This is a genomic window from Hymenobacter sp. DG01 (assembly GCF_006352025.1).
In the GTDB taxonomy this organism is placed as follows: Bacteria; Bacteroidota; Bacteroidia; order Cytophagales; family Hymenobacteraceae; genus Hymenobacter.
The window spans coordinates 228,531-286,201 of sequence record NZ_CP040937.1 but is presented as its reverse complement, the minus strand read 5'-3'; the positions used below and the strand labels follow the sequence as shown (position 1 = coordinate 286,201).

Genomic DNA, 57,671 nt, shown 5'->3' with positions numbered 1-57,671 from the left:
ATAGCTACATAGTCCCGACCTGGCATGGCCACCAGATCTTCTACGGTACTCAGATCCTGGCCAAAGTGCAGTTCCCGGAATCCGTTTTTCTCATCTATGACAGGCGAAGCCGCCGCCGCAGCGGTAGAGGTCTGGTCCGTAGTCTGGCTATTTTCCGCCGTTGGTGATCCGCAGCTGGCAGCGGCCAGGAGCGAAAACAGTAAGTATTTTTTCATAGTGCAAGCGGAGAACAGGTAGAACGAGCGTGTGAGAATACGAAATAAAGCAGGAAAACCACCAAGCAATCTTATCGGGCGTAGGCACTAAAACCCCCTTGAAACCATTCTGCGGCCCGATTTACAGTTGTTAATTGGCAACAAAGCACGTTAGACTGCATATTAAAAACAACGCCGGCAGTAAATTTTTTATATAGCACTTCTTGCGTTTTTGTGATTTCGGGGATGGATGGCGTAAGGGTGCTGGGGGCACCTAGCGCCAGTATGAAGTTGCCCATAGCAAGGGTGGGCGGTTGGGGGCAAAAGCCTGTTTGGGTGCAATTAGGGCTGTTTTTTGACCCTAAAAGGCATCGGCCAGGAGAGGCAAAACGTATAACATATTACAACGCAAGCAACCTCAACCGCCTTTTCCTACTGCCATGAATGCTTCTGCCATCGCCCCAAACCTCGATATTCACCAGCCGGAAACATGGGCCGGTAAACGGATTCGGGAAATCCGCCAGTCCGCGCTGAACCTGCTTCACCTTGCCCTGAGCAGTCCCCTGGTAACGGCCGCGCAACGCGAACTGGCCACGACCAAGGCGGAGCAATGTCAGGACATTTGGCAGCTGCTGCGCTGGCACAAAGCAGTAGTGGCCTATGTAGCGGGCGTTGCGGCCGGTCAGCGGGAGCCCGTCGCCGCGCCGGTTGCGCAGCCCGAGGCCGTAGAAGCTCTTGCCCCTGAGGTGGCCAGCGAGGTGCAACAGACACCCTGCCCAAAAACCCGTCTTTCTTACCGTCCCGCCCGGCGTATGTCGGCCGAGAAGCATGCCCGTTTGCGCACGGCCAACCAGCTGCGCCGCGATAAGCACGCCCAGCGCACAGCCCCGACGCCAATGTGGGCCGAAGCCCCCCGCCTGAGTGCCTTGCCCGGGGGCCTTTACTGGTCCGGAGAAGGGCAGGTGCCCGAAGTAGGAAAGGCCCTGATGGTTAGCCGTCCGGGCGGGCTGAGCGGCAAAGCCACTGTTAAGGGATATTTCCACGCTGAAGGCTTCCTAGGCATCGTAGCGGACTTCGAGAAGGTGCCCGCCAAATTCCAGCAGTCCCCACGCGCTCAGTACGTGTTCGGCAGAGACGTGCACGCGGCGGCTTAGGCCTGCTTTCTCCAGAAATACAAAGAGCCGCCCCGGTCACTCGGGGCGGCTCTTTGCCACGTAGAACCTTATTCAATTACTACTTTGTGGGTACCGGTAATACTACCAGTCTGCAGGCGTAGGGTATAAATCCCAGCCGGCAAGTCGGCCACATTGAGCAGGGTCGGCGTTTCCGTTGATTTCAGGCTGATCAGGCGAAGCTTTACCACCTGCCCCTGCGTGTTTCTCAGCGAAACCTGAGCACTGCGCTGATCGGTCAGCGAAGGCAGCTGAATGCTCAGAGTCTCACGGGCCGGCATTGGCGAAACCTGCAGGGGAAGTTTTGTCAGGCGAGAAGCCGCAACCAGGGCCGACGGATTAGCCGCGCAGATACCGAACTGCCCGGTTAGCGTCAGATTGACGCTCCAAACCCGTGCGTATACCATCGTGCCCGGCGTCAGACCGGAGGCCTGAGCCCCGGAAAAATAGTTGGTGGGCGACTGATCATCATTGCTGGCAATCTGGGTCAGCTTATCGGGCGTACCAGTATAAAGAATCAGGCCCGTATCCTGCAGGCTGGAGCCAGGTACGCTGGAGGTAGTGACGGCCACTTGTCCAGAGGCGGGCACCAGCAGGCTAAACCATACATCGTTGAGAATAGGACTTACGGACTGAATTCCACCGGTAGGGTGCGCCACCGCGGAGGCCGAAGCGCCGGCATTAGTGGCCATGATAACGCTGCAGGAGCCGTCCACCGGCAGCGCAATGGCACCGGCACATTCATCATTTACCAATAGCTGAGGCTCACTGGCCTGGACCGTGAAAGCGCCGGATACATTACCGAACCCATACACGCGCAGCAGCAGAGTACTGCCCCCCGGCTGGCCGGAAACAGTCAGGGAGGAAAAATGATCCGTCACGCTGTAATCATCATTACAGCCCAACGGCACGAGTTGGCCATTGCGCGAGGCATAGACTTCGAGCACGGTATCCGTAAAGGGGCTGCCGGCAATGCCAGCGGTTGAGACGGTAAGCGAGCCGGAAGCAGGTACCAGTACGCTATACCATACATCCTTTGGCGCGGCCGGGCCACCGCAGGACAACGCCGGTAGGTCAGAAGCCGTCGCGCCCACGTTTGATGTGGCCAGCGAAGTGCGGCCGGTGGAATCAAGAACTAACGCCTGAGCGGAGGCCCTTTCATCATTGGCCAGCTGAGCCCGGGCGCTCAGGGAGGAGCCTGCCAGTAGGCAGGCCACGGCAGAGAGTAGTTTCAAGTGCATAGAGAGTATGTTGAAAAATGGTGAAACCAGCGAGTTAAAGCGGGTTAAATCTACAAAGTATATCCCTTATGCGAATAAATTTAATCGCATTAATTCCGTACTTTGTGTTGCCGTTTAGCAGCAACTATACCGTGTATTGTGCGTATAAATAGCAACAAAAAGAAGCCGTACAGCTATGAATTTTGAGGATAAGTCATCTGTATTACTTACTCAGATCGGGGCCCGTTATAAGGAGGGAGAAGAAGGTCAATGGGAGCCCCATATCAGCGCAGAGGCACTGGTTGAGTACTATTTGGAGAGAAACCGGAGCCTGGAGGAACCCGAGGAGGATTCAACCATTTTGCGTCGCATCTTGGTCTGGATGGGGGAGCAACTGGAGCTGACCCGGTATCTGATTGAGCAAAACACTCCCCAGGCTCAGGCGGCCTATGCCGAGCAAATGACTACCCTTCACGTTCAGGAGCAGGCCGCAATGCTGGCTAATGCCGACCGCTACGAGGCAAGCCGGGGCCCTTACGACGACTTTGTAACGGCTGGCGATCCGGAGGACGAATGCGACGACGAACGAGGCGATAGTGTGTACTAGCATTCCGTCCCCTAACTACTCTTACCCCTGATGGGACTATTTAACTACACACCCAGGCCCCGCCCATTACTCGGCGCGCAAAGCACCGGCTACCGGCCCAAGGCTTCCCGCCGAACAGCATCCCCCCTGCAGCACCCCTCAACGGCAGCCCCACGTCCCCACACCAGCTTTCAGCCCCATCTGCCTCCGCAGTTGATAGAGCAGCTTCAGCAGGTTGTTTCCCAAGTTTCACCCGTGGAAACCAGCCCGACTGCTGAGCCCCAGCCCAGTCCCTCTAAGCTGCGTTATCTGGATCTGGCTTCGCCGGCTCCTTTCGTGCTGAGTGGCCTGATGCTGGCGGGCATATTTATCCTGGCCTGCTTTGCTTTCATCGAGCTGCTCAAATAGTGCCGCTTTTATCCCTTACCGCCCATGGCAACTCTCCTCCCCTCCCCTACTGATGCGGCCCTGATTCTGCAACAGGATCGTTCCATGCTGGAGCGTACCCGGGAACAGGCCCGAAGCGCGGCTTTTCTGGCAACCATGTTAGCCAACTCCGAGCAATCCCGCCTGCTGAGCCGGGCGCTGGAGGCCGTTAGTGAGCCGGTGGATCTGGCGACGCAGGTTTACCTGATTGGCCGACTATATACCCACGTCGCGGCCGTTTACCAGAATTCAGCCGGGGCCGCGAGGATGCAACTGGAGCACGGAGGCCCACCAGCACCCCAGGTATTTAAAGAGCGGGGTGAGTTTTTGTACCAGGTCAGCCAGTTGCTGACCGTGACGCCGGCCGCCGCTCATGCTTGACTTCAGCCCAGGAACAGAGCCGGATCTTAGTTTACTCGACTGCGGCCGCTGCGGGGAGCCTATGTTGCATCAGGTAATTGGGTTGTCCGCTCATTTTCCACTTTGCATTCTGTGGTATGTGGCCTGCGGGGAATGTGGGTACGAGACGCAGGCCTGGGAGGATCGGCCAACCCCTATCCGCTATGGAGGAGGAAAACAACAGCTCCCTAACGGCCCTCAGGAAGAGGAGGCGGAATCAGCGTTTTTAGAAATTAGAGGCGAGGAAGAAGAATAAGGGCGATGGGGGTTAAAAGGTCCGCAAGGGCCTTTTTTTGTTGCTAAATGTATGCAAAATTAGCAACGGTAGCGGCGACAGGTGCGTATAAATAGCAACAGTGTTGCCCCATGTTATTCACCTCCGCCATGACTATCATCCTACGGCCGTCGCGCCTCAGCATCGAGCAGGAATTCTATGCTCCTATTCCTTTGGGTGAAGGGCGCCGGGTGCAGTATAATGCCGGTGCCCCCGATCAGGATGGCCCCCTGCAGCTGCTGGGGTATATCCTGCGCTGGGGAGCCTGCTACTTTGTGGCCGGGCCGGACTTTGCCCACGACGAGCAGGAGTTGATACAGGCTATCAAGGTGGGCCGGGTAGATCACTTGGGCAAAGACGAGGTTCCGGCCGCCCGGGTGCAGCGCTTTTGCAGCTTAATCGAGGCCGTCAGCGGCCTGTGCACCCTGATCGACCTGGCATATGGGCCGGAAGGAGAAAGCATGCTGGAGTGCCCGGAAAGTGATGAGCACGAGGTATTCGATGCCGACGCTAGCCCGGAAGATCCCAGTTATGCCCAGTGCTAAATCTCACGCCTTTCTTACGTCCCCTTTATGAGCCTTAACCTCCCCTATATCGAAGCCGAGTTACAGGATCAGTACCTGATGGCCGATAACAACCGGCCCTGGATTTTGGGCTTCAGCGGCGGCAAGGATTCCACTATGCTGCTGCAACTGGCCTGGCGCTCGATTGCCAAGCTGCCGGCCGAAGCCCGGCACCGGCCGGTTTACGTGGTGTGCAATGACACAAAGGTGGAAAACCCGCGCATAGCACAGTTTGTAGAACGCCAGCTCCAGCGTATCGAGGCGGCAGCCCGGCAACAGGACCTGCCCTTTATTGTGCAGCGGACCCTGCCCCAGCTGCAGGAAACGTTCTGGGCCAAGCTGATCGGGTTGGGCTATCCGGCACCTGATACGCGTTTTCGCTGGTGCACAGACCGGTTGAAGATCAATCCGACCACCCGCTTTATTCAAGGTAAAATCAGTAGCGCGGGCGAGGTAATCATTCTGCTGGGTACCCGCGAGGCAGAAAGCGCCAAGCGGGCGCAGTCAATGAAGAAACATGCCATCCATGGCCAGCGGCTCCGGAAGCACGTTCTGCCCAACGCAGCGGTATTTGCGCCCATCCGGGACGTGCAGACTCCGGAGCTGTGGCAGTACCTGAGCCAGGTAGCCCCGCCCTGGGGCGGTAGCCATAAGGAGCTGATTACGCTATACCGTAATGCGTCGGTTGATGAGGATTGCCCCTTGGTAATCGACACGCAAAGCGCTTCCTGTGGTAAAAGCCGGTTCGGGTGCTGGGTATGTACGGTCGTGGCCCGAGACAAAAGCATGGAAGGCCTGATTCAGAACGGGGAAACGTGGATGGAACCGCTGGCAGACCTGCGCAACTTTCTCATTGAGGCCCGCGATACGCCGGCAACCTACCGGCAGAAGGAATTGCGGCGGGGCTACGTGCGCGAGGAAGCCTGGGGCCCCTACCTGGCGGAAACCCGAGCCGAAATTCTACGGCGGCTGCTGCAGGCCCAGTACAACATACAACAGGAAGTGGACGAGTCCATGAGCTTTCTCAGCTACCAGGATCTGGTAACTATTCAGGCGTTATGGCACCGCGACGGCCTGTTTAGCCACTCTGTTGCCGGCATCTACAATAGCATCTACCCCGTGGCCATGCCGGAAGCCACCCAGCGAAGCCGTAGCCACGAGCAGCACGAGCTGCTGCAGGAAGTTTGCGCTGATGCCCCGGAACATGCCGTGCTCATCGAGCAGGTAATGCAGGTGATGAAAACGAAGTCCTTGCTGAAAACTCGCCGGGGCCTTGATACCAGCATTGAGGCTGTATTGGATAACTACCTGAAAGAACAAGGGCAAGCGGGCAGAAAACAGATTACGGGCTGACTCCTGACCGGTAGGAAAGGAATAGGCGCGATATGCTAAAAGTGCGATAGGGCGAAATAAACCGGCTTTTTGTTGCTATTTATTAACAAAAGGGCCGGTTTTATCGTTTACAAAGTACAACGCAACCCTCTTTTACCCTTGCTTATGTCCCGTACAATGTGCTCCGCTGCAGAAACCGCCGCCCTAGATGCTGCGGCCCTGAAAGGAACTGATACCGCTTACCCGCTTTTTAGCCTACACGCCCTCCAGATGAGGCCCCACGCGGCGGCCGAGTGGCAGGATTGCCCGGCCCGCCTGTTTCTACAGGAGAGGGATGGGGCCTGGATTGTTGCCCTCTGTGGCACGACAAGCCGCCTATTTCATACCAGTTCTTACGATGGCTATGCGTTTAAGCTGGGGGAACGTGGTTTCGTGGACCGTTTTCAGCTGCTGGCCTTCTTCCGTACCCAGCGCCAGCAAATCTACAAAGCATTGAACCAGACTGGAGCCGTGGCCTTGCGCCTGAGTGGCGATGTAGAGGCAATAACGCCAGCCCTGACTACCGCACTGAGCCTAGATCAAATGCAGCAGGCAGTGGATGGCTTTATCGAAGTGCATTCCTGGGCGGGGGAACACGAAGCCCAGGGGCTGGCCGCTACCAGCCTAGTGCAGAATGAGGACGGTAAGTATCAAGAACGGCCCATCAATGCGCTGGCTACCTGCCTCTGGTACCAGGTGTACCCCCTGGGTGTTTACAGTGGCCCGGCAGGTGCAGCCGATGTTATTGTCGGGGATGTGCTGCTCGTGCGCAACAGTTGCCTTAGAGACAGCGAGTAGCCCAAAGGCCCGCGAAAGATATTCAGCCTTTCGCGGGCATTAAGGCTGTTTTTCGTTGCTTTTAATAACGGTATCAAAAATTGTTGCGTATAATTGACAACACGAAACCACACCCTACTGCGCAACCAGTACCTATTTTCCTCTTATGGATTCTTCTACTAAAAAGACCCAGGGCACCGGCACATCATCAGCCAAGACCACGAAGGCGGCCGGCAAAGGCCGGACGTTCAAGCAGATGATTGTAGCGGGCAAGTTTTCATCCCGCACCCTACAGGAAAATCTGCGCATGGCCTCGCGTACTGTTAAAAAGGCCGAGATAGATCCCAGCGTGCTCAGCCTGGGCGACGTGTACCGGTTGGCGGACCTGATGAAGGAGAATGTTGATACGGTGCTACGGGATATTATCGCAGAAATCAACCAGCTGCCGCCCGAGCTTCATCCCGTCAAGCCGAAGAAGTAGGCTAGCCGATCTGGGAAGCAAAATAGTGGCCGAAATGGCGAAAATAAAGGGGTTTAAGTGCATATATTCAGCAACGATTTACGTATACTGTATAGCACATTAGCCCATTTTATCGTCTGATTTACTAGCCCTGTTATGAGTCATTCCCGCCGCGACCAGAGCCATGAGCCCCTTCAGCTTATTCAGGTTAAAAATCCTCTTTCTCCCCTGCCTGCTCACAACGGTTGGAATGCGTCCCTTGATGGGTTTGACTGGGACGCGGTAGAGAGAAATTTCAATTTCGTAACGATGGGGCGGGTTGTCAGTGGCGATGCCTGCTTTTACATGCAGCCCTTACCCCTGGCTCAATTGGGTTACCGGCCCCATCCGTTGGCCACTGAGCTGCACGATCAACTTTGGGCCCTGCACCGGTTCATACAGGTAACCAAAGGCCGCATGCTAAGCGAACAGGAGGCCGGGACGATGCGCGAGAGAAAGGAGCAGATCCGCCAGCACCAGCGGCAAATATGGGCGGCCACCTTCGCGCCGAAGCCAGCGCCCACACTACAAGCCAAGCAGCTCAGCCTGCTATAGCGGTTTACCTATAAAACACGAAGCCAGGCCAGCGGTCTGGCTTTTTTGTTGGCAAAGTGGGCAGTTGGGAAGAAAAGCCTTATTAGGGCGAATTAAGCGGGTTTTTGTTGCCTTTTATTAGCACTTAAGGGGCTTGGTTTCCGTATAACCTAGTACAACGCAACCCCCTTTTAACCCCTTCATTTTTCCGATTATGAGCCAGCATACCTTCATCACCACATTTGCCGCCAACAACCGCCACGACCAAGAGGAAGGCACCACGACGGCGGGACAGACGGCCACCCTACGCTGCGGCTGGGACCGTCGCCTAGGAGAGTTCTTTTTGAACCTGACAGCCGGCGAAGGAGACGACGCCGAGCGCCTGTATGATACGCTGATGGAGGGCGCCATTTACGAGGTCACAGAAATCAAATTTATCTGCGACTACCACGGCATCGAGTTGCCGGAAGCCTTTTTAGCTACCCTAGAGGCCGAGGAGCTGGCCAATACCGGCAACAAAATAGTGCGGTGGAGCCTAGCAGGCCCGGTAGTGGAATTCGAGGAAGTAGGCCGCTAAAATGAGAAAGGGCCTTCGGAATATTCCGAAGGCCCTTTCTCTTGCTGTGCTACGATATCCAGTTAACCGCTTTCAGAGTGCGGGGAGCACTCAACTTCAGGGCTGGAGTCCGGGGTTTAGGGACGCTGATGTACCAGCTCGTTTCTTCATCGTTCCACTTCATCTTTGCGGCCGGGTGTGATTCCTGAACTTTCAGGAGCAGCAGGGCCACCAGGGCTTGATCCGTGGTTTCATTGTAGCGTTTGGCCCGGCGCTGGGGAGCATGGTCGATGCTGATAACCTCCCCTAGCTCCTCCTCGCTTACTTGCTCAGTCAGCACATTGGCTGATACGGCGGCTCCCCGACGCCTATACAAATCGGCTGCAACCAACATGCAGCACGCGCCCAGGCTGGGAGTAGCCGTTGGGACAACGCTCATTTGTGGCGTGTGGAGAGTTTCAGTCAGGAAGGAAGCGAGCTGGAGAGCACCCATAGCAGTAGTAAAGGAAGGATCAGGAAATATTTACAGGCTGGAAAGGACTGACAATTGGTAAAAAGCAATTAAAACACTGTGAAATGCTTTTTTTCATATCGTCAGGCTAAACTACAGTAACCCCTACGGGGCGGGTGAATTAATTTGACGAGGCGTAAAAATTAGAGGTTGAGGCGCACCAATAGCATGCGAACGGCCGGAGCATTTCTGCCCCGGCCGCATATATGTAACTACAATAGTCGGCTAGCCGAGCAAATGCAGCCGGTTTTTCAGATCCGGCATAAACGTCCGGCTGACCGGCAGGAACTGTTCTTTGCCGATTTCCACATACCCATCTTCGTAAGCTATGACATGCCCCAGGTTGACGATGTAGGAGCGGTGAGTCTTTAGGAAGGTGTTGGGTAGCGAAAGCTCCAGCTCCTTCAGCGTAGAATCAAAAACGAGCTGATCCGTGGCAGTATGCAGCTGCACGTAATTCTGCTTGGACTCGAAAAACAGAATATCCGCATACTGCACTTTCACCCAGCGGGCGCCCTTGCGCACGAACAGGAAATCATCCACCTTTTCCGAGCGGGCCGGCGCGGGTACTTCCGGGCTCAACTCGGCTACTGTCAAGGAGGGCGCAGGACGAGTGGCCGGAAGCTGGTAGGCATTATAAATGGCCAGTTCAACCTGCACCTTCAGCATATCGTCGGTATAGGGCTTTGGAATGTAGCCGTAAGGCTGAGCCACTTTCGCCCGGTTCAGGGTAGGCGTATCCGTGCGGGCAGTCAGAAAAATAACCGGGATGTTGAATTGGCGCCGCACCTGCAGGGCCGTGGCGATGCCATCCATTTCCCCGTTGATGTTAATGTCCATCAACACCAGTTCCACGGAGTTTTCGCTTAGCGTTTCCAGGGCTTCTTCACTGTTATCCACGGGCTCCAGGGGGCTATGACCCAAGCGAATCAATGCCCGCTGAATATCAGCAGCAATCAGTAACTCATCTTCGACGATCAGGATCTTTGCCATTAGTACTGTCGGGTTATTTCAACTCGCGTGCCCACTAGCTGCGGTTTGACGGTGATTTTTGCTTTAAGCTGTTTGGTAAGCGTTTTAACCAGCTGGATGCCGATGGAATTGGGGCGGGAAACAAAACCTGTTTCTGGGAGGCCCTTGCCGTCATCACTGATGCCGAGGAAGAAACCGGCACCTTCCGTCACCAGTTCAACGGTAAGAACTCCCTTCTGCTGATCGGTGAAAGCATGTTTGTAGGCATTGGTAACTACCTCATTCACCAGCAGCCCGAAGTAGCCGGCATCCTTGGCGTCCATCAGCAGAGGCCCCAGACACGTCCGGAGCTTAATATCCTTGTCTCCATTGGCCAAGGAGGTATGCAAGGACTCCAATAGGGCGCCCAAGTAGGTATCTAAGCGTACAGAAGCCAGGTTGTCGGCCTGATACAGAAATTCGTGTACCATGGCCATGCTTTGAATGCGCGCCTGGTTACCGGCCAGTACCTGGACTAATTGAGGATCTGGCAAGGTATCTTTCTGCCAGGCCAGCAGCGAGCTGATGATCTGCAGATTGTTTTTCACCCGATGGTGAATTTCCTGAACCAATACCTCTTTTTCGGCCACGGATTGCGAAATTTCCTCGTTGGCCAGGGAGATTTCTTCATTTGCCGCGGCCAGTTCGCGGCGGCTTTTACGGAGGCGCACAAACAGCACGGTGCCCACCATCAGGCCAATGATAAGGGTGCCGGTAAAAGCGACCAGCATCCAGAGCCAGCGCTTTTGCTCCCGAGCGGCGGCGGCATCGGCCCGGGTGCGCTGGGTAAGCATTTCAATCCGCTGGGTTTGGGCCTGCACATCATAGCGAACCTGCAGCTGCTCCAGAGCGCGGGTTTTTTCCAGGTCCACCATGATTCGGTTCAGGGCCGCTGATTCAACCTGGTACCGGTAGGCTTCTTGATAATTACCCATTGCGGCGGCAGCAGTAGCCACCAATGTTGCCGCATCCTGCTCGAACGGCTTGGAACCTACCTTGCGCGCCATTTTCAAACTACGCTGAGCCACCAGGTACATATCCCGGTACTTGCGCTGCTGTTGATAGAGTTCGGCCAGGCTGATCAGGTTGCCGGCGACTTCTTTCTCATTTTCCTTGGTTGCCTCGATATACAGGGCAGCCTGCAGGAAAAAGCCCGCTGAATCCAGCCGGCCCTGCGTATGAGGTTGGTAAGCCTGATAGACGCGGCCCATCAGCAGGTTGGCTTTAGCGGCGGCCGGGGACGTGCTGGAGCGCGTGTAAATCTGCAGGGCCCGGGCGGCGTATTCCCTGGCCTGCATAAAATCCTTCTTCTGGTAATATGTATTGCCGATGGTGACGTAGCTCATGCCGTAATCGTCAGCACATTCCGGGGTAATTACCGGGCAAATTTCCGTCAGCACCGAATGGCCGAGCAGCAAATACTTTAGGCTGCGGTCATTGTCGCCAATAGTGGCGCTGGTACTGCCCATGCACAGGTAGAGCGGGACCATCTGCCGTTTGAGGTTGTGAGCCTGAGCAATCGTCAGGGCTTCCTGGTAAGAGCGCATGGCCGTTACGTAGTCGCCCATCTCAGTATGCGTATTACCCAATACCTGCAAGCTGGTCAGCTCCCCCCGAGTGTAGCCGATACGACGAGCCAGCGTTACGGCTTGCTTAGCATATTTCGCCGCTTTGGTTAAGTCCGTCTGCCCCAGCTGCACAGCCAGTTTAGTCAGATAATAGACCTTCATCGAATCGGGTACGGCCTTCCGGTTGATAAGCCGGCGCAAAGTATCGGCCGGATAATCACGTTGCGGGTAGGCTTGGGGTAATACTACAAATTGCTGGGCTGAACTATAGTGCGCCGGTTGAAGCAGGCCTAGGCTCAGCACCACTGTCAGAACGGATGCTTTCCAGCGTCGAGGCTTGACAGTATCGCTTTGAAAAGGAGCTGAACACATACCGGATCGGATAAGGGGCATAGCTAACGGTATCAAATTTAATCGCAAAGAAGGGTATTTTTGTCGTTCCGGTAAGTGGCAGCAATAAATAAGGCGGTTGGTAACTCATCGGCACAAGTCCCAGACGAGCCGATGGAGACGAATTATAGCCTCAGTGTTCACCTGGGCCAGTAAAGTGCAGCGGGAAGCAAGGCGTTTCACATTCAGCTGACTTATGCGCTTTAGTTAATTCGGAGCCGATGAAGGGACCGAGTATGGCGGCGGGTAAGCTGTTATCCCGAGTGGTATTGCCCCTCCCCTCCCCCACTAGCAGCAGGAAGGCCCGAATGCAATGGAGCAGCCGGGCCTTCGGGGTTACTTGTTCGTATGCTTTCGTTTACGGAGTGCTTCCGGGAGTTTTTTGTGCCGCTCGAAGAAGTCAGCCAGGATAAAATCTACCAGGTCCTGTTTGAGTACGTGGCGAGGGGCATCCTCCAGCATCACGTCAATGTTGTGCAGGTGGGAGGACTTCACTTTTACGGTCCAGTGCTCCAGAGGCTCGGCACTGGGTTTCGGCCCTCTTTTTTTCCCTACTGCCCCCGAAACAGGTTCCGGATTAGGGGCAACAGCAGGAGTGGCCGTCTTACTCGTGCGGGAACGGGTACTGGGAGCGGCCGAGGCAGCTGGAGGAGCCGGCGCAGAATCAGGGGCAGCAGCTGGGGCGGGGGTTACTTCAGCGGTTGGTTCAGGGACCTGGGAATCCAGATCAAATATCTTACGACGGGGCGGCGTAGAGCTGGGCGCGTCGAGGTTAGGCTTCTCAGTGGATGATGTGGCCATACGGATTAGGGAAGGCGGGTTAACAGCTCAGCCGTGAGCGCGTGGTAGTCGATAGCACTGTTTGACTGAGGGGCAAAGTCCATGATCGTGCGGGCTGCTACCTGTGCTTTAGGCATTGCGGCATCCTTGCGCACGTTCGGTAGCATTACTTCCTCCCCGAAGGAGCTGGTAATGGTTGATACCACTAGATCATGCGTGCTATTGCGCAGCTTAGGATTGTAGCGGGTAAAGAAGATACCCAGCAGCTCTAAGGAAGGATTGAGCATATCCTTTACGTCGGCGGCGGCTTCAATTACTGCCTTCACGCCATCATAGCTGAACTTCTCCGGCTCGGCTGGAATAACATAGGCATCAGCGGCCACCAGGGACACCAGCGTATAGGTCTGGAGCGTAGGCGGGGTATCGAGGAGAATAAAGTCGTAGTATGGCCGAATGGGCCGGAGAGCCTGGCGAAGAAGGGAAGCATACTGGGCTTTCTTGGTGATGCCCTTCTCATACAGATTCAACTGGTACGAGGAGGGTACAAAGTCCAGGCCGGGGGTAGCTTCATCCGGGGCTTGCTCGTCGGCGGCTCCCGATTGAGGTGCATAGGTCATGACCAGATCCTGAATAGAAGCAGAACCGGCTAGCACGTCCCCAATGTGTTGCTCAAACTCAACACCGGAGCCGGCCAGGTGGGTAGTCATGTTGGCCTGAGGATCTAGGTCCACCAGCAGCACCCGGTAGCCCATGGTCTGCAGGATGGAACCTATGGCAACCGTGCTGCTGGTTTTGCCTACTCCCCCTTTGTTGTTGGTTACTGCCACGACTCGGCAGGTACGTTGCTGGTTGTCCATAATCCGGTAAACTTGGTTTGCGTTGTGTACCCGGTAAACTTAGTACACTGAGTTTACAAAAACAAACCCGGTATACTTATTTTACTAAGTACACCGGGTTTGCTTTGTTTGTTTAGTACACTAATTGTACTTAGTATGAAAGGTTTTCTAGGTTTACGGAGTGTACCCGTATTACTGTGTAGCCTAAGTAATCTATGTTTATCCTGTAAGCCGAGTAAACCGGGTAGGCCAAGTAAACTACATGCCGCAGGAAGAAACCAGATCCAAGGCTGGTTAGCATTACTGAGTATACTGAGTTTTATAGGTTTACTTAGTAGACTTAGTAGATGGTTTTTTCTTGGCATCCACCAGACCCAGCACAGTCAGCAGCAGGCCGGCCGGGTTAGAGGTTGCCTTTACTCGGTCCTGCTTCAGGTCGAAGGCAAACTTGTTTACCTGCCGGATCATATCCGGGCTGGCGAATATCTGCCCGCGGATTTTCTGATCGACAATGTGGTACTCAGTCAGAATTCGATTGGCATTATCAAACTGGGCCTGGGTGATGCTTTCGGGTAGCGAGAGCGTGCCAGCTGGGGAGGAATCTGCATCCAGGGCACGAGGCTTTTGCTTCACCGTAAAACCAACCGCTTTAATAGCCCGGCCTTTCTTTTCAGTAACCAGCGAAATTTCCAGATCGGTTACTTCATTAATTGCTTTAATGGAAGGTTGTAATACACGAGCATTAAAATCTCCGAAAACTGGATAGCCCTCGATATTTTCCTTTTCATCCCAAATACCGAGAATTCCTTTTAATTGTAAAATATCATAAACCGGGGTAGCCTCTTTATCTTTCCATTGCGAACAGAGCGGATATATGCGCTTAGCATACATGCTGTTCAATTTTAGGAACGCCGCAATTTCGTAGGAGGTAAAATTATTTTTCAAATCGAACAGGTAGGGGAGGATGGTGGAGGATAAAGTCATTTCAATCATGCCTTCCCCGTCGAGGTAAGCCACTTTCTGAAACATCCAGATCTGCTCATACCGGTTGCCGTTTTTCACCTTGAAAACCCGGGAGCCCATATCTTCGGTTGCTTCCTGCAGGTACGTGTAGTTGTGCTGGTTTCCGGTGGCTTTGTCCAGTTCCTTGACGGGAATCAGGTAAACCAAATCATCCTGCGAATTCCGAAGCTTCGAGAGTAGGAAAATCATTAGGTCCATCTGGAGCTTGGTGTAGCTGTAGTGCGCTGTGGTAAGCACATTGTGTTGCCGGACCTGGTTACGGCTAGCAGGAACTAGGGAAGCTTCGGACATCGGGGCAGGAATTAGAAGGTGGCTGATACTGTGAGGCAATATAGGAAATATTGCAGCAATAATTACTTGTCATAGTTCGCTTATCAAATGTCATAGTTAGACGGATTAAATGTCATAGTTCGCACTGCTGCAATTAGATTTAATCGCATTAAGAGTTGTGTCTCAGCAAGATATGAGGACCGGAAGCGGGGCAAATCGTAACTTGACCTCTCCAAATCGGGAGAAGTGACGGGCTGGATGCCGAAAAATTCAGCCGCCAGCCGCCACTTAGAAGCCAACTCAGGTCACGGATGAAATGTCATAGTTAAAAACGCGAACTATGACTGTGGATAACTCTTGTCATAGATGACGGATGAAATGTCCATAGTTCATGGATCAGCTGTCATAGTTCACGGATCATATGTCATAGTTCACGGACGAAATGCCCATAGTTCACGGATGAAATGTCATAGTTCACCCTCGAAACTAACTAGTTATCAATAACTTACAAGCCCCTACAAATAGAACAAATACTTACAAATCTCACAAGGTTGTGTTTCGCGTGAGGAGAAGGCTTTCAAAGGGCAAACAAAACACCAGCGAAGCGAAGCGGAGCGGACAAAACAACTATCCAGTACCGTATTACGGGATTGCATTATTTCCATATTTATTATAATTTAATATAAAGGTTGTCGCCGGCAAGTGTGAGGTCAGCTTAGGGACGGCCGAGGTGGCTGCGTAGAAAATGCCCTAGATGCCCGATTTTTTACGCTAGGATTGATTAACAGCCCTGTCCGCTCACAAGGGGACGCAGCAAGGGAGATCGTTCAACAGAGGGCAGGAAAATGCCTGAAAAAGAAAGCCCGGTACTGCTGGCAGGCAGTACCGGGCTTAGGCAGGTCCAATGAGTAGGCCGAAGCGGGCTAGATGGCCAAGTGGTCGGGAAAGGTCATGCCCTTTTTCTTCAGGCGCTCCAACAACTCCCGAACGGCCTGATCCACCAGGTCCTGTTGCGTGCGTCGTTGGCCATCCTGAGTTTCGAGCATAAGAGCAGCATAGCGAATTCCCCAATCGTGAGTTTGGGTAAGCCGGTAGTTCTGGCCAACTCGCTCAGGAGCTACTGGAGGAGTAGGAGAGGTTGGGCGCTTACGGGCGGCAGAGTTCACGCGGGTAGATGCATCAGCACCCTGGGGCGTGTCCGTGGTCGAGGGCAGGGATGCGTCTGCGGGCGTATCCGTGTCCGTGAGCGTGAGGGCGGAGGAGGAGTCTTGGTTGTCCATAGCCTGAGCAAATGAAAGAAGTAATGAAATGGGGTGAGTTAGCTTTTACGGTGCAGCCAAGGTAAGGCAAAAATTGAAAAGCATGAATCCTGGAAAGTCGGGGGTCGCACGCAGCTGCACACACACACAGGCCTGCGTACATACACACGCACAGGGGCGGGCATACACGCACGAGGGCAATTGCTCCAATGAAGCAATGGGAATAGGTAGGAATGGAAGGAAAACAAGAAAGTCCAAAATAGCACAAATCGGGTAGTGCGGAAAATGCGGGTTTAGACTAATATATACTTTAGTAGATTATTGTCTTGTACTGCATTTGTGTATTTCACAGAAACCTAAAATCACTGAGAATCTTCAGCAGCATAAGTTGCTTCAGCAAGGGTCGCGGGCGTGATCACACACAGGGGCGCGCGCATACACACAGGGCCGCACACACACATGCACGGGCGAGTACACACGCACGGGAGAGCGCGAGTCATTAAATTTGAGAAAGCAGGATTAGGTGCTTAGAAAGAAGTACTGGAGTTGAATGGATTTGGCAAACAGTATATTTCAAAATCCAAGGTTTAGGGGGAATCGGTAAAGCAGCCATCCATTGCAGTACATCCATTACCCTAAAACTCGATTTGTACTAGATGGGCAGATCGAACAAAATCTGAGGATAGCTAAGATTGGCCCAGACGGGAAATGATGCCAGAAGCAATTCTGCTTGCTGGGGGATGTGCTCGTATGCGTGCTAGGGCATGTGTACGCGTAGGCAGGCAGACACACGCGTAGGAGCGGGAGTGTGGTTGCTTGATACTTGCATCAACCTGGCCTGGGAATTTGAGCAGCGGGGGAGATCGAATGATACGCCAGCAATTGCCTGAACCGAAATCAAGCCCCCCGGACGAACTATGACATTTCATCCGTGAACTATGACACCAAATCCGTGAAAAAGGAGAGTCAGCAAAACCAGATTTAGGACCGGCCTCACACACGTACACACCCGGGCGAGGGCACACGGGGACGAGGGCATGATGCACGCGGGCAGGGGCAGGCAGGCGGGTACAGGCGAGGGGCAGCAGGGAGCCACTTCAGCAGTTCGAGGAAGCAGCAGAAGCCCGATACGAATTGCCCAGAGCTGCCCGAAGTACGGGGCAGTGGTCAAGCAGATACCAGGGCGGTTAAGCAGCAGATCCAGCACCGGCCAGACGACACCAGGCGACGGTAGCACTAGCCCTGAAATAGCCGCTTAGATGAAGCGCTAACGATAGTTAGCAAGAGGAGCATCACAGACTCCACGCTAAAGCGATGGTAGTCAATGATTTAGGACGAAAATCAGAGATTTTCTGGTAATTATAGCATTTAAGTAACTGATAAACAGGTAGCTAATAGTAATAATACTAGTACAAAAAGTGTCTCAATGGAGCCCAAATAGTGGTACATACAAGATACGGGTAATTATTCAAACGAATACACTGATTATCAGTGTGCGATTAGAAATAATTGCAGTAATTTGTTAGTAGGCAACCCGTGCTATTTCATCTGCCTACATCAGCCCTGAAACATCGTATGGCTTCTTCGTCCACTCCCAAGAAAAAGGCCAAAGCCGCGCCTAAAACAGCGGTGGCTATTGACCAGCTTACCCACCGTCAGCTGACTAAGGCAGCCAAAGAATTATCAATCAGTAACGCCGATTATGCGTCGGCCGCCATCAGCTATTTTACCGAAAGAGGCCTAGATCCACTAGCCAACAGAGAGCGGGAAGGCATCGTTATCCAGAACAAAATCACGGAGCTGGAGAGGGTTGTGAACACCTTAGGCAACCGACTTTTCGGCTGGCTTACGCAGCATGAAAAGAACCTGAACAAGGACTTGTTTGGCTTCCTGCGCGGACATGAAAAGACCCTGTTTGCCTACCTCCAGGCCCAGGACAAAAACGTGCATGAGCACCTGGCGGACCAGGAAGAAATGTTCCTCATGCCGCTCATGCGTGAGCTGATGATAACCAATGTGGAAGCCCTATACAGCCGCCGCCTCGGGGAGCAAATTATCCTGAAAGTGTTGGGTCGGGAGCTAGCAGAATATCCCGCCAAGCATAAGGAATTCAACGAGCGCCGCGACGTGGATGCCCGCAAAAAGCTGGATGCATTTATCGAAAGTTTGGCTCCTGTTACTCAACCTTTGGCGACTATTCCCCAGCCAACACCCGTACCCCAGCGCCCGGCTTCGCCGGCTGAATCGCCGGTTTCTTCGGCAGCTACGAGCAGCGAAAAGAGCTTCTAAGACCTGAACTTACCGACGATGTATATCAAGATTATCAACCCCGCTACCAATGGAAAGAACGCCTATTCCAACCGGGGAAGTGCGCGGCAGGCGACAAATTATCTGGAGGGAGAAGCCAAAAAGCAGGGAGAAACGGCGGTGTTTTTTAACTCAGAAAGAGCCGATATAAGTGGGGATGAAGCGGTAGATTTAATTGACTCCAACCGCAAGGGACTGCGAAAAGATGATGCTAAATTCTATTCCTTAGTAGTCAGTCCGAGTGCCCAGGAGCTGGAACATATCGGACATGATCCGCAGAAACTGCAGGCCTTTACGGCCCGCGTGATGCAGGAATATGCCGCCAATTTTGTGACAATATCGGGTCAACCGTTAGGGGAAAAAGACCTGGTTTGGGTGGCGACCCAACATGATGAGCGTAAACATCGAGGTCACGATGGCGCCCCCAGTGGCCAACTGAAAGAAGGCCCCCAGACCCATATTCACATCATGGTTTCGGCCCGTGATAAGGAGCAAAAGATCACGCTGAACCCGCTTGGTAGTGCCGCCCGGTTCAATCGAGTAGCCTTTATGGCGAAGGGAAATGTTGCCTTTTCGGAGGAGTTCGGCCCCCTTAAACAAGCGGAGCGAAGCACTCAAAGAAGTGGTTCTGCCCGCACAGCCGAAGGGCCTGAACCAGGCAAAACCAGTCGCCGGCAGACGCTGACAGCCGAGGAAATGGCTGAATCCATCCGGCGTCGGGCGGCGGCAAACGAGGGGAGAGCGGAGCGGAAGTCGAGCAGTTTTCAGGGCAAAAAAGCCAGTGGTCCCGCCGACGAAGTACGCGATAAGCAGTTGTTCAACCAGGTAGACAAGCTCAATAAACAGCTCCCCAAAGAGCGACAGTTAGCCCATAACAAGGTGCTGGAAGCAGCCCGCTCACAGGACTACAGCAAGCAGTTTTATGGCCGGTTGGGGCAACTGGGAAAGGAAGCGGGGAAGCAGAAGTACCACGATTACCCGTATGAATTTCTTCGCTCCGGACAGGATGCCAAGACGGCGGCCACTACCATTGCCGAGAATCAGAAGAAGGATAAACGACTCCTGGAGCAGGTAGATCGACTCAATAAAAAGCTACCGGAGGACAAGAAATTAGCGCATAATATAGTGCTTGAAATAGCCCGGGAGCAGGACTATAGCAAGGCCTTTTATGGGCGTCTAGGGCGTATCGGTAGGGAAGCGCAGGGGCCGAAAGCCGTACAGGAGCCGTATCAATTCCTGCGTACCGGCCGGGTGCCCCGGCCCGAGAAGGAATTGCACCCAAACCTGCCTACGGCCCCAAATGGAGCAAAAAGCCAAGGTGCCAGGGGCCGTACCACGTCGCCCATGCCGTTGCCATACCAGCGCTCCGGCGCCCGGATCATGCGCAACTATCAGCCTAGCACCGCGCAGAAGGTGGCGGGCATTGGCCAGGATCTCGGCCGGGCGTTAGGTACCCAGGGCTACACCCAAGACATTCGGGGAGACGAGGAACGCGATTAAATTTAGTAGCAAGAGGCTGAATTTTGGTAGATTTCGGGGGGTAAAGCACCCGAGTACTATTTCACCATTCAGATACCCTCTTATGTCCACTGTACCCAGTACACCCACGGCCAGGCCCCCAGGTAGCGGGGGCAATGCCTCATTAATTGGCTTGGTTCTGCTACTACTCCTTTTAGGAGGGGAGTATTACGTTCTGACTGAGCGTGATAAGCCGGTAAAAGCCCCCACTACTGCTTCGATAAAAGCCGAAAAAGATAAGAAGCAGGCAGCCGCTAAAGCAGCACAGGCAGCCAAGACTGCCAAACCAGAGCCTGGAGCGCCGATGGATCTGTTCGGTGGGGCTGGGGGCGGAGGCGACCCGATGGCCGGCATGGGGGACAAAGTGGTCAAAATGGGCGGGGAGGCCGTCGATATGCAGGTAGGCCTGGCAGCCCGCGGTATCCTGGTACTGGTTTCCATTGCCCTGATCTTCATGCAGAATCCGGCCCCGCCCAAAATCGGAGCCCCGCGTAAGGTGCCCCGCAAGCCTAAGGAGGTCGAAATGCCCGTAGTGGTGCTCAGTGCCCTGCTAGCTTTTGGCAGCGTGCTGCTGCTGTTAATGGGAAACATCCACGGCGACATGCTTTCAACCGGATATCCGGTAGCGGCGGCCCTGGTACTGGGTTGCGGCTTTATTGCCGGCCAGCTGCGGGCCTCGACTAAATATGTCGGCGGCCGCCTCCAGGCCGAGAAGGTGCGACGGGATTCCGAGTATGGAATTGTGCTGCAGGCCGAAGGGGATCAGTTCGTAAATATTCCCAATCCCTTTCGCGGAACATTGGTGCTGGGTGGAGCTGGCGCCGGTAAAACCTATTCCATTGGCGAGCCATTCCTAGAGCAGTTTGTTAAAAAGGGAATGTGCGGATTAATTTATGATTTCAAGTTTCCGGTATTAGCGGGAGCTGCACAGAAAGCGTTGGTTTATGCTGGTAAATTAGAAAAGCCCATTAGGCACCGCGTAGTTAATTTCATGGATATGGAGCGTACGGAAAAAATAAATCCGTTACGCCCCCAGGATATGCCAATGCCGGCATATGCAATGGAATACGCAAAAACTATTTTAAATAATTTAAACCCCGGTGGCGCGAAAGGCGGAGATAATTTTTTTGAATTAAGCGCCGAAGCATATTTAACAGGAATAATATGGTTTCTGAAAAATAATTTCCCGTCGCTGTGCACCGTACCCCACGTAGTGGCTATTGCGGTATATGAGGATTTTACCCACGTACTCAGCATGCTTAAAACTGACCCTCGTAGTCAGGCGTTGGTGCAGAGTATTATTACCGCCGTCGAGCAGAAAGCGGAGAAGCAGGTTGCCGGTATTATATCGTCGCTGCAGATTGCACTGGCTCGGTTGGCCACTCCCGAAATCAGCTGGGTGCTCTCTCCCGACGAGGCGCGAGACGAAGGATTCTCCTTGGATTTGAACAACCCGGCGAACCCTACCATCCTCACAATTGGTAATGATCCGACCTTGGCCCGCACCTTTTCCCCGGTGATCAGCTGTATAGTTGCGGTGGCGCTGAAGCTGATGAATCAGCAAAATAAGCACCCTTCGTTCGTGCTAATTGACGAGGGAGCTACCATATATGTACCCGGTCTGGAGGTAATCCCAGCCACGGCACGTAGCAACAAAGTGGCCATGTTATACATGACGCAGGACGTGGCGCAGATGGTAGATGCGTATGGAAAAGACAAAACACAGGTACTTATTAGTAACCTTAACAACCAGTTTTTCGGCAAAATCAACTCTGCGGAAACGGCAAAACTCGTTTCCGATATGGTCGGAAAAGAGGATGTTGAAATGGTTTCTGTATCCGCTGGCAAGTCAATGGGCGGGGGGAAAGTAAGCGGTGGACGCAACGTTAGTCAGAGTGTAAGCGTGCAGGAACGGCAGGTAGTACGGGTGCAGGATGCCTATACATTGCGGCAGGGAGAGTTCATTGGGCAGACGGTGGAGACGCCGGTAAGCTTCTTTCAGGCGCAGATGCAGCGCGAAGTGGAGCCCGGAGATTTCCCCATTCAACCCATTGCCATCTTCGAGGATGCAGAGGGAGTTATCACACCGCAGATTGAACGGGAGCTGCAGCAGGACCGGGAACGGGCGCAGCAGCTACTGGCTAAAATGGTGCGCCAGCGCGAGCAAGAGGAGGATGCCCGGAGCCGCCGATTCGATGAGCAACGCGCCGCCGCCCGGCAGCGGGTTCTGGCCCGCCAGCAGGAGAAACTGAAGGAGCAAGCCGCGGCCGTGGTAGCGGGTTCACAACCCGAGGGAGGCGAGGATAACGCGGCCGTCGTGACGGAGCCGGCAGCGCCCACGGATACGCCGCCAGTAGCCGCCAGCCAGGCCGAGCCTGCGACCGACATGGAAGCGGAAATAGCCGCCGCGAAGGCCGTTGCCCAGAGCGTGCAAGCCCCACCGGTTACTAGTTCACCCGCCCCAGCCACAGCCGTTCCGGCTACTCAGCCAGGAGTGGCCAATGCTAGCCCGCAACAAACTCAGCAGCCAGAGGAAGAAAGCTTGGAGCAGCGTTTACGCCGGCAGCAGGTAGAAGCCGTGCAGGCTCATAAGCGCCGCCTGCAGCAGGCGGAGCAGAAACCAGCCGAAAGCCCCATGCAGCGCTTGATCGAGGCGAATCACCACAAGATCTACAACGAAGTAAGTGAGCTGATTGCCGGCATTGATCCAGCTACCAGCCGCCCTCGCTTCCCGAATACCCTACGGCCCAATAAGCAGGTGCCGACCCCTGAAGAAGTAGGAGACTTTTAAGCTCAGCTACAATGGTAGAACCCACGCTATTTGATCTACTGGAACAACACCCGGTATTATGTGCCACTCCCTTCTGCCAGTGGGCTGCCCTGGGCCGTGCACCCTATACCCCGTCCCAACAAACCCGACTGCGTAACGCCCTGCGGGAATTACTAGGGCAGCTTACCACGATGCAGCGTGCTGCCAACGGTGGCCACTATCAGGGCCTCGCGCAAATTCTGCTACGCGCTGACATTAATGCCCGGGCCTTACTGGGCCGGCAGAGTGCAGCAGCCTACGCCTGGCTAACCATTCACTGGCGGCAACCACAGCCCCCGGCTGAAGTAGTACAGGCCTGGAAAAGCGGGCTCAGCCAGCTAATCGGCTGGGTCCGTCACCATACCCGGGAACTCCCCATGACGCAGGCTCACCCTCGGTTGCAGCAGGCCGCATAGCCGCCCATTTCACGAAACGACTTCATTCATTTTCAACCTCCATTCTATGACTCTTTACCGAAGCCAAGATGCTGACTCCGCAGGCGGAGAGCCCTCTTACGCAGGCCTGGCAGCCCGGCTGAAAAAGCTGCCAACCTACGACCATCCCAACCAGCAGGCGCTACTAGACAAGCTGGCCAGCGGAGAGCTGGATTCCGAAGAATGCTTGCACCTCTTAACTCAGGATGCGATAACCCGCACTCAGCAGGCCCAGGACCATGCCCGCCAGATTAAGGAACATGATACCCTGCAGCAGCAGGAGCAGGAGCAAGCTCAGCAGAAGCTGAACGATGAAATAGCCAGTAATGCCGCGCTGGACGAACCAATAATGGTCAACGCCGACGGCACTACGGATACGGATACTGACGCTCCTGCAGAAGCCGCTGACACGCCCCCTTCGCCGGTAGCGAGTACTCCGAAAAGCAGCACCGGCAACAGTAGCACTACCAGGGCCCACGGAGCATTTGCGGAAAGTGGGCTGAGTGGCAGCAGCGGAAGTTTTTCAATTGACGATGCCGGTGGCTTTGATACGCCAGCTGCAGGCAATCATGCCGAGCTAGACGAGGACGATGAAAGGGGACCTGGCTTTGAGGACTGACCTGCCCAATGAAGAAGATAAGCAGGATTCTGAAAGGCGATAAGCGAGTGAACAGCGTGGATTTTCTGCTCGATGGAGCGGAGCTACCCTACGCTGAAAAGCTAGGCCGCAAGCGCCAGAGTGGGCGCACCACCAAAACCACCTTCCCCCCATCATCGGCTGACTCGGAGGCCGAACAACCTTCCTTAACATGAATTATGGTTACGGCAGCGGTGACGTACCGCCCAATAAATTAGGTATAACCGATCCGGAGGTCATGCGGGCCGCCCAGCAGGTAACAACAGACTTCCGCACGGGTGAAATGCGCGAGGGACTGAAGGTAATCCGGGGCAACTTCGATACGGACCACTTCCGCAAGATTCACGAGTACACCATGCAGGATGTGTACCAGTGGGCCGGCCAGACCCGCCAGGATCTGAAGGAAAACACCAACCAGGACATATCACGGGACCGGCAAAGTGTGGCCACCAGCGACCCGCTTGCGTTTGCTGAGGCTGGCAAAGTCAACACCCGCCTCGATGCCATCAGCGCCGACCTCAATAAAGAGGGGGGCTTAAAAGGCCTGGAGCAGGGAGAGTTTGTCAAGCGCCTGGCCACGTACTATGATCAGTACTATCAGGTAGCACCCTTTCGGGCTGGTAATGATGCCGTTCTGAACATTGTAACCGAGCAGATAGCTAAGCAGGCGGGCTATGATGTGCAGTTGGAAAACGCCCCTGGAGTGAAGATTGCGGCCGACAAAACATTGGCCAAGGATGCTTCCAAAGGGGACCGCAGCGACCTGGAACAGGCCCTGAACGCAGTAACGAAACCGGCCCCTGGCCCGGAGGCCGAATTAGCCCGGCGCTCCAGCCTGCGGGAGAATGAGGTGCCCATGACGAGGGAACGACATGAGGCCATCCAGACCCGAGAACTCAATCAGTCCGGTATGTTTATTCAAGATACACTTAGCGGGCGGGTGGGGGGAAAAGACACTTACGACTTACTACGCCAGACTCAGCAGGAAATAAGCCGGGGCCAAATCAACGACCAAAACCTACAGGTAGCCCGGCAGATCGGCAACTCCCTAAAGGGGCAGGGGATAGACCCCTACATCGGCCGTTTTGAGAAGGCAACCGCCGAGCTGGCCGAACTCAAAGGCTACTATGTCGAGCGCCCAGGTCCGGAGCGAGGAACTGCCTTGCCTGACCGGGCACCAAGCCGCAGCGAACAGGAACGGTAGACGCCGCCGTATTCAGACGTTATCAGCACAAAGCCCCGGCCATTGGCCGGGGCTTTTTCGTGCTCCAGGGGCAGCAGGGCAAGAAAAATATTTTCAGGCCAATTACGAGTACCCTATCAAAATTACGTATTCCTATACGGAGGAGCATTTCAGCCCCTACCCACCGGCAGCACTCGCTGCCTCATAATAAGCCCTTAGGGGTCAGGCCTAGCTTAACAATCCCGCGACGGCCCTTCAATACGAGTACCATGAATACAATCAATTTACTTACCAATCCCCTTATGACAATCGAGGATATCCGGAACCTGCCGGACCTCGACACAGCGGCTTTCGATGTAGAGTCCATCATTTCTTCAACCTCCGAGGATTTTCAGCACCGCCTACACTCAGTCGAGGCCCAGCTACTGCATTTGCCAATCGAGGTCGCCTTTGGGTACTCAGCAGCGGGCAAGGAGCTGTTTCGGGTCAAGGGCAACGCCCTTGCCGTGCAGCTCACACCCGAACAAAAACAGCTAGTGCGCGGGGGAATTCTAACGCATAATCATCCCGATGGCTCGTTTTTCAGCGTTGGTGATGTAGGCGAGGCCCACGATATGGACCTGACGGAATTGCGGGCCGTTAGTAACCGAACCCCAGCTGTGGTATTTAGTATGCGGCGGCCGGCCCGAGGCTGGAGGAAGCCCCTTTTTGCGTACTACATAAGCCGAGAGGAACAGCGTTGTATCAACGAGGTAAAACAGCCCGACCAGACGGATGCGGAAACTGTAAGACTAGCCAATGCCCTATTCAAGGAACAGTATGCTGACATACTCCGAAAATTTGGGCTGACTTACGAAGTGCTGCCTTTACAGTAGCGCAGTGAGCCTACGTTAACCGCATAAAAAAAGCCCGACCGCAAATGGTCGGGCTTTTTTGTTCTTGCAGCAGGCGGGCCTTATTCTACCACAAGGCGGGCTACTTGCCGGCCGGCAGCTGATTGCACCTCGACCAGGTACAGGCCGGGAGCATAACGCTCCAGCATCCAGTTCCACTCAACCACGGCCGCGGCGGGTAGTTGCTGTGTTGTCACTAGCTGCCCTGTAGCGGAGCGGATAGTTACCTGCACCGGGCTGGCCAAGTTGCGGAGGCCCGTAAGGCGCAGGTGGGCTTGCTGGCCGACGCTGGCCGGATTCGGCCAGACTGTAAGCTTCAGGTCCTGAGCAGCGGGCTGAAGCGTGATTACATTGGAGTAGGTATTGGTGCCGTCCAGATCCACCTGATGCAGGCGGTAGTACGTGAGCTGGGTTACAGGCTGGGCATCCACCAGCTCGTAGGCACGCTGCTGGGAGGAGGTGCCGGCAGCCTCTTTGCGGCCGACAACTACAAAGCGTTGGCCATCGGTGCTGCTTTCCACGTCGAAATAAGCGCTGCCTTTCTCCGAGGCCGTGGCCCAGGCCAGTGTAGCCCGGCTATCTTTCCCCAACCGCCCCGTAAAGCGCACCAATTCCACCGGCAGGGGCTTGCTTGGCGTAAGCAGCAGGGTTGTCGAGTAGACATGCTCCCCGTCGCGGTGATGAAGCTCTACCTTATAGTAGGTGGGTACGGAAATCAAGGCTAGGTTCTGTAGGTAGGAAGTGGCACGTACTGAGCTATCCTGCGTGATAGGGATGCGGGTGCCCACGGCCGTAAAGCGGCTGTTATCCTCCGAAGCGTAGAGCTGCAGATAATCAGCACGATAATATGCCGGTACTCCAATCTTTAGATTAGGCTCATTTGCGGACAGGGAACCCCCGATAGTGGGCGCCATCCGGGCCGCGCGGAAAGTCAATGGTATACCTGACGTATAGATTGGCTGGCCGTTAGCGTCCAGCACGTATTCCACTAAGGCCAGCTCGTATTCATGCCCGATATCGGGGTTACGCATATACAAGGTCGTGTCCTGCGGCCCCCGATAAATGCCTCTGCTAAGTAAATAGGTGCTGCCGCTCATCAGTGACCGAGGATCGAGGTCATTATCAAACCGGATCTGGTTATAAAGGGTACCATCCACAGGCTGAAACAACGGGCCACGGCCAGGGCGTACTTCCTGCGCTATTAGCAGAAAGTGCGTGCCGCTGCCTGGCTTCCAGGCCAACTGCGTTATACCATCGTAGTAAGTAAATGCCGAGGAGAAGATAACCCGTAGATCAGTAGCGGGAGCAGCCGTTGGGGCGGAGTAGGTCTTGACCAGACCGTAAGCCGGCGACTTGCTCAGCAAGTAGGTAGGGGAGCCATCGGCAGCTACATTGTACTCGTACACCTGCGCCTGATAAAAGGAGTCCGGCTGCAGGTTGGTAACCGTAACGGCACTATCCTGGCCAGCATACACGACAAAAACGCCGGGGCGGGTTTGCCCTCCCTGGCCAAATACCGGCGAAGCAGGGTAGGAAGTGTTCTGCGTTGGCAGCAACAGTCCATTTTGAGTAATCGGGCTGAGCACCACGATGCGGCCAGCACCGTCGCCATTCGTCCACGCAATTCGCGCCGTGGTAGCCGTGGTGTCAGTTTGAACCAGATTTGTAGCCGCAACCTGGGGCTCGGTAGTGCCGCACACTGGCACATCAAAAAAGGCCGTATCGACAGGGGCAGCGTAGCCGGGATTGGCGTTGGTGTTATTGCCCCCAGCGTCCCGCTCATTCAGGTACTCGTAGGTTACAAACTTGTACCGCTCCCCTGGTACCAAGCCATAGAGCGTAGCCGTAGAGTCGGGGCCAATGTTAACGGCGTAGGCTTCCGGGCCTACCGTTTGCCCCCGCCCATACATATTGTTGGGAAAGTAGTACTGGCCGGTCTGGGGCTCAGTGCTCAGGGTAGTTGCATCAGCGCCACTGGGAATCCGCTGTACTACCATTAGCCGGCCATCGCCGTTGCCGCGAGTCACCACCAAGCTTGCAGTTGAGCAGTCAATAACCGTGGCGGAGGCCCCGGAAGCCCCTTTCGTGGGAGGAGTAGCCGTTGAGCAACCGGGAGTGGTAAAGTAGAGCGTAGTCGTAGAATCAACCACTGAGGGCGGCAGGCTGGTGTAAAAGGGACCAGACCCGACAGTGTTTATGGTTGAATCGTAGTAGGCAATTACATCAGCCCGGTACCGAGTGTTCGGCTGCAGACCGCTGATAGTAGCAACGTGGCCCGTATCAGCATACACTACAAACTGCCCAGGGGCAATCTGCTGGCCAGCGCCGAAAAAGGGAACGGGAATATACGTGGTGCCCGTCAGCGGCTGCGGGTTGTCGGTGGAGGAAGATACGGCCTGCATAACGAGCAGGCTCTTTTTGCCTTGGTAAGAGTTTTTGTCAAACCGAACTGACTCCCACGTAATGGTAGCTTGGTTGCAGCGCAGCATACTGGCCGGCAGATGAATGGCTGAATCAGGGGGCAAAACCATCATGGCCTGGGCCCGCAGGGTGCAGCAGAGGACCAGCAGCAGGAAGGCCAGGCCTTTTGTAAAGATTTTCATGGGTAAACGGGGAATAGGGATTTGGAACAGACTAAGGGCGGGTGGGTGAGCTGGCCAGCACGCGGTAGGTGCAGTAGGGGAGCAGCACCAGCACCAGGCCGCACGTCATGGCGACCTGGAGAAGAATTCGCAGCAGCTGCATCATAAGGGAAGGCATGAGCCAACGGCGAAGGCGAAAACCGCAATGCCAGCAACAATCAGGGCCGCCGCCGATAAGTCCCGCAGGATGCGACGCCGGAAGGAGCGCCGCTGCCGAGGGCCGCGTAGATGAGCCGGATAGGGACGGGCCGAACGGGGCCGTAGGGTGGCGTAATCGGGCGTGAAGGAGGACGAGGCAGGCCTAGTGTGCATCCACTGACGCACGCGCAGGGCCAGCGTCGAGCACCGACTAACCAGTGAGGGCGGAGTTACCCGAGACAGTGAGGACTGATTCATGGGTTTTCTAGTTAGTAGTAGAGGTAGGAAAGCCAGAGGCCATCGAGATTTACCGGCAGCAGGGAGGCGGGTAGCAGCTGGATCTGAGCGCGGGTTTCGCGCAGGAAGCGCCGGCCAACGGCGTAGGTGAAAACCAACAGCAGCAGCAGGGCAGCTGTCAGTGGCATTGTCATCGAGCTGATGGTAGTCAGCACGGAGGAGGCTAGCAGAACCAGCAGTACCAGGCCAGAGCCGATAACGAGCAATACCGGCAGCACCAGCAGCAGCCACGGACGCCGGGCTAGTTGCCGGGCCACCTCTACCGAGTCGGGCCGCAGGCGGGCCGGGCGTGCCAGCCAAGCCTGAGCTACCGTTTGCCGGTAAGCAGAGAGGCGATGAAACAGCAGGCCGCCGAAACCCAGCGCCCCCAGTAAGGGCAGTAGGAACAAGGGCCATAATGCAGGGTCCGGGCCAGCGTTGTAGATATAGAAAATCATGGCCAGGGCCCCCACCAGCAGCAGCGGGATTGACTGGAGCAGCCACCGGAACATTGAAGGTTCGGGAATCCCGCCCTTCAGGGGAGGCTGCCAGCTAGCATCCAGATCGGGCAGAAAAACCTGTGCGTCCTCACCGCCCATGGCCAGCAGGCGCAAGTGAGCCAGCCGCCGCTGCCGTAGCCAGGTAGCGGCTTCCGTATCGGCGGGCTGCGGGTCACACAGAATTTTAGCGTGCAGGGTATCGAAGCGGTCAGCTTCCTCCGGACTTGTTTGCAGCAGCACATCCGGCACGAGCTGGCCCCGGCCCGTGAATAGCAAGGCGCTGGTTTGGATGCCGGCCGTCTGCAGGGTTGCTACTATCTGGGCGATACTCAGGCCGACAAGGGCACGGGTTTCCGGCTTCTGGCGAAGCAGCCCTAGGGCCACTACTTCCGCCTGCTCGATGCTGATAAGAGGGGCCGGCAGCAGCTGATCCTGCCAGCTACGGTTGTGGGAGGGAGCAAAGGCAATAGCCTCGGCATAGGCAGTAGAGGGAGTTTGCGTTTCCATACCAGCAGTCATGAAGGGGTTGAAGGAGAAAAGGCTGAGGTCATAAAAAATGGGTTGATGGTTGGTGAAATGCGATTAAATTTATTAGCAATGCAATAACGCTAAAAACCCCTACAAAGCGATTAAATATAGTTGCGTGTTAGGGCCAAAAAAGGCGGCCTGCAGAAGCAGACCGCCGAAGTGAAAGGAGGCTAATACGTTGGTTTTAAAGCTAAAAAGCCCCCTGATCAAGCGACCAGGGGGCTTTTTCCTTCAGTACCGTTAAGCTATTGCATAGCACTGTAAAGCTACCAAAATCTTAGCGAAAATGGAAGCGTAGCCCGCCCCCTACGTAGCGCGGCCAGCTCGTAACTGGCGGGCGAAAGGCCAGGTAGCCTTGCGAGGCCTGTCCGGAGAGTGAAACCCAGTTTGCCAAATACACATCGGCCGAAAGCCCTATTTCCGGACCCGCTGAAAAACCCTGCGTTACCTCTCGGTTGCCGCCCGTTGCTTCAGACGCGGATTGTTCCAGCCGGTCATAGCGGCCGTGGAGCTGGAACGGCAGATGCACGAACACTGTCTCCCCGATTTTGAACAGCTTTGGCGCAATTCCCAAGCCCAGGTCATACCCATAGTAGGGAGTGTTAGGACCCGTTTTGGAGTTGTCGATACGGCCCGACTCACGCAGGGCAATTACGTCGAAGCGAACTTTATCACTGAGAAAGCGAGAGTAGCCGAACCGGTAAAAGGTGCCCTCAGAGGCCTGGCCATATTGCAGGTTGAAGCTGTTGAGGTGTTTTACCTGTCGCTGAGCGTGGGCCACCATCGGTTGACCCAGGCCAGATATGCAAACCGCGCCGATAACGGCGACGCGCAGTAGTGGGTTCATAGAAGTAGAGTTAGTACCTGAAGGTGAGTGAGAAGCTGAGTAGTGCTGAAATCAGGATTAATAGCCGGGGTGCTGCGTTTCCAGCATGCCTTGCATGGAGGCCACGAAAACCTGCTCCGTAACGGCCTGCTCGGTAGCTAGCTGGGTTGGGCCTTTGACGGCTGAGGAAGCAAGCAGGGATTCCGCCTTTTCGCGGTATTCCTGGGCCTGAGCCATATTGTCGGAAGCGTGCGCCTGAGCAAGCACCCGCTCCCCGTCCGTCATAGAAAACTTGCCCTGGGTGTTCAAGCCATCCTGCAGTTCGACAGCCTGAGCCGAGAGTTCGTCGGCCATTTTTTTATAGCGGAAGGCCATAGCCACTTTCTCCTGCTGATTGCTGTTTTCCAGCGCGAGGGTATTAAGCACAACCAGTTCTTTCTGCGACTGTAGCTCCAGGGCGTTGCGCCGGGTGCCGGTGGTGCTCGACACCACGTTGTACATTTCCTTTACCTGCAGGGCATCAGCGTCTGTGGCCGAGGCCAGCAGCTGACCCATGCGTGAGCCCTGGCCAATGGAGGGCAGCGCATTGCCAAGATTCATATTGGCCAGGTTCGTAATCATGGTTTTTAGATCCCGCATGTTGGAGATCTTCAAATCCTTGACGGCCGCAACCTTCTTCAGGTCCTCCCGAATCTGGCGCTGCAGGGCTAGGCCATCTTCCGTCAGCGACTTCACCTCACCGCTAATGTCACGGATGCGGCTTGATATATCCTTGGCGGCACCAGCAATGTTGCGGGCATCCTGGATAACCTTGAAGTTTTCGACGGTTTTCAACCAGTCCTGAGCCTTCTTAGCGAATTCTGCCACCTGTACCCCGATATGGGGAACGTCCGTGGTCAGGAACTGCGCGGCAGCAGGCCTAGGAATGGAAGATAAAACCACCCCGCAGCAGAGCGTCAGGACGGCATGCTTGTAGTATTTCATGGAAAAAGGGGTTAAAAGTGAACAAAAGACTGCCGTTTGCCGGCTGAGCTACTGACCCTCGTAGGCCGCCTGGAAGGCAGCAACCCAGCCGAGCAAAAAACAGGTAAAGTCAAATGGAAGGAACCACCTTAGCGGCGCTGAGCCTGCTGCATCTGCATGGGCGTAGCATAGGCCGGAGGCAGATTATCGTAGCCCGGCTGATTGGGATACCCACCCTGGCCCACGCCCTGTAAAAGGGGGCTTTGCATCGGGTTGCCATCCTGACCCATTGGGCCAGTGGGCTGCGTTACGCCGCCCTGCTGATAGGCGCTGCTGGCCGTGCGGCCCGTGCGCGTGAGGAGCACCGGATAACCATCGGGGAGCGTAACGTCGCGCAGGCGAACCCCGCCCTTAGGCAAGCGGCCCAGCATCGTTACCCCGGCCCGGCCGGCAATGCCCTGCCAAGAGTTTGCAGCCTGTGAACTTTGCAGAATAGCCGTGCTGATTTCCTGAGAACCGGCCTGCGTCATGGAACTGCCTATGCCTTCCTGCCCCTGCGGCTTTACTCGTTTTGCCGGGTCAATCATAATGCCGGGCATGTAGCTATAGTTGTATACTTCAACGCCCACCTTGTACTGACCCAAGCGGTCAATGGTGAGCGTTACCCGGTTGCTTTCAACCGTGGCCAGTGCGGCGAAAACCATGTTGCGGGGGAAGGTTACCCCGCCGAACGTAGCTTCTTCCGACAGGCGAAGCATTACCACGGAACCCGTGCGGACCAGCTGAGTGCCTTGGATGCTGCAGCGATAGAAGATATCCGGCATAATCATTTCCTCATCAGCCGGATTGGCATTGCTGCCCCGGTAGCGCACCGTATTAAAACCGTCCATACCGGGTATGTAGGCCATTTCAGCCCGGCGCTTGTCCGACTCCGATACCTGTTGCTGCTGGCTGGCCAGCAGGGGACGGAAGCGGCGGCCGGTCATGCGCTCGTAGTTTTCATGCACGCCCTTCGGCAGGTTCGAGAGCATCATGTTGATTTCGTCGTTTGTCTCGAAAAGCGTTCCGTCCTTGTCGCGGGTTGGGCGGGGCGCGGCATAACTCTGTGCGTTCATATTGCCGGTTGAAGTGGCCGACCATTCCTGACGGCGGGGGGAAGTGCCAACGGCCACCCGCTGGCGGGTAGTCGTCTGCTGAGTGTATTGGCCAGTGGATGGATCACGGCGCGTTACCTGTACCTGCTCCGTGTTGTTGGCGTGAGCCGTTTCAGCGGCACGCTGGCGGTTCGCGGCCTGCTCCGCCGCCGTGTATTCCGGCTGGGCTACAGGCTTAGGCTGGGGCTGGGAAGTAAGCAGCTGCTCCGGGACGAGTTCTTCCGGCTGATCGGGGCGCGCATCTTCGGCCATTGCCTGATCGACGGCCGCAATCGGCTCCTTCGTATCGGGAGGAGTGGGCGTTTGGGTGAGGGCATCCATTTGCTCCGTGGAGGCCGCAGCTACCGGACCGGAAGTTGCCGCCTCATTCTCCAGTGACAACCAGATAGCAGCTACCCCGCCCAGAATTAGCACAACTAGGCCGATAAGCACGGTCATTTTGTTGTCGAGAAACTTTTGGCCCCAGTTTACTTTCTCCTTTACCGGCTTTTCTTCAACCGGGGAAGGCACAGCCTCCCCTGATTTCATCTGCGGTTCTGCCGCACCGGACGTATCGGCCGCTGCAGGGGGAGTGGGTGTTGGCTGAGGGGCCGCACCCCCAATTGGCTCCATGTTATCAATCGAGTTCATAAACGCTTACTGGATAAAGGTGGGAGCCGTATTAATTACATGGCTGGGCACGCGCAGCTGAATGGCGCGGGCTCCGCTCAGTTCGCGCAGCCCTACGGAAAGGTGCCCTTCATCCGTGGCAGCGAACAGCGGCACGGCGTAGTAGATATAGCCCGTGGAATTACCCTTTACCCGTTGATTGGGATGGCCACCGGCCGGCATCATCGGGCGGCGGGCCTCGTTGCGCTTCTTGCCCATGAAGCGCTTTTTGTCGTTTTCAACCAACGTGAAGTCGGCAAAGTCTACCTGGTAGTCAATGCTGCTATGGTTGACCAGCTTAAAGCGCATGTAAGTGAACTGCTTATCGTTGCGCACGTTGGCCAAGGAGAAGGAAAGGCGGTTGTCCACTACGGCAACGCTGTGTACTTCTTCCTTGAAAAGGTCCAGGCGCCGCAGCATGGCATTAATGCGGGCCTTCTTGCTGGCCGAGCGGTCCATAGCTAGCTCATTATCGGGGCCAACACCGGTAGAGGTTTCCTGCAGGACCGCACCCGTGCCCGTCTGCATCCCCCCGGCCGTAGATTGCACGTCCCCGCTTAAATCAACCTGCACATCCCCAACAATGGCATCCGGGTTACCCAGCATTTCCGCGCCGGTCAGGGACGCGGGAGCCGGGGGCGGGTTCAACGCCCCTGGCTTGGTGAAATCATATAACGTCAGCACTGGCCGCTTCACCGTTACTAAGCGCCCCATCCAGTATTTGCTGCCGTGGCGCACCAGAATCGGCGTAGGGGGAGAGGACTTTTTCCGAGCGCGAATGAAAACCGAGTTGGCTTCAATCTTCACTAGGTAGTTATCCATCATACCCACATCCACCAGCGATACCGAGCCGGGAAACACGATGTATGTTGTTGAGCTGTCCGACACGGCTACATCGAGCAGCGTAGGCGTAGCCCCGGGCGGGGTCGGTGGCGGGGGCGTAGTTAAGCGCTGCACCGTGAAGTGCTGCCCCTCCGTAGTGTAACCGCCCTGATGGTAGCCAGCGGGGCCAGCGGCGGGAGTCGGAGCCGGCGCGTAGGCGGGCAGTTGGGCAGGAAGGGGCTGAGCGCGACGTTGCGCGTGAAGGGCTGGTGCTGCAAGTAGTCCCAGGCCGATCAGGATATGAAGTTTCACGAGTTGTAGGGTAAGAAGTGTAGGGGAGGGAAAGCACCAGGACCGGCCGGCCCTGGTGGAGTAGTAGGTTATTGCGCGGCCTCTTTCTGGGCGGCTTCAGCTTCGGCTTTGGCTTGTTCAAGCTGGGCTTGATCCCGGTCCTCCTGCGCCTTCAGCACTCGTTTTTCCTTCTCGGAAGCCTCCGGATTGTAGGGGATGTAATCAAAGCGGGTAATCATCAGCCCGAAGGGGTTGAAATTGCTTCGGTGCGTATTGGTCAGCTCGAAGCTCATACCCATCGGGAGGGACTTGCTTTGACGGTCCCCGATAAAGGCCTTTTGGCGGATATAGAGCCGCCCCTTTACTGGCAGCGTCTGCGTATCGAGGATGATGCTATCCACGGTGGTTGTGGTGCGCGCTCCGAACTTGATGTAGTTGTCGAGTACCGCGCCCTTTTTGAAGCCGTCGTACAAGCGCCGGCCGCCCATATCATCAATCAGGGGAAGGGCCGTGTTCAGGTTGTTTTTGAACGTGTACTGGTCGTGCCCAAACATATTCATGGCGAATGTGCGGACCAGGTTGCGCATTTCGTACTCCGTATGATCTTCCGGCGAGTTGGCCAGGGCCATCTGCGTTGTGCCCCCGTTGCCAACCACGTACACGCGTTGGCCGACGATGCCGTAAGCATGAAATACCAGGGCGCCGGATATAACGGCCGTCACAATGGCCAGCCCAACGGCGGCCAGTGCGATGATCCTCATGGAGGAGTAAGTTTGATTTAAGTCTTTGAGAGTATCCATTTCGCGTGTTTGTTGGGGAACCTGAGGTGTTTTCTTCCCGACTGCCCAGGAGCCCGATTGAGAATGTTGAGTAAGTGAACTGGCTTAAAATGAGCCTCCGGAACCACCCCGGCCGAGGCCGGGCGCAAACAGAGTAGGAGGTTGAGGCTTGCCGCTGTCCGAGCCGTTGGTTACATCCGTGGCACCGGTGCCGGCATCGGAGCCGCCCGAGTAGCGCGGATCATTGGAGGAGGGAGAAGCTACCGAGGGCAATGCCGCCTGTGCTGAAGCTGCGGCCGCGCCGGCAGCTGCACCAACCTGGCCCGTACCTGGGGCCACCCCACGCAGGGAACCGCTGCTACCTAAGTTGACCATGTGGTTAGGAGCGCCTGGATTGGAAGGGGCTGCCCCGCCCCATGAGCCGCTAGATCCGCCCGCCGAGGAGGCCGGAGCACCCAGCGCCGCAATAGGGGGAGAGTAGGAAGCATTGGCGTAGCTGCTCATCGGACGGGCCATGCCGTTCGAGGCTCCCGCTCCGGGCATCATCGGAGCCATTGCCGTTGACATGCCGCCCGCGCCTCCGGCCCCACCGCCAGCCGCGCCGCCGCCACCGCCGCCGAATCCGCCCATGGTAGCAAAGGCTGCCCCACTGCTGCGAATATCATTGGCCATTGCGCCGGCCATGTTGGAAACGCCAGCACCAGCGGCGTTAATAGCCCCGCCTGCTGCCTTACCGGCACCCATTGCTGCTCTGGAGGCAACAAGGCCAGCTGCTGCCCCAACAAAGCTTTGGGCCGCTGAGGAGCCTACAATGAGCGAAGTCATGTAGGGCACCATCAGGTACATGATGATGAAGATTATGCAGGCTACCTGGTACTGGCCATCCGAGGCGTACTGGGCGAAATATTGATCTACGGTCGTTATTTTGGAAGCTGCCAGCGCCGCCATAGCCGCAGAATACTGCGCGAAAAGCTTGTTGATGATTGCGAACGTGACCGTCCACAGGTTGACACTCAGATAGGACTGAAACCACGACTTCATTAACCCTCCGAAGCCTGGCAGCATCGAGAGGGTAAATGCTATTGGCCCGACCACGAACAGGAAGCCTGCCAGGAAGGCCTGAATGAATAACATGCAGACCTGAACCAGCTGGGCTATTGTACCCGTTGCCAGCTCCAGCAGCCATTGCCGAAACGAAAAGCCACTGATTGACCCGGCTATAGAGGCAATCTTATCGGCCAGCCCGGAAATTACCGAAGGCTGATCCTGGGTTCCGTTGGCTACGGTAGTGGGGTTGGGCGGAGTCGTAGACCCAGGCGGCTTAGGCTTTAAGTTCTCCAGTGTGGAGTAGGCCTGTGCCTGTGCCCCGTTACCCGTTACTGCCCGCGAGATCCAGTAAATTGAATCACCGACCTTAGGCATAATTGTCCGGTAGGAAAGCAAAAAGCCGGCGATTAACAGAATCTTGAATAAGGGGGCCAGGTCAATCTGCAAAGACTGGCCGCTGAGATACCCCCGGCCAATTGTCGTAACCAGCGTAATTGTCATCATGATGGGCACCACTGAGGATACCAGCAGCACGATTACATTGCGGGTCATGTCATAAGCAGCTTGGGAAATCTGAACGTTCAGGTCCCCGCCGATGCCCGAAAGAAGTAGGGTAAGGAGCATAGCAGATTATTTTGAGGTAGAGGAAACGAACTCATCCACCGCGAAATCAAGCCGCATCTCAACGATAGTTGAGTATTCGGGCAGCCCGTCCGGACCCAGCTTGGGGCGGCCTCGCTCATCGAGCACAGCAACCGGGCGGTTGCGCTGGTAATGCTGCACGAGCTTGTTAAGCAGGTTGCGCTCAGAAGGACGGGAGCTAAGAATGGCGTTAAGCTGAGGAGCCGCCTCCAACGTGTAGATCTTGGCCAGTGGGCCTTGCTTGATGAGGAACTGACGCCAGCCGTCTCCGGACTGAATCGAGCGAATCAGGCTCATTTCGTGCGAGGTGAAGCCCAAGGGTTTTTCCAGACGCTCCAAGCTGGCCTCGTTGGTATGCCGCAGAATGATTTTGGTAGCCGAGTTATCAATCAGGGTGTAGCCAATCGGGGATTCCACGATTTCCTTGATGCCCTGCGTGATGATGCCGATAGAGCCGTTTGTTTTCCGGATCGTGCGGTACATATTCTCGATGAAGTCCTGCATTGCTCCCGAAAGCATGCTCCAGGCTTCGTCCATGAGGATGTACTTAATATCCTGGGGAAACTTGCGGAACAGGTCCAGCGCCAGTTCTGTGATCAGCATCGCTACCACGGGGTAAAGGGTAGGGTCAGACTTCACCCGGGCCATATCGAAGCAGATAAGGCGGTAGTCGGACAGGTCCACATCAAAGCGGGCATTGAGCACGCGGGCGTAGCGGCCCCCTTCCACGTATTCGCCTAGTACCAGAAAGAATTCATCCATCTGGATATAGGCTGAGTCTTTCCGGTATTGCTCCCGCTGGGCCTGCAGCTGCGGGTCCTGTTTTCCCTCCTCAGTCTGCGTGCTAGTCATGCGGTTGTGCAGACTTTCCACATGCCGGTAAAAGCTTTGCATACCGGGGAAATCCTCATCGTGGTGCCCCAGCTTGTCGCTCTTGTTCAGGGTAGAATAGTAGTCCTGCAGGAAGCGTGAAAGAATGGTGCGCTCCGATTTGCTCAGGCCGCTATCCTTGCCCGACTTCCAGAGCGAAGCCAGCAGGGCCAGATGGAAGTTCAGCTTCTCATCCGTGTACTCCCACTTGTTATCCTTGTGACGAGTCAGCAGGAAGGGATTGAACTCAATCGGGTTGGCCGGATCGTACTCGAAATACGTGCGGTCAAAGTCCGGCCCGTTCAACGACTGGCACACGTTGCGGTAGGAACCGCCCACGTCGATAATGATTTGCCGGGCGCCATTCTCGAAACGCTGAGCAATGAAGTTGCCCATAGTATAGCTCTTACCGCTACCCGAAGGCCCGATAGTTAGGCTGTTCTGGTTGTCCTGGGACACGTCGAACAGGTTTATTCTGATCAGGTTGCGGAAACGGTCACAGATATACTCACCCGTGCGGGCTGAACGATAGGTAGTGGTCCAGTGCACGTAGCAGGCCGCGCGGTCCGTGGTGGTTGGTAACCACCGGTCCGGCACCTGGTAGCCGTTGCAGGGCAGGGAGGCAAAGAAGATAGGCAGCGTGAGGAAGTTTTCAACAGCTGCCTCTGAGTCAAACATCGAGCGCATTGCCGCAGCAGCCTTCTCGACGTTTTCCTTACGCAGCGCATCCTGGGTTTCCCAGGTCAGCAGGCTGACGTGGAGCTTACAGAGCTGCTTGCCTTCAGCGCGTACTTCGGCCGAAAAGGCATCAATTTCCGCTACGCGTAGGTGATTGTCCTGCGTCGCCAGCTTCGAGAGAGACTTATTGATCGTCTTATCCCGGTCCAGCGTTTCCAGCTCCGCTTTGGTATCGACAATCTGAACGGATTGCGTCAGAATGTGAGGGATGGCCAGGAAGTGGGTGAGCGGGTATAACATGGGCGAGGTCACGCCATAGTTGTTGCGCACACAGGGAAACATTTGCTGGCCCTGACCCGTCAGGCTGACGCAGGAAACCTTTTGCTCCCCGACGGCCAGCGTGCCGACCTCGTTGTAAAGCTCCCGCTCATAGTGCTGAGGCTGGCGGTCAAAGTCCAGGTTGAGGAACTGCAGGTACAGGCCCCGGATCTGGTTTTCATCCAGACGCTCCAGTGAAATATCCGGCACACCGCGCATCGCCTGCACAAACTCTTGCGTGTACTGGTCAGCCAGCGCCAAGGTCTGCGTAATTGACTCGAAAGGATTATCCGGCAGCTTCTGGTCAACATTGTTGATCAGGGCATTCAGGGCTGATACAGCACGGGGAGGCTTCTGCTTCTTGGCGTTGGGGCCGGCCGACTTCAGCGAAATAGGGGCGAAGCTCAGAAACAGATAGGGGGCATGAAACAGCACCATGCGGTTGCCGAAATACTGACCCATCCGGTTGCTGAAGTACTGGCCTGGAGCCGGAGGATGCACATAGGGCCGATCATAATACACATCGGTTTTCTGCACGACGGTACCGGGCGGCAGCACCTTCAGCGCCGATTGAAATGCCGCGTGGCAGGCCGAATACTGATCCGGGTCCCACAACTCCATTTCAACCGGATTTAGCTTGAATGCTACACCCACCCGCCCGTCTTTCAGGACGAGCTTATGATTGTCGTAGAGATAGACTGGGTGAGCATCACTTAGCCCGCCCGCCTTTACCTTTTTGTTTTTGAACATGCTGAATGCCTATGGTCAGGCGTTTAGGTTGGCGTAGATGGTAGCTGACATAGCCCATCAGGAAGCCGGGGGGACGGTGCTTATTGAGGTACCGCAGGGCGAAAAAGAGGCCCACCGCCGTACCAATCAGGAGCAGGTAAACAAGCGGGTTGATGCTCATGCCCATCGAGAGAAGGGCCAGCAGCATACCGCCACCGATTACGAGGCCAAAAACAAGGCCCAAGCTCTGGATATCCATTCCGAGAACTTGGGCCGGCCTTTCAATGCTTTTGTAGGAGCGCATCGAACGTGCTATGAAGAAAGAATAGAGCAGGGCGGCGCAAGTGCCGCCCTACTGAGTTCATTATTCCACGTTACCGCCACCACCGCTGTTACCGGTGTTGCCCACGATTTGAGATTTGAGGGAGTTGAAGCCCCAGAACAGGAGAACCCCGCCAGCCAACCACATCATGGAGGTCATAGCGTCGGGTTCGCCACCGATGAATTTCTTGGCGGTCTTAACCAGGCCAATCATCAGGAACACGGCGAAAATGCCCTGAGCGATGAGCAGTACCGTGGCCTTGAACGAGGTCAGCGTTGAGCTAACACCGCCCTGAGCCTGGGCCTGACCCATAAAGCCGCCCATAATCATCAGGGTGCCATAGATGCGCTTGTCCCACTTGCTCATGTTATGAGTCTGGTGGTGGGCCTTGTGGAAGGCTACAGTTGCCTCAGCGGCAACCGTCTCGGAGGCACCCTTTGCCCGGGCCCAGCCTTGCGAGATTTTGCTTAGAACAGTGTTCATGGTAATTGGGAAAAAGGTGAAAAAGTGAAAAATGGGGTAAAGGGAAAAAGTGAAAAAAAAGGGGACTGTGATGGAGGCTAGGCCTCCGGTAAAGGCTGCTTCTTCAGTTGCTGCCACTGCTTCCACTTGGCCTGCTGTGCCTGGTACTCTGCGTACTTGTCAGCCTGGTTGGTCTTGTGGGGTGGTACAGCTGGCTCTAAGCGGTAGGTAGTGCGGGGTAAGGAGTCGTGATTCTTACCGGGCTGTGGGGGGGTAAGAGCGGCCAACCGCTTGTCTAATTCGCGTTTATGGGCGGCCCGCTGCATCCGGTTCCACACGACATACACCAGAATACCCATTCCGGAGAGCCACGCTGCAAGAACTAGATAAGTGATGGGGTTCACGGCGTCAACGCGATTAAATATGATTGCTATTCGCTGCCAAAGATGCGAAAAAACCTTAGAAAAAAAGTCTTTGTGCAATTTTTTCTAATCGCACATTGCAATCAGAACTAATTGCATGGTGAAGGCCTGCGCTTTGCGTAGTATTGTCTATCTAATGTCCATTTTCCTATTTTTCCCAACTGCCCATGAACACTCCTACCGGAGGCCGTGCACGGCCGAATGACGATTCCGAACTGGATCGTTTCAAAGACCAAATACCCATTGTGCCGCTGGCGACCAGCCGCTACGGCTACGATGTAACTGACCAGGCCCGCAACGGCTCCTGGCACAAGCTGGAAAAAGCGGGTGAGGTGCTGATTGTCAGCAAAAAGGAGGGCCGGGATATATTCATGAATGCCGGCGACACGAAAGACAGCGGCTCCGTTGTAGACTTCGTGAAAACCCGCGACGGGCTGAACCTGGGCCAGGTACGCCAGCAGCTGCGGCAGTACCTGGGCGAAGGTGGACCGGAACAGGACCGGCAGTTATTATCCCAGCGGCCGGAACCTTCGCGCACACGCCAGCCTGAGCGAGGGCCGGAAGCCACCCTGCCCGATGATCCACGGGAGCGGCGGGAGGAACTGTTGAAGCGCACGCTAGGCGTGCAGCCGGCCCTGACGGACCGCAGCTACCTAAAGGAACGGGGCCTGAGCGACGATACGATAAATGCGCCTGCCTTTCAGGGAAGGGTGTTTACTGGCCAGAATGGACCGCATAAAAACACGGTTTTCCCGCTGATAAACGAGAATGGCTACTCCTCCTACGAGGAGCGTAACCATAACTTCAAATCGCAGATGCCGGGCCCGCGGGATGGAATCTGGGTCAGCCATCCAACCCAGGGCAAAGGAACGGCGGTGGAGCGTATTGTAGTCGGAGAAAGCCCCATCGACGCCATGAGCAAATACCAGATGGAGCAGCCGGGCGGCTCGGGGCCGAACACGATGTATATGAGCAGCAGCGGCACTATGTCGCAGCGGCAGGTGGAGCTGATGCAGAAGGTTATTGACCGCCAGCAGCCGCAGAACGTGGTATTGGCCAATGACAATGATGCTGCTGGGGTACGCTTCAACCTCAATTATCTGAATGATTTTCGGGCTCCTCGTCCTAATGTAGCCCTGGAAGGTGCTGAAACGCCGGAGCAGCAACGCGGCAACGTGACCTGGCGGGCCACCCGTGCCGGCGACTATCACACCGACCTGAAAATTACGTTTGAAACGGAGCGCCAGCGGGAGGGGCGCACGGCAGTTGCCGGCCTGCAGGAAAAGGTAGAAGGCTGGCAAAAGCAGGGGGGCGAACAAGCCGCATCCCTGGAAGTAGTCCGAATGGGCAGCGACCAGACCGTGGCCCGCGTTACGGTAACCAATGACCAGCTTCCCCAGCTACGGGGGCTAGTACAGGAGCTGCAGACCCAGCGCGAGGCGGCAATGCCCGAAGCCCAACGCACTCCTCCCGGCTTTTTTGCCTGGGAAGCAGCTCGCAGTAAGGACTACAATCAGGACTTAACAGATCAGCTGACGGAACAACGCCTGCAGCGGGCGCGGGAGCAGGCCGGATTTGATAAGGCCCCCGTCGTGGCCCCCGTGGTGCAACAGCCAGTAGGCCGGGAGCCGACGCAGATCCAGGTGGGTGTATCACCCATCGAGCGGCCGATTTCCCTGGAGATAGTCGAGCAGAACCAGCGCCAGCGAGGCGGCGGGGCAGCTGGGCAGATTGAGCAGGATCTTCAGAAGGCAGGCCTGCGCGTTACGGGTCAGCAGCAGGAAGTGAATGAGGCCAGCGGAGTTCGGACAACCCAGCTTCAGGCGCAGTACCTGGTTACGGACCCCGAGCCGAGCCGTCGCGCTATCAGCACGCAACTGGAAATAATCAGCCGGGCGCCGGGCGTGACGCTGATCGAATCAGAAGCCCACGCCCAGGAGCGCCGGCAGCTTACTAATCCCCCGGCTTTAAAGCCATTGGAGTTGCCGGAACGGCAGCTAGCGGAAAGCAAAAGCCAGTTTAGCGCCGTTACCAAGGAACTAGGTATCAGTCTGGATCAACAGGGTAATGCCTTGCAGGCTGCCCGCATGGCAGATCTCAGCCGGAACGTACTAGAGCGCAATATTCTGCCAATACGAGGCGTAGACCGGGATAATTTGAACGGTGCACTGGCGCTGGCCGAGAAGATTCCGGCCCTGCAGGAGAAGGGACAGCCTGGCCCCTTGGTGCTGGCAGTGCAGCAGGCAGATAAAAGCCTGCATGAGAAGTTCCAAACGGTCCAGGAGCTAGGCGGTATTGGTGGCCAGCGGGCGGCGCTGGTCGTACTGGATGAGAAGGGAACCGGAGAAAACCGGGCCGTGCAGTTGTGGAAGGATTTGAAAGCCGAAGGAGCTGGCGTTGGTAACATCGTGCAGCGCGAGGCCGTGCCGGGGCTGATGGAACGCAGGCTTGAATTCAGGTACGACGCAACCCCTGGGCCCACGGTGGCCGGAGTGGAAGCCGTATTGAAAGCAGCGGAGCGTAGTCCCGGAATTATGGTCGAGGAGCCCGCGCAGGCCCGGCAGGTGCGGCAGGTGGCAGCTGACACCTTTAACCGGGAGCAGCAGGCATCCGGGCGAGAAGTAAATTCCTTGCGCAGTGCCTATCCGGCCAGCAGTCCGGAGTGGGTAACGTATGCTGTTACCAGCACAGCCCCGCCCGCGAGTGCAGAGCTGAAGGAGCAAACCGAGGCCCTGAAGAAAACAGGTGCCATGGTCGTTCCCCTTGCTGGCCAGGCGCAGAATGAGCAGACGCAGTTGGTGAGCTTCAACCTGAAAGACCCCCGGTTGGGAGCCATCAGCGAAGCCACGCGCCAGATGAGTGAAAATGGCGGCAACCGGTTTGATATTGAGCGCCGGGTAGCCGTGGGAGAAGTTGGCGGGTGGGCAGCGGGTCTGGTTCGCCTGACTGAGGCCCAGGACGCAGCTACGCGCACGCCTCAGATCCTCGACGATTTACGGGCTAACGGCGTGTTGATTCAGGACAGCCGGCGTGCAGAAGCGCCAAGCGGCTTTGTCCGGGAGGAGGTTCGCATTGCCTATCAGATTGAACAGAACCCGGTGGGAGTCGCATCAGTGCTCGATGCGCTGAAGCGCAGCCCAGGGGTAGAGGTAGTGGAAGAAGCCCGGCAGCAGCAGGCGCGAGAGCAACTGGCGGCCACGGAACGGGAACGGCAGCTGCGGCTGCAGGCCCAGGAGGAAGCCCGGCAGGCGGAGGCCCGCCGTATCCAGGCCGAGCAGGAGCAGCAGCGCCAGCAGGCCGAGCGGGAACGGCAAAACAATACGCCGGAGGCTCAGCGGGCACGCGAACAGGAGGACCGGATGCTTGGAAACGCCATTCTGGCTGCTGCCGCCCGTGAGCAGATGCAGCCGGCAGGAGGACAGCAAAAAGCCCCCGCCTTTGATCAGGCTACGGAGCAACAGCGTACCCCGGCAACGGAGCACCCCTACCGGTATGCTGAAGTGAACATGGCCGCTAATGGCCAGAATGAAGATAAGCTCCGCCTGATGCGCCGCGAGTTTGAGCAGGCAGGGGCTTCCGTTACCGCTATTGAGCCTCATCGGGACTTGGCCGGGCGCGACCAGTTACGGGTAATGGTGGGCTACCGCATTGACCAGCCCGAATTACCCCAGATCCAGGAGCAGCTGAAAGCCGCCCAGCAGTCGGACAGCGTGCTTTATAAAGAGAGAATGGGCCAGGGTATCGAGCGTAGCATGGAGCTGGACCGCCGCCAGCGGGAACCAGGCGTAGGGCTGAACTTTGGCCCCGACGCAGGCCGCTCCAACGACCCGGCCCGCGAGCCCGCGTTTGGCGGTCAGCAGATGGCAGCAGCCGGCAATCAGCAGCAGCAGTCCAAGGACTACTACCCCGCGGAAGGCTGGAAAACGCAAGTGTTGCGGGAACGGCGCGATGATGAGTTGGCCCCGGTCGTACCGAAGCTGATTAACGTCGGTGCCCAGGTAGGCGGCACGTTACCGGATGGGACGGGCGGCCGGGAAATGGTAGTAAGCTTCCACCCAGCCGCCGTGAGACAGGATAAGGTGCTGGAGGTAATTGAAACCCATCAGGCGGCCCGGGAGGTACGAGGCCCGGAAGTAGCGGCCGCGCCCGCTCAGGCCGCTGAGCGCACTCCTGAAAGGGCGGTGGAGCCTGCACCCGTGCGGACCCCGGAACGGTCCGTAGAGGCCACGCCAGTCCAGCAGGCAGCAGTGGCCACGACGACGACCAACGTTAGTGAGCAGCCGTTTCGCACGGTGGGCGTGAGTGTGGTCGAGGAAGGCATGCAGCAGCGCGCCCAGCAGCTGCGCGAAGAACTACAAAAGCAAGGCGCAATTGTAGGCGACGTGCAGAAGAAGGCAGTAGGGGAGGACCTTAGCCGGAACACCTTTACCGCCTCCTATCCAGTAGGGCCGCAGAGCGTCGTTCTTGCCCAAACACTGGAGGCAGCCGGCCGTCAGCCGGGCGTTAGTCTGGAGGAGCCCCTAGCGCAGCAGCGGGAGCGGCAGCGCCTGTATAGCGGGGAAGTGCCTGCCATCAGTGGCACTACCGTAGCGCCCGCCGTAGGCTTCACGCAGGGGCCACCTCAGGGGCCGGGCCAGTGGCAGCAAGGCGTGGTGCTCGTGCGCGAAAGTGACGAGGAGCGCAGCCGCACGGCCAATCTGCGGGAGGCGCTGCAGAAGTCCGGAGCGCAGGTTGGCGCCGGGGGTGAGCGTAACGATGGCATCCCAGGCGGGGCCATTCGCTATTCCTACAACACCCAGCAGGATAATCTGGAAAAAGTGAACAAGGTCCTGGACAGCGCCGCCAAGAATGAAGGCATTGAAGTCAAGGAGCAGAGACCCCAGAAGCCCGGCCCGGAGCTGGAGCCCCGCGAGGGTAAGTTCAACCAGGCTATCATTTCCATTGACGACACGCCGGAAAAAGGCAAGGCCCGCGCTGAGAATATTGGTGGGGAGCTGAGCAAAGGAGGCGCAGTCGTTGGCGAGGCCAAGGTTGTCGGCAACCACGTCGAAATGCCGGTGAGCTACCACACGAAAACCCCAAATATCCAGCACATCAACGACACCTTGGACCGCGCCGCCAATAGCAGCGGAATCCAGGTGAAGGAGAACGGCGAGGACCGTGGGGCCCGGCTGCAGGGAGCACGGGAGGTAGCCCGGGAGACAGCCGGTTCCAGTGCCTCAATGGAGCGGGAACGAAGCTAAACCTTCGCCAGTCGCCTACCCGTACACCAAGCGTTCATACTCAGTTTTTCACTAACACTCTTTGACTTATGAATACTTACGAACTGCTTGTACTACTGGGCTGGGGGCTGCTGCTGGGAGGAATTCCCACTGCTGGATACTACTTGTTTCACTACGGACGAAAGCTGATGGAACGGCGGCGGGAGCTGCCATTCGATCCTTTCACCCGGCAGGAACGGGTGGCGCTGTGGTGGAAGGAAATTGAATTCCGACTCGGTTGCACCGCGCTGGCCTTCCTGGGCCTGATGCTGTGTAACTGGCTGGAAAAATCCTAACCAGGGGCAGGCTAACCGCAGCCCGGTGATGTAGAAGGCCGCTGGAGAGCCCATGGCATCCAGTGGCCTTTTTTTCGCCCAACTGCCCCTTTCAACAAAACTGAGCATGAACCTACTGATCGTTGAAAGCCCGAATAAAATCAAGAAGATAAGTGCCCTGTTGCCGGAAGGCTGGCACGTAGCGGCCAGCGTGGGCCACATTCGGGATCTGCCCCTGAAGGATCTGGGCATTGACCGCAGTAACAATTACCGCATGCAGTACCTGGTAAATGCGGATAAGGAGGACACCGTATCTAATCTGAAGGCTAAGGTGCGGCAGGTGGGAGCGCAGAACGTGTACCTGGCCACGGACCCGGACCGCGAAGGCGAGGCCATCAGCTACCATCTTTGTCAGGTGCTGGGTCTGGATGTGAAAACGACCAAGCGCGTCACCTTTCAGGAAATAACCGGCCCGGCCATTCTTGCCGCCGTTGCTCAGCCCCGAAAGCTCGATGTGGCTTTGGTAGCCGCACAGGAATGCCGCCGCGCAGTTGACCGCTTGGTAGGCTGGGAAATTTCCCCCTTGCTGACCCGCCACTTTCAAAGCAAGGGCTATTCGGCCGGCCGGGTGCAGAGCGTGGCAACGCGCCTCGTCGTGGAACGGGAGCGAACCATTCAGGCCTTTTCCGGCAAACGTACTTTCCCAGTTAGCGCCGCTTTCCGCACCGAAGCCGCCGAGCTATTGCCGGCACGGTGGGTGGGAGAGGCACCGCAAACCGAGGAGGAGGCCCGTGAGCTGTTGCTTCGCATCAGCAAGGCCCGCGATTTTGGCGTAATGAGCGTTGAGCAGCAGCCGGTATCAACCAGTCCCCCGGCCCCTTATTCCACCAGCAGCCTGCAGCAGGACGGGGTAAAGAAGTTGCGGCTAACCGTGCAGCAGGTATCGGACTTAGCGCAGAAGCTCTTTGAGGCCGGGCACATAACCTATATCCGGACGGACAGCGTGAATCTGAGCGACGAAGCCCGCCAGGAGGCCGCCGCCCAGATTGAGCAGCAGTACGGGGCAAAATATGCAGTGGGAGGGGGCGGGCGCACCTTCCGGGAGAAAGCAGGGAGCCAGGGTGCCCATGAAGCCATCCGGCCGACCCACTGGGACCAAACCAGCGCCGGCGACACCCGGGAGCAGCAGCAGCTGTACCAGCTCATTTATGCCCGTTCGCTGGCCTCCCAGATGAGTGATGCCCTCTATGATCAGACAACTATTCTGCTGGCAGCGGCCGTACCCGGCCCAGAGGGGCTGACCTTTCAGAGCAAGGCCCGGGTATTGCGATTTGACGGCTACCGCAAGGCCTACCAGGAAGCAGCGGAGGAAGTAGATGAAGATACTGCCTTGGCTGAAGGCGCTGAAGGCGCTGCCCTGCAGCATCCGGTTGTGGAAGGGGAGCGGGTTCAGCTTCGGCGGGTCCAGGCCGCGGGCCGCAGCCAGAAGCCGCCCCGGCGCTTTGATGAAGCAACATTGGTGGCCGAGCTGGAGCGCCTGCAGATTGGCCGGCCGAGCACCTATGCCAGCACCCTGCGCACCATCAATGCCCGCGAATACGTGGCCAGTGGATCGGTAGTAGGGAAGAAGGTCAGCACTAAGACCCTATTGTGGGAGGATGGCCAGCTACGGGAGCAAAGCCGCAGTGAAACGATAGGGGGTGATAAGAACAAGCTTCTGCCCACGGAAAGAGGTATTGGAGTGACGGATTTTCTGCTTCGCTATTTCACCCCGATTGTCAACCTGGATTTCACGGCCCAATGTGAGGCGGAATTTGATGAGGTAGCAGATGGTAAGCGCCGGTTTGCCGACGTGGTGCCGGCTTTCGATGGGCGCCTGACGGAGCTACGAAACACGGCAGAAATAGACTTGCCCCCGCCCCGCCGTGCCCACCAGGTAGGCCTGTGGCAAGAAAAGCCCATCACCAGCGGAGCAGGGGAGAAAGGCAGCTGGGTGCGCTATGATGAGAAGTTTTACGACCTGGGCGGGGCTGACCCGCTGACCCTTACGGTTGAGCAGGCCGTTGCCGCCATCCTGGCCGGCCGCTCACGGGAAAAGCGCAAGGTGGGCGTTTGGGAGAAAAAGCCGATTGAGGCCGGCATCAGCCGCAAGGAGCTGGTTTATCTGCTATGGAATGAGCGCTATTTTCAAGTAGCGGAGGAAGGGCAGCCCCAACCTGCGCTCGACTCGATAACTGCCCAGCAGGCGGAGGAAATTATTCGGGTGGCTCTGGAGCACGAGCAGGCCCAGGTAGTGCATCAGATAGATGCCAAATGGAGCGTGCGACTCAGCAAAAACCAGAAGCTGTATGTAACCAACGGGAAAGATTCCGCTCCTCTGGGAAAAGTAACAGAAGCCGAAGCGAAGGGTTGGGACCGTGCGGCGGCGCAGGCGCATATTAAGCAGTTCAAGAGCTACTTAGCTAAGAAGGATTCAGGTACTGCTACAAAAAAGACGAAGTAGAGTTCAAATAATGTTAATTGCAATAGAATTATGTCACGCTATTAAGTTGATTGGCACAATTCATGTACCTTGTCACGCAATTAAGTTTAGTGGCAAGGAGAAATCTATCTTTCACTTAACCGGACTGGCCACAGGCCTTCTCCAGCCCATGAACACCGCAATTTACGAGCAGCCCGAAGGATGGGAGCACCTGCAGCAGTGGTTTGACCGCACCGATGATCCATTGCGCCCCTGGAATGTATCCGCCATTAGCCGGCATGTTCAGCTGCCTCAGGCGGTTGTACGTGCTCTACTGAAGGGCCCAAAGGGTTCCGACGGCATGAGCCGAACGGCCTTCACCGTTGCCCGCCTGCGTATGTTTCAGCGCATGTTCCGTCGCTACCACTACCGGGTTTCCATTCAGGAAAAAATTGAAAGCGATAACTGCCGCGCACAGCTGCTGCCTCCAGGACCGCTACTTACGCCATACGCCTATTCAGGCAACCTAAGTCTAGCCAAACCTTAACGTATCAACCCTTCCCTATGAAACAGTTACTTCGTTCCCTATCCCTGCTCGCCCTCGGGGGAGCCATGTTGACCAGCTGCGGCGGCTCCGACAAGGAGGACCCCAAACCAGCCTTAACGGAGCATACTGTTAAACTCGTAGTGGAAGCGGATCAGCCCTTTACAACCCCCAGCACCACACCAACATTGCGCGCTGTTAGTTACGTTCTCCCAGGGCAGGCGTCCCAGGCAGTGGCTCCCACCGCGGGCACGCTCAAATGGGAGAAAGAATTTACTTCCGTTAAGGATATTAGCCTTCTGACGGTATCGGCGGAAAGCATGAGTGCAACCCGCATCAACCTGGCCATCTATGTCGATGGTGATTTTAAAGGTGCCAAAGTGAACAGCGCCCCCACAACTGGCCAGGATCAGCAGTATCGTACTGCCACCCTGCAGTGGAGCGAAAAGCTTGGCGTTATGCCGTAGGTTGCAGCACACCTGCCGAAAACATTACCCCGGCCCATTGGGTCGGGGTTTTTTGTTGCTAAATAGCAACTGCCTACTTTTGACGGTTACACCTCGCCCGCGCTGTATATGCGGGCCCCTATTCTTGCTGCACGCCCTACTTGCGCCCTCTACGCCTTACTCTACCACCAGATGCCTAAGTCCGCCCCAGAATACCCGGAACAGATAGTACCTAAGGACCCGGCAAACCGCACTTTCGCGGAAATGATAGACTCCAAAAAGGCCTCTGTTCGCATGATTGAGGATCGGCTTGGCATGACTTACCGCACGTACCTGAAACGGCGCCAGATGCCCTCCGATTTAAGCCTAGCGGAGATTTACCGGTTGGCCGAGTGGATGGCGGAGCCCGTCGAGCGCATAGCCAAAGAGCTTATGTCGCACACGCTTAAAGATGATTCAGTGCTGGGGCCGGGCATCAAGCGCCATCCGGACGGAATAGACCGGACCAAAAAGAAAGGGCAGGAGCCCCAGGCAGAAGCTCCTGCCAACGGCTAGAATCATCCGGAATGCTAAGGGGCAGCCTATTACAAAAACCACGAAACAGGACCGGGTTTGCAAGGGTATAAAAGCAAAAGCACCGACCACGAGCGGCAGTAGTGCCGGCCCGGTCGGTGCTTTTACATTATAGCCTAAAAGCTCTATTTCGCGCTTTTCGTCGTAGTTACTGCCGGTCCCGAGGACTGGGGAAGCCAAGGGGTAACTCCGGGCAGCTTGTTAATGTACTGCCAGGATTCCTGTGGGCTGCTGAAGGTCTGATACAGGCCGCTGTAGCCAAGCACGGTACCTACTTTGCCAATCATGATCTTAGCTTGGGCATCGCCTTTGTAAGCGCGCATCACCGGGTTGGTTACCTGGCTGCTGGGACTAGGATTGGGAGCCAGATCGCTTTCCTGGGCGAAGTACACAACTGGCACGTTTTGGCGCAGGCCTTTCTGGTAAGCTTCTTCGGTTTCAACCACCTCAATCAGCGACTTGCTGAGTACTCCCCCGCTTTTAAATAGCCAGATGGGTTGCACTATCTCAGACATGAAGGCATTGCCCTCAGCATCCTCATAGCGGGTCGAGCTTAGCACCATGCCGGTAAAGATGAAACGGGCACTAAGGATGCTGTTGCGGGCCTGAATAATTTCCTCCGGAGTTAAGGGGTCCTGCAGGCTGCTGGCCGGCGAAGTTGGCACCCCAATCCAGTCCTCACGCCCATCCATGAAGGCAAACGGCTTTTGGTAGCGAGCGAACTTCACTTCCGGCAGGTTGAGCTTACTCAGCTTGCTTAGGTGCTGATAGAGGCTGGTAGTTGATTCAAACTCCCGACCCAGGCCGTAGATGCGCGTTGGCTCCGAACTGCCGGAAGTAAGGAACTGAATGCTGGGCGTCAGGCCGGGGCCTGTGTGGGCCGGACTCAGGCGCGCGCGGTTGCTGGTAGCAAACGGAGTAGGGTTTTTGGGCAGGCGGGCCGGGGCACAGAAATACATGAAAGCATCCATGTTGTAGGTGTATTTCCGGTGGCCGAACAAGTGGGCCGGGCCAACGCCGGTGTGGGGTGAGGGCACATCCTGGACAAGCTCAATAGTGCCATTTTTCACGCTGTCACCACGCAGCACATGCAGCACCAGCACGGCCGTAGAGATATAGGCTTTCTGGGTAGCTTCATTGTAGAACAGCTCCGAGTGCAGCGGGCGGCCCAGAACAACCACCGGAGCGGTTTTGACCAGGCGAGAGGCTACGGAATCCGGAAAGGCCGACACCTGGGCCAGGGCCGGTATTTGGCTGAGCAGCGTCAGCAGAACTAGTAGTATGGTTTTCATGGAGAAGTCAGGATAGGTCCTAGGGACGGGGGAGGTTAACGAGCGGCCTTCAGCAGCCCATGGTAGAAGCCAAAGCACTGCTGGTAGCTTTCCACGCTGAGGCTTTCGTTAAGCCCGTGGAGGCCCGCAGGATTGGTCATAGGAGAGAACTTGTATATGCGAGAGGTGAGGGGCTGAAAGTGGCGAGAGTCCGACAGGGCCACGAACAGGAAGGGAGTGGGTATTACATCCTGGATCTGCAGGCGGATCTGCTGCTCGATGAGCTGATACCCCGTAGCATTGGTTGGCGCGGCTGGTGATGGCTCCGATACCGTGCCTACCGGCTTTACCGTAACCCGCTGGTCAGGCAAGAGCGCCTGCACTTGCCGTACCGCCTCAGCGGAGCTGGTTCCCGGCAGCAGACGCAGGTTTACCGTGGCCTTGGCAGAAGTCGGCACCACGTTGTCTTTCACGCCTGCCTGCAGGATGGTTGGTACCAGCGTAGTGCGAACGGCCGCCGCGCCGCTGGCGGTTTTGGTGTAGGTGCTCAGAATCAGGGGGCGCAGCAGCCAGGCATTAGCGAAGGCCAGACGTTGCACGAACGGCAGGCGAGGGCCGATATGGGCGGCAAATTCATCCATGGACGGCGTGAACGAGGCCGGAAAGTTCTGCTTGCGCAAAGCCACTACGGCTTGTGCAATCAGGTCCGTGGCGGTTTCAGCTTCCGGTATCGAGGAATGGCCGCCCGCTACTTCAGCAGTCAGCTCCAGAGACAGATAGCCTTTTTCCGCCGTGCCGATCAGCGCCACGGGGGTTCCTTTCAGGCCGGGCACCCGGTCCGTAGTGACAAACCCGCCTTCATCCAGCACGAATTCCGGCTTGATACCGCGCTGCTGCAGCAACCGGGCCACCTGTTGGGCTCCCTGCTGGCCCCCGACTTCCTCATCATGGCCAAAGACAAAGTACACCGTCCGGGAAGGCTGAAACCCTGCTAGAAGCAGCTGTTCAGCCGCTTCTAGCAGGGCCGTAACATTGGCCTTGTTATCTACGGCTCCCCGGCCCCAGATCCGGTCCTGATGCACCTCCCCGGCCCACGGGTCATGTTCCCACTTAGCGGCGGTGCTTTCTTCCACCGGTACCACATCATAGTGCGCCATCAGCACGATAGGGGCCGCCTGAGCATCTTGGCCGGGCCAGGAGTAGAGTAGCGTGTACTGGTTGACAACTTCTCGCTTCAGCTGGGCGTGCACGCGGGGATAAGCCCGCTGCAGGAATCGGTGGAAGCCAAGGAACTGTGCCGAGTCGGGCGCCGCGCCCTGCTCCAGGGAAACTGTCCGGTACCGGATGGCCTGCCGGAAGTGGCTCAGGGCGCTATCCGGCAGGTTAAGTGGGCGGAGCGGTCCCACGGCCGGCGCAGCAGGCGGCGAGAATCGCAGGGTATTGAACACGAGCACGGCCCCGAGAAGGGCCGTGCAAGCAAGTAGGAACAGCAGCGATTTACGAAGCATATAGCTGGGTAAAAGGGTTATAGATCAGGTTACTCGTTTTCCGGACGGTTCATGCGCCGGTACAGAACCCGCATTTTGCGCGTCCGATGGAAGCCAGGTTCCGGCTGCAAGACTACATCAAGTTCATTAACCTTGCGGAAAGCTATTTCCTGCGACACGTAGCCGGCAAAGGATACGGCCAGCGTGCCTCCCGTGCGGGGCACCTCCAACAAGTAGCGTCCCCGACCATTGGTAATACACATTTTAGAGATCAGGCCCCCCGCAAACTTCACGGTGACGCCCGCCAGCGGATTATTCATTTCATCGAGGATGGTACCGGCTATGGTTTCTTTAGCAGGGTAAGCCAAAGAGTCGGGTCCCATTGCAGGGGCATTTTGGCCCACGGCCGGCCCAAGAAGGGCAAAGAAACCGGTGGCGGAGAGCAGGAGCAGAGCTGGCGCTTTCATGGGTCGCTGCTTACGGAGTGCTATTTTGACCTGCCAGCTGCGGGGTAGCAGCCTGTTCCGGGCTGCTTTCTACCAGAGGAGCGGCCAGTTGCACCGGCCGGGCCGGAGTCGCATCAATAGGCGGATCTTGGTGAATCACCAGAATAACGGGGAAGGGCCCTTTTTTGCCCGTATACAGCGTTACCGAGTAGTTGGGCCCAGTGTACCGTTCTCCCTGACATTCCAGGCAAGTAACGGGGGTAGCCTCGAACTTCAGGCGCTTCAGTTCCTTGCGGATAGGCTCAATGTTGCGGTTGGAAGTAGTCTTAAACAGTACGTCCACTGACCCGCCCGGCATTGGGCGCAAGCTGACCCAAGAGGTCGGCGTTTCCGTTTCGGTATCGTAATCGTAGTCGGTGGCGTTAGCCGTCCAATACGTTTCTTCCGTCTGGTTGACGTGGCCACGGTAGGCCCACTCTGGAGGGAACAGGGCCGCCGTCATTTTCTGCAGTGGCAAGCCCGCGGGCAAAGCACTTAATTTAAGAAGCTGATCCAGGCTCAGCGTCTGGGCAGCGGCCGGACCGGCGAGGAAAGCGGCCAGTACCGCTGCAAAGAGGATGCGAAGGTTTTTCATGGAAAAAGCGAGCGTAAAGTATGAAGGGGCATTCGGGGGTAGAAGGGCCAGAATTAGGTAAGGCCTGATACTATGGCACTTACCGGAAAGAAACTGCGTGATTTGGTTGGCTATAAAGCCAAAGGGCCCCTGGCGTTCCGATGAGGGAAGTCCAGGAGCCCGCTGGTTTACTCGATTACTTAATGTCGAACAGGAGTCCGCCGTAGACTAAGCGGCCCACCTGTGGACCACCGTACACCTGAATATTGGTGGCATTGGTCAGGTTCGACCCACCGATCTGCAGCGTGGTATGCAGCTTCGGCAACACATAGCCCACCTGAGCGTCGAGGCTGGAGTAGCTTTTCAGCTGGCCAGCGGCGAAGGGAGACTCAAACAAGTGGCCCTGGGCCCAGCGGTAGTTCACTGAGTAGTTGAAAACCTTCTTCAGCTCCCCATACGCGCCAATGTTGTACTTGTGCTTGGGCGTGTTGTAATAGGTCTGGAAGCTTTCCGGCAGGTTATCATCATGCAGCACATTAAGGGTATAGTTACCCGTCAGGCTGAATGCTTTCAGAGCCGTGTAGGTCAGGCCAACGGTGCTACCTGAGGCTTTAACTTCCTGGTTGGCGTTGGCCTGCACCTGAATTACGCGGGTTGTGCCCGACTGGAACGGACGCGCACTGGTAGCAGCAGCAGCCATTTGAGGAACCGTGGGCTTAGAACCGTCTACATTGGAAATCACGCGGATCTGACCAATAAAGTCATTGTAGCGCGAGTTGTAGTAGTTCACATCCAATACCAGGTTCGGCAGCAGAAGGCCTTTATAGCCCAGTTCCCAGGTCGATACACGCTCTGGCTTCAGGCGCTCGGCGTTGACGGCGTAGGCGTCCAGCTCTTGCTGAGCCGTTGCCGGATTACGCAGGATGCGGCCGAGTTGAGAAGCGGCCGCCGTAGAGTAGCCGGAGAAGCCATTGCTAATGTTGCCGAGCAGCAGAACCCGGGCCAGATCCAACGACAGGTATTGTCCTTGCTGCGTGGGGCTGCGGTAGGCCTGGTTGTAGCTGGCGCGGAAGTTATGCGTCTGGGCCTGGTCGAGCGAATACACGGCTGAGGCACGAGGCGAGAATACCGGCTTAAAGTTCTTGCTATCATCCATGCGGCCTGCAGCCGTGAGCTTCAGACGATTGCGCAGTAGCTCTTTCGAGATTTGAGCGTAGCCCCCATACTCGTAGTTCACCAGACGCTTGCCATCCCGGTCACTGAACAACAGTCCGTCGGAACCCAGGCGATACTGCCGGTAGGCGCCGCCCACAATCAGATTTACCGCCTTTAGCTTGAAGTCATACTGGCCCGAAATATCATTCAGCAGAGAGCTGGGGTTGATGCGCGAACCGATGCCGGGGGTAGCATCCGAAATCACCTTCTTGCGGGTTTGCTCAAAGCCTGGGGTGCCGGGTACCAACTGGAAGGGGTTGGCAGCTCCCTGAGCGGCCGCTTCAGCGCCGGCCGTATTGCCGGGGTTACGGGCCAGGAAGGTGTTGTAGGCAACAGCATACGCCTGGAAATACTGCTGGGCATAGGTAGCGCCGGCCGCGCTGTTCGGATCAACCGACGTTTGCATAAATGCCCCCGTGAATGGCAGATCGTAGGAGTTGGCGCCGAAGTCCTGAGTCTGATAAGCCCGCAGATACCAATTGTCGCTTTTCAACTCCGCACGCCATTGGTTGGTAGCGAAATCCTTGAAGCGGTAGCGGTTGGTAAACTGGTAAGCCGTCGTGCCCGAGGCCCGCTTGAATTCGATCATGGCCTTGATCTTATCCGTCACTAGGTAATGCACGGAAGGAACAATGCGGTAAAGCTTGGCCTTGTAATCGTTGTCAATCAGCTCGCGTTCCGTCCAGCCGGGCATGAAAACCGTCTTGCCGGCCAGAGCGCCACCCGTGGCACCGAACGTATTGCCTACGTCCCCATAGCGGTTTACTGCATCGTAGCCAAGGCCTGAGCCCGCTGGGTTGTTGCCGGCCGCGTAGGATTCCCCCAGGGCATCGTAATTGTTGGCAATCCAGTCATTGGCGCTGGCATAGCTGCCACTCACCTTGAAGGCGAACTTACGGCCGATCCGCTGGGCATACCGCAGCTGGCCATCCAAGTAGTCACGGTTGCCGCCGCGCAGGCGAACGGACAGGCCTTCATACTCAAAAGGCGACTTGGAGTTGGTCAGTACCACGCCGTTAAAGGCATTGGCACCGTACAGGGCCGAGCTAGGCCCGTGCAGCACTTCTACGGAAGCAATATCCAGCTCCGGAAGGCCCAGCGCGTTACCAGCGTTGATGTTCAGGGAAGGAGACTGGGTATCCATCAGGTCCACCAGTTGCACCAGACGCTCAGAGGTAGCACCGCCGAAGCCACGCGTACTCAGGCTGGCCATAAACATGCCGCTGGTTGTCACGTCCACGCCCTTCTGCCGGGCAAGGCTGGTAATCAGGTCCGGCTGGGTTAGACGCGAAAGCTGCAGGGTATTCACCTTGTCCACTGTCACAGGAGCCCGCAGAATGTTTTCCTCCACGCGGGAGGCCGATACTACCACTTCATTGATCTGGGCGGCCGAGGGCTGCAGGATAATGGAGAGGGGACGAACCGTATTGGTGAGGGTATCCGTCGAGGTAAGGTACCCCACGAAGGATACGGAAAGAGGGGCTGGAATCAGATTGGCCGGAACCATCAGCCGGAATGTGCCGGCCGAGTTGGTAGTAGAGCCAATGTAGGTGCCTTTCACAAACACCGTTGCGCCGGGTAATGGCTCACCGGCATCGGTCTGAACCGTGCCGTAGTATTCGACGGGAGCCGCTTGCTGAGCATAGGAAGCGATGGGAGCACTCAGCACAAGACCCAGCGTGCATAATTGGAGAAATGGGCGCATACTTTTCGTTTGAGGAATGGAAACAGGGTTTAGAGTGGCAGATAAGTGTGGTGGTAGGGAGAGCAGGGCGGAATCAAACTATCAGGTGGGCAGCTACTCATCGGGCGGCTGCAGCCAGGGCCGGCCCGGCAGGTGCAACTGCCAGCCGAGTTGCCGGCCGGGGATGATGTGGCGCTGGGGCGGGGTGCCATCGGCGCTTTCCATCCAGACCAGCACCGACCCGTTGCGGCCTCGGTACCAGGTGCCCTCCGCCGTTAGGCAAGGGAGAACCCGGCTACCGCGAAGTCGCGGCTCAGAGAGCAGGAAGGCTCGGTAAA

The 57,671-nt window shown here is 56.5% G+C and carries 51 protein-coding genes (1 of these 51 only partly in view); 24 read left to right on the top strand and 27 right to left on the bottom strand.

Annotation, left to right across the window (positions count from 1 at the left end):
- Positions 1–215, bottom strand: partial view of a hypothetical protein gene (locus FGZ14_RS21475; protein WP_139926469.1) — the 5' portion only. The gene continues 355 nt to the left of window position 1, outside the view; 215 of the gene's 570 nt are visible here — the first part of the coding sequence; it begins with the start codon at positions 213–215; its stop codon lies off the left edge, out of view.
- A 419-nt stretch (positions 216–634) separates the two neighbouring features.
- Here FGZ14_RS21475 and FGZ14_RS21470 point away from each other — a divergent pair, with 419 nt between their 5' ends.
- The gene (locus tag FGZ14_RS21470) at positions 635–1,348 is read left to right on the top strand and encodes a hypothetical protein (protein ID WP_139926467.1); all 714 of its coding nucleotides are present in this window, start codon (positions 635–637) and stop codon (positions 1,346–1,348) included.
- 68 nt (positions 1,349–1,416) lie between these two features.
- Here FGZ14_RS21470 and FGZ14_RS21465 read toward each other — a convergent pair whose 3' ends face one another.
- On the bottom strand, positions 1,417–2,601 hold the full coding sequence (locus FGZ14_RS21465; RefSeq protein WP_180754651.1) for a T9SS type A sorting domain-containing protein: 1,185 nt from the start codon (positions 2,599–2,601) through the stop codon (positions 1,417–1,419).
- 346 nt (positions 2,602–2,947) lie between these two features.
- Between FGZ14_RS21465 and FGZ14_RS21460 the strand changes: the two genes are divergently transcribed.
- From FGZ14_RS21460 to FGZ14_RS21425, 9 genes are all read left to right on the top strand, one after another.
- Complete coding sequence (locus FGZ14_RS21460; protein WP_139926463.1) at positions 2,948–3,193, top strand: hypothetical protein; 246 nt, start codon at positions 2,948–2,950, stop codon at positions 3,191–3,193.
- A gap of 234 nt (positions 3,194–3,427) precedes the next feature.
- Positions 3,428–3,580, top strand: coding sequence for a hypothetical protein (locus tag FGZ14_RS21865; RefSeq protein WP_180754650.1), 153 nt, complete (start codon positions 3,428–3,430; stop codon positions 3,578–3,580).
- 24 nt (positions 3,581–3,604) lie between these two features.
- Positions 3,605–3,979, top strand: a complete 375-nt coding sequence (locus FGZ14_RS21455) for a hypothetical protein (RefSeq protein ID WP_139926462.1) — start codon at positions 3,605–3,607, stop codon at positions 3,977–3,979.
- A gap of 402 nt (positions 3,980–4,381) precedes the next feature.
- Positions 4,382–4,816 (top strand): hypothetical protein, encoded by a 435-nt coding sequence (locus FGZ14_RS21450; RefSeq protein WP_139926460.1) that lies wholly within the window; start codon positions 4,382–4,384, stop codon positions 4,814–4,816.
- A 27-nt stretch (positions 4,817–4,843) separates the two neighbouring features.
- Complete coding sequence (gene dndC, locus FGZ14_RS21445; protein WP_139926459.1) at positions 4,844–6,187, top strand: DNA phosphorothioation system sulfurtransferase DndC; 1,344 nt, start codon at positions 4,844–4,846, stop codon at positions 6,185–6,187.
- Positions 6,188–6,331: 144 nt separating this feature from the next.
- Complete coding sequence (locus FGZ14_RS21440; protein ID WP_139926457.1) at positions 6,332–7,003, top strand: DUF3846 domain-containing protein; 672 nt, start codon at positions 6,332–6,334, stop codon at positions 7,001–7,003.
- A gap of 145 nt (positions 7,004–7,148) precedes the next feature.
- Complete coding sequence (locus tag FGZ14_RS21435) at positions 7,149–7,463, top strand: hypothetical protein (protein WP_139926456.1); 315 nt, start codon at positions 7,149–7,151, stop codon at positions 7,461–7,463.
- Between the two features lie 135 nt (positions 7,464–7,598).
- Positions 7,599–8,036 (top strand): hypothetical protein, encoded by a 438-nt coding sequence (locus FGZ14_RS21430; RefSeq protein ID WP_139926454.1) that lies wholly within the window; start codon positions 7,599–7,601, stop codon positions 8,034–8,036.
- A 193-nt stretch (positions 8,037–8,229) separates the two neighbouring features.
- On the top strand, positions 8,230–8,592 hold the full coding sequence (locus tag FGZ14_RS21425) for a hypothetical protein (protein ID WP_139926452.1): 363 nt from the start codon (positions 8,230–8,232) through the stop codon (positions 8,590–8,592).
- Between the two features lie 49 nt (positions 8,593–8,641).
- Here FGZ14_RS21425 and FGZ14_RS21420 read toward each other — a convergent pair whose 3' ends face one another.
- The 7 genes from FGZ14_RS21420 to FGZ14_RS21390 form a co-directional block, all read right to left on the bottom strand.
- Positions 8,642–9,064, bottom strand: coding sequence for a hypothetical protein (locus FGZ14_RS21420; protein ID WP_139926450.1), 423 nt, complete (start codon positions 9,062–9,064; stop codon positions 8,642–8,644).
- Positions 9,065–9,307: 243 nt separating this feature from the next.
- Complete coding sequence (locus FGZ14_RS21415; RefSeq protein ID WP_139926448.1) at positions 9,308–10,075, bottom strand: LytTR family transcriptional regulator DNA-binding domain-containing protein; 768 nt, start codon at positions 10,073–10,075, stop codon at positions 9,308–9,310.
- The gene (locus FGZ14_RS21410; RefSeq protein WP_180754649.1) at positions 10,075–11,823 is read right to left on the bottom strand and encodes a histidine kinase dimerization/phosphoacceptor domain -containing protein; all 1,749 of its coding nucleotides are present in this window, start codon (positions 11,821–11,823) and stop codon (positions 10,075–10,077) included. Before FGZ14_RS21410 ends, FGZ14_RS21415 begins: the two co-directional genes overlap by 1 nt.
- Before the next feature lie 564 nt (positions 11,824–12,387).
- On the bottom strand, positions 12,388–12,852 hold the full coding sequence (locus FGZ14_RS21405; protein ID WP_139926444.1) for a hypothetical protein: 465 nt from the start codon (positions 12,850–12,852) through the stop codon (positions 12,388–12,390).
- 5 nt (positions 12,853–12,857) lie between these two features.
- Positions 12,858–13,688, bottom strand: coding sequence for a ParA family protein (locus FGZ14_RS21400; RefSeq protein WP_139926442.1), 831 nt, complete (start codon positions 13,686–13,688; stop codon positions 12,858–12,860).
- Positions 13,689–13,994: 306 nt separating this feature from the next.
- On the bottom strand, positions 13,995–14,981 hold the full coding sequence (locus FGZ14_RS21395) for a replication initiation protein (protein ID WP_139926441.1): 987 nt from the start codon (positions 14,979–14,981) through the stop codon (positions 13,995–13,997).
- A 902-nt stretch (positions 14,982–15,883) separates the two neighbouring features.
- Positions 15,884–16,240 carry a hypothetical protein gene (locus FGZ14_RS21390; RefSeq protein ID WP_139926439.1) on the bottom strand — a complete coding sequence of 119 codons (357 nt, stop codon included), beginning with the start codon at positions 16,238–16,240 and terminating at the stop codon, positions 15,884–15,886.
- A 1,554-nt stretch (positions 16,241–17,794) separates the two neighbouring features.
- On the opposite strand from FGZ14_RS21390, the gene FGZ14_RS21385 reads away from it, so the two are divergent.
- From FGZ14_RS21385 to FGZ14_RS21350, 8 genes are all read left to right on the top strand, one after another.
- Positions 17,795–18,508: a hypothetical protein gene (locus tag FGZ14_RS21385; RefSeq protein ID WP_139926437.1), complete on the top strand. Its 714-nt coding sequence runs from the start codon at positions 17,795–17,797 to the stop codon at positions 18,506–18,508.
- Positions 18,509–18,526: 18 nt separating this feature from the next.
- A complete protein-coding gene (locus FGZ14_RS21860) occupies positions 18,527–20,026 on the top strand; it encodes a DUF5712 family protein (protein WP_180754648.1) in 1,500 nt (499 codons plus the stop codon).
- 151 nt (positions 20,027–20,177) lie between these two features.
- A complete protein-coding gene (locus tag FGZ14_RS21375; RefSeq protein WP_180754647.1) occupies positions 20,178–22,835 on the top strand; it encodes a type IV secretory system conjugative DNA transfer family protein in 2,658 nt (885 codons plus the stop codon).
- Between the two features lie 11 nt (positions 22,836–22,846).
- A complete protein-coding gene (locus FGZ14_RS21370) occupies positions 22,847–23,269 on the top strand; it encodes a hypothetical protein (protein ID WP_139926433.1) in 423 nt (140 codons plus the stop codon).
- A 46-nt stretch (positions 23,270–23,315) separates the two neighbouring features.
- A complete protein-coding gene (locus tag FGZ14_RS21365) occupies positions 23,316–23,906 on the top strand; it encodes a hypothetical protein (RefSeq protein ID WP_139926431.1) in 591 nt (196 codons plus the stop codon).
- An 8-nt stretch (positions 23,907–23,914) separates the two neighbouring features.
- Positions 23,915–24,100, top strand: coding sequence for a hypothetical protein (locus tag FGZ14_RS21360; protein WP_139926429.1), 186 nt, complete (start codon positions 23,915–23,917; stop codon positions 24,098–24,100).
- Positions 24,097–25,128, top strand: coding sequence for a Fic family protein (locus FGZ14_RS21355; RefSeq protein ID WP_139926427.1), 1,032 nt, complete (start codon positions 24,097–24,099; stop codon positions 25,126–25,128). Before FGZ14_RS21360 ends, FGZ14_RS21355 begins: the two co-directional genes overlap by 4 nt.
- Before the next feature lie 281 nt (positions 25,129–25,409).
- On the top strand, positions 25,410–25,982 hold the full coding sequence (locus FGZ14_RS21350; protein WP_139926425.1) for a hypothetical protein: 573 nt from the start codon (positions 25,410–25,412) through the stop codon (positions 25,980–25,982).
- A gap of 80 nt (positions 25,983–26,062) precedes the next feature.
- Here the strand turns inward: FGZ14_RS21350 and FGZ14_RS21345 are convergent, their stop codons facing one another.
- The 13 genes from FGZ14_RS21345 to FGZ14_RS21290 form a co-directional block, all read right to left on the bottom strand.
- A complete protein-coding gene (locus FGZ14_RS21345; protein ID WP_139926423.1) occupies positions 26,063–28,603 on the bottom strand; it encodes a T9SS type A sorting domain-containing protein in 2,541 nt (846 codons plus the stop codon).
- Between the two features lie 31 nt (positions 28,604–28,634).
- Positions 28,635–28,760, bottom strand: a complete 126-nt coding sequence (locus FGZ14_RS22215; protein WP_257883434.1) for a hypothetical protein — start codon at positions 28,758–28,760, stop codon at positions 28,635–28,637.
- Positions 28,745–29,038: a hypothetical protein gene (locus FGZ14_RS21340; RefSeq protein WP_139926421.1), complete on the bottom strand. Its 294-nt coding sequence runs from the start codon at positions 29,036–29,038 to the stop codon at positions 28,745–28,747. The genes FGZ14_RS22215 and FGZ14_RS21340 overlap by 16 nt, the downstream gene beginning before the upstream one ends.
- Before the next feature lie 11 nt (positions 29,039–29,049).
- Entirely contained in the window at positions 29,050–30,063 is a 1,014-nt protein-coding gene (locus tag FGZ14_RS21335) for a hypothetical protein (protein WP_139926419.1), read from the bottom strand.
- Positions 30,064–30,361: 298 nt separating this feature from the next.
- Positions 30,362–30,931, bottom strand: a complete 570-nt coding sequence (locus FGZ14_RS21330; protein ID WP_139926417.1) for a hypothetical protein — start codon at positions 30,929–30,931, stop codon at positions 30,362–30,364.
- A gap of 57 nt (positions 30,932–30,988) precedes the next feature.
- Complete coding sequence (locus FGZ14_RS21325; RefSeq protein WP_139926415.1) at positions 30,989–31,894, bottom strand: hypothetical protein; 906 nt, start codon at positions 31,892–31,894, stop codon at positions 30,989–30,991.
- Between the two features lie 128 nt (positions 31,895–32,022).
- A complete protein-coding gene (gene traM, locus FGZ14_RS21320; protein WP_139926413.1) occupies positions 32,023–33,657 on the bottom strand; it encodes a conjugative transposon protein TraM in 1,635 nt (544 codons plus the stop codon).
- Positions 33,658–33,663: 6 nt separating this feature from the next.
- The gene (locus tag FGZ14_RS21315) at positions 33,664–34,809 is read right to left on the bottom strand and encodes a DUF4138 domain-containing protein (protein WP_139926411.1); all 1,146 of its coding nucleotides are present in this window, start codon (positions 34,807–34,809) and stop codon (positions 33,664–33,666) included.
- Between the two features lie 68 nt (positions 34,810–34,877).
- Positions 34,878–35,549, bottom strand: a complete 672-nt coding sequence (locus tag FGZ14_RS21310; RefSeq protein ID WP_139926409.1) for a hypothetical protein — start codon at positions 35,547–35,549, stop codon at positions 34,878–34,880.
- A 123-nt stretch (positions 35,550–35,672) separates the two neighbouring features.
- Entirely contained in the window at positions 35,673–37,238 is a 1,566-nt protein-coding gene (locus FGZ14_RS21305; RefSeq protein WP_139926407.1) for a hypothetical protein, read from the bottom strand.
- A gap of 6 nt (positions 37,239–37,244) precedes the next feature.
- Entirely contained in the window at positions 37,245–39,872 is a 2,628-nt protein-coding gene (locus FGZ14_RS21300; protein ID WP_139926405.1) for a VirB4 family type IV secretion system protein, read from the bottom strand.
- A complete protein-coding gene (locus tag FGZ14_RS21295; RefSeq protein WP_139926404.1) occupies positions 39,832–40,155 on the bottom strand; it encodes a hypothetical protein in 324 nt (107 codons plus the stop codon). The genes FGZ14_RS21300 and FGZ14_RS21295 overlap by 41 nt, the downstream gene beginning before the upstream one ends.
- Before the next feature lie 60 nt (positions 40,156–40,215).
- Positions 40,216–40,656, bottom strand: a complete 441-nt coding sequence (locus FGZ14_RS21290) for a hypothetical protein (protein WP_139926402.1) — start codon at positions 40,654–40,656, stop codon at positions 40,216–40,218.
- 568 nt (positions 40,657–41,224) lie between these two features.
- Here FGZ14_RS21290 and FGZ14_RS21285 point away from each other — a divergent pair.
- The 6 genes from FGZ14_RS21285 (at position 41,225) to FGZ14_RS21260 (ending at position 50,599) form a co-directional block, all read left to right on the top strand.
- Positions 41,225–46,300: a toprim domain-containing protein gene (locus FGZ14_RS21285; protein ID WP_139926400.1), complete on the top strand. Its 5,076-nt coding sequence runs from the start codon at positions 41,225–41,227 to the stop codon at positions 46,298–46,300.
- 68 nt (positions 46,301–46,368) lie between these two features.
- A complete protein-coding gene (locus FGZ14_RS21280; RefSeq protein ID WP_139926397.1) occupies positions 46,369–46,614 on the top strand; it encodes a hypothetical protein in 246 nt (81 codons plus the stop codon).
- Positions 46,615–46,720: 106 nt separating this feature from the next.
- Positions 46,721–49,096, top strand: a complete 2,376-nt coding sequence (topA, locus tag FGZ14_RS21275) for a type I DNA topoisomerase (RefSeq protein ID WP_180754646.1) — start codon at positions 46,721–46,723, stop codon at positions 49,094–49,096.
- Positions 49,097–49,244: 148 nt separating this feature from the next.
- Entirely contained in the window at positions 49,245–49,601 is a 357-nt protein-coding gene (locus FGZ14_RS21270) for a hypothetical protein (protein ID WP_139926394.1), read from the top strand.
- 17 nt (positions 49,602–49,618) lie between these two features.
- Positions 49,619–50,065 carry a hypothetical protein gene (locus FGZ14_RS21265; RefSeq protein ID WP_139926392.1) on the top strand — a complete coding sequence of 149 codons (447 nt, stop codon included), beginning with the start codon at positions 49,619–49,621 and terminating at the stop codon, positions 50,063–50,065.
- Between the two features lie 243 nt (positions 50,066–50,308).
- Complete coding sequence (locus FGZ14_RS21260; RefSeq protein ID WP_139926390.1) at positions 50,309–50,599, top strand: hypothetical protein; 291 nt, start codon at positions 50,309–50,311, stop codon at positions 50,597–50,599.
- Positions 50,600–50,742: 143 nt separating this feature from the next.
- On the opposite strand, the gene FGZ14_RS21255 is transcribed toward FGZ14_RS21260, so the two are convergent.
- The 5 genes from FGZ14_RS21255 to FGZ14_RS21235 form a co-directional block, all read right to left on the bottom strand.
- Positions 50,743–51,909 carry a hypothetical protein gene (locus tag FGZ14_RS21255; RefSeq protein WP_139926388.1) on the bottom strand — a complete coding sequence of 389 codons (1,167 nt, stop codon included), beginning with the start codon at positions 51,907–51,909 and terminating at the stop codon, positions 50,743–50,745.
- Between the two features lie 35 nt (positions 51,910–51,944).
- Complete coding sequence (locus FGZ14_RS21250) at positions 51,945–53,396, bottom strand: M20/M25/M40 family metallo-hydrolase (RefSeq protein ID WP_139926386.1); 1,452 nt, start codon at positions 53,394–53,396, stop codon at positions 51,945–51,947.
- 29 nt (positions 53,397–53,425) lie between these two features.
- The gene (locus FGZ14_RS21245; RefSeq protein ID WP_139926384.1) at positions 53,426–53,842 is read right to left on the bottom strand and encodes a carboxypeptidase-like regulatory domain-containing protein; all 417 of its coding nucleotides are present in this window, start codon (positions 53,840–53,842) and stop codon (positions 53,426–53,428) included.
- Positions 53,843–53,852: 10 nt separating this feature from the next.
- Complete coding sequence (locus FGZ14_RS21240; protein WP_139926382.1) at positions 53,853–54,455, bottom strand: hypothetical protein; 603 nt, start codon at positions 54,453–54,455, stop codon at positions 53,853–53,855.
- A 175-nt stretch (positions 54,456–54,630) separates the two neighbouring features.
- On the bottom strand, positions 54,631–57,354 hold the full coding sequence (locus FGZ14_RS21235) for a carboxypeptidase-like regulatory domain-containing protein (RefSeq protein WP_139926381.1): 2,724 nt from the start codon (positions 57,352–57,354) through the stop codon (positions 54,631–54,633).
- Positions 57,355–57,671: the final 317 nt, after the last annotated feature.

Coding starts and splice junctions, on each gene's coding strand:
- FGZ14_RS21435 (WP_139926456.1), top strand. CDS start 7,149: ATGGATTCTTCTACTAAAAAGACCCAGGGCACCGGCACATCATCAGCC.
- FGZ14_RS21340 (WP_139926421.1), bottom strand. CDS start 29,038: ATGAATCAGTCCTCACTGTCTCGGGTAACTCCGCCCTCACTGGTTAGT.
- FGZ14_RS21285 (WP_139926400.1), top strand. CDS start 41,225: ATGAACACTCCTACCGGAGGCCGTGCACGGCCGAATGACGATTCCGAA.
- FGZ14_RS21470 (WP_139926467.1), top strand. CDS start 635: ATGAATGCTTCTGCCATCGCCCCAAACCTCGATATTCACCAGCCGGAA.
- FGZ14_RS21300 (WP_139926405.1), bottom strand. CDS start 39,872: ATGTTCAAAAACAAAAAGGTAAAGGCGGGCGGGCTAAGTGATGCTCAC.
- traM (WP_139926413.1), bottom strand. CDS start 33,657: ATGAACTCGATTGATAACATGGAGCCAATTGGGGGTGCGGCCCCTCAG.
- FGZ14_RS21390 (WP_139926439.1), bottom strand. CDS start 16,240: ATGGACAACCAAGACTCCTCCTCCGCCCTCACGCTCACGGACACGGAT.
- FGZ14_RS21345 (WP_139926423.1), bottom strand. CDS start 28,603: ATGAAAATCTTTACAAAAGGCCTGGCCTTCCTGCTGCTGGTCCTCTGC.
- FGZ14_RS21415 (WP_139926448.1), bottom strand. CDS start 10,075: ATGGCAAAGATCCTGATCGTCGAAGATGAGTTACTGATTGCTGCTGAT.
- FGZ14_RS21310 (WP_139926409.1), bottom strand. CDS start 35,549: ATGAGGATCATCGCACTGGCCGCCGTTGGGCTGGCCATTGTGACGGCC.
- FGZ14_RS21240 (WP_139926382.1), bottom strand. CDS start 54,455: ATGAAAAACCTTCGCATCCTCTTTGCAGCGGTACTGGCCGCTTTCCTC.
- FGZ14_RS21270 (WP_139926394.1), top strand. CDS start 49,245: ATGAACACCGCAATTTACGAGCAGCCCGAAGGATGGGAGCACCTGCAG.
- FGZ14_RS21395 (WP_139926441.1), bottom strand. CDS start 14,981: ATGTCCGAAGCTTCCCTAGTTCCTGCTAGCCGTAACCAGGTCCGGCAA.
- FGZ14_RS21400 (WP_139926442.1), bottom strand. CDS start 13,688: ATGGACAACCAGCAACGTACCTGCCGAGTCGTGGCAGTAACCAACAAC.
- FGZ14_RS21330 (WP_139926417.1), bottom strand. CDS start 30,931: ATGAACCCACTACTGCGCGTCGCCGTTATCGGCGCGGTTTGCATATCT.
- FGZ14_RS21245 (WP_139926384.1), bottom strand. CDS start 53,842: ATGAAAGCGCCAGCTCTGCTCCTGCTCTCCGCCACCGGTTTCTTTGCC.
- FGZ14_RS21385 (WP_139926437.1), top strand. CDS start 17,795: ATGGCTTCTTCGTCCACTCCCAAGAAAAAGGCCAAAGCCGCGCCTAAA.
- FGZ14_RS21305 (WP_139926407.1), bottom strand. CDS start 37,238: ATGCTCCTTACCCTACTTCTTTCGGGCATCGGCGGGGACCTGAACGTT.
- FGZ14_RS21430 (WP_139926454.1), top strand. CDS start 7,599: ATGAGTCATTCCCGCCGCGACCAGAGCCATGAGCCCCTTCAGCTTATT.
- FGZ14_RS21250 (WP_139926386.1), bottom strand. CDS start 53,396: ATGCTTCGTAAATCGCTGCTGTTCCTACTTGCTTGCACGGCCCTTCTC.
- FGZ14_RS21450 (WP_139926460.1), top strand. CDS start 4,382: ATGACTATCATCCTACGGCCGTCGCGCCTCAGCATCGAGCAGGAATTC.
- FGZ14_RS21335 (WP_139926419.1), bottom strand. CDS start 30,063: ATGGAAACGCAAACTCCCTCTACTGCCTATGCCGAGGCTATTGCCTTT.
- FGZ14_RS21420 (WP_139926450.1), bottom strand. CDS start 9,064: ATGGGTGCTCTCCAGCTCGCTTCCTTCCTGACTGAAACTCTCCACACG.
- FGZ14_RS21265 (WP_139926392.1), top strand. CDS start 49,619: ATGAAACAGTTACTTCGTTCCCTATCCCTGCTCGCCCTCGGGGGAGCC.
- FGZ14_RS21325 (WP_139926415.1), bottom strand. CDS start 31,894: ATGAAATACTACAAGCATGCCGTCCTGACGCTCTGCTGCGGGGTGGTT.
- FGZ14_RS21425 (WP_139926452.1), top strand. CDS start 8,230: ATGAGCCAGCATACCTTCATCACCACATTTGCCGCCAACAACCGCCAC.
- topA (WP_180754646.1), top strand. CDS start 46,721: ATGAACCTACTGATCGTTGAAAGCCCGAATAAAATCAAGAAGATAAGT.
- FGZ14_RS21360 (WP_139926429.1), top strand. CDS start 23,915: ATGAAGAAGATAAGCAGGATTCTGAAAGGCGATAAGCGAGTGAACAGC.
- FGZ14_RS21860 (WP_180754648.1), top strand. CDS start 18,527: ATGTATATCAAGATTATCAACCCCGCTACCAATGGAAAGAACGCCTAT.
- FGZ14_RS22215 (WP_257883434.1), bottom strand. CDS start 28,760: ATGCCTTCCCTTATGATGCAGCTGCTGCGAATTCTTCTCCAGGTCGCC.
- FGZ14_RS21350 (WP_139926425.1), top strand. CDS start 25,410: ATGACAATCGAGGATATCCGGAACCTGCCGGACCTCGACACAGCGGCT.
- FGZ14_RS21410 (WP_180754649.1), bottom strand. CDS start 11,823: ATGAAGGTCTATTATCTGACTAAACTGGCTGTGCAGCTGGGGCAGACG.
- dndC (WP_139926459.1), top strand. CDS start 4,844: ATGAGCCTTAACCTCCCCTATATCGAAGCCGAGTTACAGGATCAGTAC.
- FGZ14_RS21235 (WP_139926381.1), bottom strand. CDS start 57,354: ATGCGCCCATTTCTCCAATTATGCACGCTGGGTCTTGTGCTGAGTGCT.
- FGZ14_RS21370 (WP_139926433.1), top strand. CDS start 22,847: ATGGTAGAACCCACGCTATTTGATCTACTGGAACAACACCCGGTATTA.
- FGZ14_RS21290 (WP_139926402.1), bottom strand. CDS start 40,656: ATGAACACTGTTCTAAGCAAAATCTCGCAAGGCTGGGCCCGGGCAAAG.
- FGZ14_RS21455 (WP_139926462.1), top strand. CDS start 3,605: ATGGCAACTCTCCTCCCCTCCCCTACTGATGCGGCCCTGATTCTGCAA.
- FGZ14_RS21255 (WP_139926388.1), bottom strand. CDS start 51,909: ATGAAAACCATACTACTAGTTCTGCTGACGCTGCTCAGCCAAATACCG.
- FGZ14_RS21280 (WP_139926397.1), top strand. CDS start 46,369: ATGAATACTTACGAACTGCTTGTACTACTGGGCTGGGGGCTGCTGCTG.
- FGZ14_RS21440 (WP_139926457.1), top strand. CDS start 6,332: ATGTCCCGTACAATGTGCTCCGCTGCAGAAACCGCCGCCCTAGATGCT.
- FGZ14_RS21355 (WP_139926427.1), top strand. CDS start 24,097: ATGAATTATGGTTACGGCAGCGGTGACGTACCGCCCAATAAATTAGGT.
- FGZ14_RS21295 (WP_139926404.1), bottom strand. CDS start 40,155: ATGCGCTCCTACAAAAGCATTGAAAGGCCGGCCCAAGTTCTCGGAATG.
- FGZ14_RS21260 (WP_139926390.1), top strand. CDS start 50,309: ATGATAGACTCCAAAAAGGCCTCTGTTCGCATGATTGAGGATCGGCTT.
- FGZ14_RS21405 (WP_139926444.1), bottom strand. CDS start 12,852: ATGGCCACATCATCCACTGAGAAGCCTAACCTCGACGCGCCCAGCTCT.
- FGZ14_RS21365 (WP_139926431.1), top strand. CDS start 23,316: ATGACTCTTTACCGAAGCCAAGATGCTGACTCCGCAGGCGGAGAGCCC.